Source organism: Pseudomonas sp. BF-B-26, assembly GCF_019956495.1.
Lineage (GTDB): Bacteria > Pseudomonadota > Gammaproteobacteria > Pseudomonadales > Pseudomonadaceae > Aquipseudomonas.
Genome location: NZ_JAHBDP010000062.1, coordinates 1 through 57,671 on the forward strand (window position 1 = coordinate 1; position 57,671 = coordinate 57,671).

Sequence of the window (57,671 nt, forward strand, 5' to 3'; positions counted from 1 at the left end):
GTCCCCTTCCCGCCCCGAGCTTGATCACCCCGAGTAAACGGGTTGAAAATCGCCTCCAGCTCCGACGGATCAATCCCCGCCCCACGGTCCATGACACTCAGCACCACATACGGCGCGCTGGTGTCCCCGGACACATAAGCCGCCACCTCAACCCCGCTGCCCGCGTGATGCAAGGCGTTGCCAATCAGGTTGTTCAGCAGCCGCTTCATCGACACCCGACGCAATGGAAACGGCTGAATCGGCTCCAGGCGCAGGCGTACTTTCTCTTCGTTCTGGTTGTACGGCGCCGCGACTTCGCGCACCAGATCGCTCAGGTCCACCTCTTCCACCGACTCGTCACGTCCATCGCGAATGAACGCCAGGAACTGGTCGAGAATCGCGTCCATGTCTTCGATGTCGCGGACCATGTCGTCGGTCAGGTCGCTGTGGTCGCCCATCAGCTCCAGAGACAACCGCAAACGGGTCAGTGGCGTGCGCAAGTCGTGGGACACCCCGGCGAGCATCAGTTCGCGCTCGCGGCCGGCCTGTTCGACGTCTTCCGCCATCTGGTTGAAGGCGCGGTAAACCTCGGTCATTTCACTCGGCGTGTCGCTGATCGGCAGGCGCACACTGCGGCCCTGGCCGAGTTGCCTAGCGGCATAGACCAGACGTTTCAAGGGTTGATTGAGCTGGCTGACGAAGATCCACGCCGAGGCAGTGGACAGCAGACCGATAGCGAGGAACCAGCCGAGTACGTTCCAGATTTTCTGGCCGCGCAATGGATGCGGGTAAAGCGGCACTTTCAACCAGCCATCACCCAGGCTTGGCGCCCGAACCCACAGGGCCGGCGGCGAGTGCATACGCAATCGGACTTCAGTGTCGGCACCCAGCTCCGCCTGCATCTGCCGCTGATAGATCTCGCTGTAAGGCCAGTGTTGCTCACCTTCCGGCACGCCAGCACCCACTACCCGGATCAGGGTCGCGGCATCGGCAATCTTCGTGCGGTTTTCTTCATCGGCCGCCCAATAGGCGCGTAGCGTCAGGGCGACGCCGTGGCTGTATTGGCGATCCACCAGCACGTCTTCGTTCATCAACAGATAAACCAGGGTCAGCGCCTTGGAGAACAGCACGACAATAAGCACCAGCCAAAGGGTGCGGGAGAAGAAACTCTGGGGGAACCAAACGGGGGTTTTCATGGATAACCGCTACACACTTGCAGGAGCGAGCGATGCTCGCATATTGCGGATCGCGAGTCTGCGAGCACAGTCATCTGACCCGTTGCCCGCAAGACCCGCTCCTACAAATCGCCGATCACTTGGTGGCGGCGCCATCCGGAACGAACACGTAACCCACGCCCCAGACAGTCTGGATGTAACGCGGTTTGGACGGATCGGGCTCGATCATCCGGCGCAGACGGGAAATCTGTACGTCGATGGAGCGCTCCAGGGCGTCCCACTCGCGGCCACGGGCCAGATTCATCAACTTGTCGCGGGTCAGTGGCTGACGGGCGTTCATGACCAACGCCTTGAGTACCGCAAACTCACCGGTGGTGAGCATGTGCACTTCGTCGCCGCGTTTGAGCTCGCGGGTCGCCAGGGACAGTTCGTAGTCACCGAAGGTCACGCTTTCGTCTTCGCTGCCCGGTGCGCCCGGTACCGGAGCCAACTGGCGGCGCAGGACCGCTTTGACGCGAGCCATCAGCTCGTCCGGGTTGAACGGCTTGGCCAGGTAATCGTCGGCGCCCAGTTCCAGGCCCTTGATGCGGCTCAGCTCATCGCCCTTGGCGGTCAGCATGATGATTGGAATCTGGTTGTTCGCGGTGCGCAGGCGGCGGCAAGCGGTCAAGCCGTCTTCGCCGGGCAGCATCAGGTCGAGGACGACCAGGTTGAACACTTCACGCGCCAGCAGGCGATCCATTTGTTCCGTGTTCGGTACGGCGCGGGCGCGGTAGCCCTTGCCGACGAAAAAACGTTCCAGCAGGCTGCTCAGCCCAGGATCGTCATCAACAATAAGAATTTTTTCGCCTTCAGCAATGTTTGCAGTGCTGCTCATTAGATGCTCCTTTGATCTCGGCGCGCATTATGGCGTAGCTGCCGTTATACGCACCGTGTGCATTGTTAGCAGATTTTTCCTTGATCGCCAGAAATCCGGCCTTTATGCCTACAGCCTGCGATGCCCCCGAATGACAGAACGCTGGTTATAATGCGCGGCCTTTTGTGTCAGGCAACGTCTGATCATTACTGTAGGTGGCCGTTTTTTATTTTCACGGCTCAGGCAGTAATTGTTCGATTTCACGGGTCAACGGGATACCTGTTGATCCAGGTAGCGGCGCAGGCCAGGCCGCTCAACCAGACTCGCCGAGCCCCTATCTCTGCGCCTGCGAGCCTGCTTTCACAATTTGTCAGGTGGTTTTATGGACAGCATCAACAGCCGCATCGCCGAGGAACTCGGCGTACGCCCACAACAGGTCGAAGCGGCCGTCGCGCTACTCGATGAAGGCTCTACCGTTCCCTTCATCGCCCGCTACCGGAAAGAAGTGACCGGCAGCCTCGATGACATCCAGTTGCGTCATCTGGAAGAGCGTCTGCGCTACCTGCGAGAACTCGACGAACGGCGCATCAGCATCCTTGCCAGCATCCAGGAACAAGGCAAGCTGACCCCGCAACTTGAACGCGACATCAAGCTCGCCGACACCAAAACCCGCCTCGAAGACTTGTACCTGCCGTACAAGCAGAAGCGCCGCACCAAGGGCCAGATCGCCCTGGAAGCCGGCCTCGGCGAGCTGGCCGACGGCCTGTTCAACGACCCGACCCTGACGCCAGACGCTGAAGCCGCGCGCTTCGTCGATGCCGAAAAAGGCGTGGCCGATGTGAAGGCGGCCCTCGAAGGCGCCAAGTACATCCTGATGGAACGCTTCGCCGAAGACGCCGGCCTGCTGGACAAGCTGCGCAGCTACCTCAAGCAGGAAGCCACCCTCAGCGCCCGCGTCATCGCCGGCAAAGAAGAGGAAGGCTCCAAGTTCCGCGACTACTTCGAACACGATGAACCGCTCAAAAGCATGCCGTCGCACCGCGCGCTGGCGATTTTCCGTGGCCGTAACGAAGGTATTCTGAGTTCGGCGCTGAAAGTCGGCGACGAACTGCCGGGCGCCATGCACCCATGCGAAGGCATGATCGGCCAGCAATTCGGCATCCAGAACCAGAACCGCGCCGCCGACAAATGGCTGGGCGAAGTGGTGCGCTGGACCTGGAAGGTCAAGCTCTACACCCACCTCGAAACCGACCTGCTGGGCGAACTGCGCGACGGCGCAGAAACCGAAGCGATCAACGTGTTCGCCCATAACCTGCACGACTTGCTGCTGTCGGCGCCGGCGGGTCCGCGTGCCACATTGGGTCTCGACCCGGGTCTGCGCACCGGTTGCAAGGTGGCCGTGGTCGACTCCACCGGCAAGCTGCTGGATCACGCCACGGTTTACCCGCACGTGCCGCACAACAAATGGGACCAGACCATCGCGATTCTGGCGGCCCTGTGCGCCAAGCATGCCGTGGACCTGATCGCCATCGGCAACGGCACTGCCAGCCGCGAAACCGACAAGCTGGCCGCTGAGCTGATCAAAAAATACCCAGCCATGAAGATGACCAAAGTCATGGTCTCCGAGGCCGGCGCATCGGTTTACTCGGCGTCGGAACTGGCTTCCAAGGAATTCCCGGACCTCGACGTGTCGATCCGTGGCGCGGTGTCGATTGCCCGTCGCTTGCAGGATCCACTGGCTGAGTTGGTGAAGATCGATCCGAAATCCATCGGCGTCGGCCAGTACCAGCACGACGTGTCGCAGCTGAAACTGGCACGCGGCCTGGACGCCGTGGTCGAAGACTGCGTAAACGCCGTGGGCGTCGACGTGAACACCGCTTCCGTGGCGCTGCTGGCCCGTATTTCCGGCCTCAACGCAACGTTGGCGCAAAACATCGTCAGCCACCGCGACGAACACGGCGCGTTCAAAACCCGTGCGGCGTTGAAGAAAGTCGCGCGTCTGGGCGAGAAAACCTTCGAACAGGCCGCTGGCTTCCTGCGCGTCATGAACGGTGACAACCCGCTGGATTCGTCCGCGGTTCACCCGGAAGCCTATCCGCTGGTCCAGCGCATTGCTGCTGAGACCGACCGCGATATTCGCTCGCTGATCGGCGACGCCAGCTTCCTCAAGCGTCTTGATCCGAAAAAGTACACCGACGAAACCTTCGGTCTGCCAACGGTCACCGACATTCTGCAAGAGCTGGAAAAACCTGGCCGCGATCCGCGTCCCGAGTTCAAGACCGCCGAGTTCCAGGAAGGCGTCGAAGACCTCAAGGATCTGGAGCTGGGGATGATCCTCGAAGGCGTGGTGACCAACGTGACCAACTTCGGTGCTTTCGTCGACATCGGCGTGCATCAGGACGGTTTGGTGCATATCTCTGCGCTTTCGGAGAAGTTCATCAAGGATCCGCGTGAAGCGGTGAAGGCCGGTGACGTGGTGAAAGTGAAGGTCATGGAAGTCGATATCCCGCGCAAACGCGTGGGTCTGTCGATGCGCATGAGCGACACGCCGGGCGAGAAAATCGACGGTGCCCGTGGTGCACGTCCGGGTTCGGCGCCACGCCAGTCCCAGAACACCGCACCGCGTAAAGAAACCACGGCGGCGGCCCCGGCCAACAACGCCATGGCTTCGCTGTTCGCCAACGCCAAGCAGTTGAAGAAACGCTGATGGAGATCCCGGCCGGGCTGACCGAAAGCGCTTTTTTCAAGTTGCTGGGGTGTCGCTTGCACAGTCTGGAGACCGGGGTGGCGCAAGTCGCCCTCGGGCTTGCGCCAGAGCTGCGCAATCGCGGCGGCAAGCTGCACGGCGGGGCCTTGTTCAGTCTGGTGGACATTGCCATGGGGCTGGCCTGTTCCAGTACCCATGGTTTTGACCAGCAGAGCGCGACCATCGAGTGCAAGATCAACTACATTCGCGCCGTCGCAGACGGTGAAGTGATGTGCACGGCGCGGGTGATCCACCCGGGCCGCCGCACGCTGGTGGTCGAAGCTGACGTGATGCAAGGCGACAAACTCGTCGCAAAAGCACAAGGCACGTTCGCTGTCCTGTAGATGAATGCCATCGATTTGAGTTAATTTCGGCGCAATGAATCCTGCGCCGGGATTTCCTGTGGGAGCGGGCTTGCTCGCGAAGGCGGTGTGCCAGAGACTTAAGTGCTGGCTGACACACCCTCTTCGCGAGCAAGCCCGCTCCCACAGGGATTGTGGCGTTCCAAAACCAGGCGAAAACGCCAGTTTCAACTTCACCCTTGTAGACCGTCTTGCCCACCCCCATATTGGGGCGACTGACGCGTGAAGGAATCCAACTTGAGCGAACTTCTCAACCGCCGCCTGGCTCTGCTCGGCGAGCGCGCTAACCTCTCTCTGCTCGAACAGTGCCTTCACGGCATCGAACGTGAATGCCTGCGCGTGACCGGCGAAGGTCGCCTGGCGCAAACGCCGCACCCGGAAGCATTGGGTTCCGCGCTGACCAACGAACAAATCACCACCGACTATTCCGAGTCGCTGCTGGAGTTCATCACGCCCGCCCTGCCCGACCCGGCGGATACGCTGGCGAGCCTGGACAAGATCCACCGTTTTGCCTACAGCAAGCTCGGCAACGAGTACCTGTGGAGTCCATCGATGCCGTGCCCGTTGCCGGCCGAGGAAGACATCCCGATTGCCTATTACGGCACCTCCAACATCGGTCAGCTCAAGTACGTCTACCGCAAGGGCCTGGCCCTGCGCTACGGCAAGACCATGCAGTGCATCGCCGGGATTCACTACAACTTTTCCCTGCCGGAAAAGCTCTGGCCGCTGCTTAAAGAGGCTGAAGGTTTTGTCGGCACCGACCGCGACTATCAGTCGTCGGCCTACATCGCGCTGATCCGCAACTTCCGCCGCTACAGCTGGCTGCTGATGTACCTCTTCGGTGCCTCGCCTGCGCTGGACGCCGGTTTCCTGCGCGGTCGTTCGCACCAGCTGGAACAACTGGACCCGGACACTTTGTACCTGCCGTACGCCACCAGCCTGCGCATGAGTGACCTGGGTTACCAGAGCAACGCCCAGGCCGGTTTGACGCCTTGCTACAACGATCTGGCCAGCTACACCGACAGCCTGCGCAAAGCGGTCGCCACGCCGTACGCGCCGTACGTCGAAATCGGCACGCATCAGGACGGTGAGTGGGTTCAGCTCAACACCAACATCCTGCAGATCGAAAACGAGTACTACTCCAACATCCGCCCGAAACGCGTGACCTACACCGGCGAACGGCCGATCCAGGCGCTGGTGGCTCGCGGCATTCAGTATGTCGAAGTGCGTTGCCTGGACATCAACCCGTTCCTGCCGATGGGCATCGATCTGCCGGAGTCGCGGTTCCTCGACGCATTCCTGCTGTATTGCGCGCTGAACGACAGCCCGCTGCTGACCAATACCTCGTGCGGCAACGCGACCTCGAACTTCCTCAGCGTGGTCAAGGAAGGTCGCCGTCCGGGTCTGCAATTGCAACGCGACGGTCATCCGGTGGACCTGAAAGAGTGGGCCAGCGAGTTGCTGGAGAAGATTGCACCCCTGGCGGCGATGCTGGATCAGAGTCATGGCGGCGATGCGCATAGCAAGGCGCTGGATGCGCAACTGGCCAAGGTCAGGGATCCATCGCTGACACCATCGGCCCAGGTGCTGGCGGCGATGGCTGAGCACAAGGAGAGCTTTGCTCAGTTCTCCCTGCGTCAGAGCCAGGCGCATGCGGAGTTTTTCCGCAGTGAACCGCTTTCAAGCGAAGATCAGGCGAAATTTGAAGACCGGGCGCGTTCGTCGCTGGCCGAGCAAGTGGAGCTGGAGCAGAACGAAGTCGGCGATTTCGATGTGTTTGTCGGGTCGTATCAGGCGAGCATTCTGGCGATCAGTAACTAACCTGCATACGCAGATCTCCTGTGGGAGCGGGCTTGCTCGCGAAGGCGGCGTATCAGCCGACATCAATGTTGACTGACACGCCGCCTTCGCGAGCAAGCCCGCTCCCACATGGATAACGATCTACTACTCTCTCTTAGAATTTTCCGCTCATAAGCTCATTCGAAAAAGTTATTTATTTTCGGATTCTTAGATCATTTAGTCTCCTTTTCACGCCGACTCTCGGTCGTCTGAAAAGGAGCTTCTCAATGAAACTGACTTTCCCCCTTCGCCTGCTGGCGGCCGCGTCTCTGGCTGCAGTGAGTTTCTTTGCCCAGGCGGCTGACGTCACCGTCGCCTACCAGACCACCGTAGACCCGGCGAAAGTCGCCCAGGCCGACGGCGCGTACGAGAAAGCCACCAACGCCAAGATCGACTGGCGCAAATTCGACAACGGCGCCGACATCATCGCCGCCATCGCTTCCGGCGACGTACAGATCGGTTACCTCGGTTCCAGCCCCCTGACGGCGGCAATCACCCGCAAAGTCCCGGTAGAAACCTTCCTCATCGCCACGCAGATCGGCGCCGCTGAAGCCCTGGTTGCCCGCGACGGTTCCGGGATCAAAACCCCACAAGACCTGATCGGCAAGAAAATCGCCGTGCCGTTCGTTTCCACCGGCCACTACAGCCTGTTGGCCGCGCTGAAGCACTGGAACATCGACCCCTCGAAAGTCACCGTCCTCAACCTTGCCCCGCCAGCCATTATTGCCGCGTGGAAACGCGGTGACATCGACGCCACCTACGTGTGGGACCCAGCCCTCGGTGTTGCCAAGGAAAACGGCAAAGTGCTGATCACCTCTGGCGAACTGGCCAAGTTCGGCGCGCCGACCTTCGATGCATGGATCGTGCGTAAAGACTTCGCCGAGAAGCACCCGGAAATCGTCACCGCGTTCGCCAAAGTGACCCTCAATGCCTACGCCGACTACCGCAAAGATCCAAAAGCCTGGCTCGCCAATCAATCCAACGTCGACAAGCTGATGAAACTCTCCGGCGCCAAGGCCAGCGACATTCCATTGCTGCTGCAAGGCAACGTCTTCCCGCTGGCGGCTGATCAGGTGATCACCCTCGGCGCGCCGACCACCAAGGCCATCACCGACACCGCCGCGTTCCTGAAAGAACAAGGCAAGGTTGAAGCCGTGCTGCCGGACTACGCCCCGTACGTCAGCGCCAAATACATCACCAACTGATCGGAGTTAATTGCGATGGCTTTGCTTCAGCTGGAGCGCATCAGCGCACAGTACCCAGGTAGCCCCGAACCGGTACTGGCGGATATTTCCCTGAGTCTTGGGCCCCAGCAATTGCTGGTCGCCCTCGGCCCGTCCGGCAGTGGCAAGACCTCGCTGTTGAACCTGATTGCCGGTTTCGTCGAGCCCAGCGCCGGGCGCATCACCCTCGATGGCGTGCCGGTCAAAGGCCCGAGCGCCGAACGCGGCGTGGTGTTTCAGGACGATGCCCTGCTGCCCTGGCAGGACGTGCTGGCCAACGTAGGTTTTGGTCTGGAACTGGCAGGTGTTTCCCGAGACAAACGCGAAATCCGTGCTCGGGAAATGCTCGCGTTGGTGGACCTTTCCGGTTTCGAAAACCGTCGGATCTGGCAACTTTCAGGCGGGCAGAAGCAACGTGTCGGCCTGGCTCGCGCCCTGGCGGCTGATCCGCGCGTGTTGCTGATGGACGAACCCTTCGGCGCCCTCGATGCCTTCACCCGTGAACAGATGCAGGAGTTGCTGCTGCAAGTCTGGCAGCGCACCGCAAAACCGGTATTTCTGATTACTCACGACATCGAAGAAGCGGTGTTTCTCGCCACGGACCTGATTCTGCTGGCGCCGAACCCTGGGCAAATCGTTGAGCGCCTGAGCCTGGATTTCGGTCAGCGTTACGCCGCCGGGGAGTCGGCTCGTTCGATCAAGTCAGACCCGCGCTTTATCGAAACCCGCGAACACGTGCTCGCCAAAGTGTTCTCCCAACGCAGCGCCGCCCAGCGGCAGGAGCGCGCATGAGCACCTATGAAATTCCCGCCGCGACGGTGAAACCGGGCTCGACGGTAATCCCGCTGCGTCGCAGTTTGAACACGCGCTGGATCAGCGTGCTGACACTGGTCGCTCTCGTTGCCATTTGGTGGGCCGTCACCGCCACTGGAATGATCGAACCGCTGTTCCTGCCGCCCCCGTCCGCGGTGCTGCAAAAAGGCTGGCTGCTGGTGACCACCGGCTACATGGATTCAACGTTGTGGCAGCACCTTGGCGCGAGCCTCAGCCGAATCGGTCTGGGCCTGGGCTTCGCGGTGCTGACCGCCGTGCCTGTCGGCATCGCCATCGGCCACAACCGCATTGCTCGCGGCATTCTCGATCCGCTGATCGAGTTCTACCGCCCTATTCCCCCGCTGGCTTATCTGCCGCTGATCGTGATCTGGTGCGGCATCGGTGAGCTGTCGAAAGTCTTGCTGATCTACCTGGCGATCTTTGCCCCGATCGCCATCGCTACGGCGACCGGCGTGCGTACCGTCGACCCGGCCAAATTGCGCGCCGCGCAATCGTTGGGGGCGACCCGGGCGCAGTTGATTCGTCATGTGATTCTGCCGAGTGCGCTGCCGGATATCTTGACCGGTGTGCGCATTGGCTTGGGTGTGGGTTGGTCGACGCTGGTCGCCGCCGAATTGATCGCCGCCACCAGTGGTTTGGGTTTCATGGTGCAGTCGGCCGCGCAGTTCCTGGTCACCGATGTGGTGGTGCTGGGGATTCTGGTAATCGCGCTGATCGCCTTCGCCATGGAAATGGGCTTGCGCGCCTTGCAACGCAAACTGGTGCCGTGGCATGGCCAGGCGCACTAAAAAATCATCATGTGAAAAACCCTGTGGGAGCGAGACCGGCTTGCCGGCGATGGCGGCGTATCAGCCACAGCCATGTCGCCTGACACTCCGCTATCGCGAGCAGGCTCACTCCCACAAAAAGCTCGGCGCCCCGGATTAAAGAGAACACCATGAGCCACCTGACCATCGTCCCCTTAAGCTATGCCCTCGGCGCGCAAATCAGCGGCGTCGACATCAGCCAACCGCTAAGCCTGGAACAGCGCGACGCCATCGAGCAGGCGCTGCTCAAACATCAAGTGTTGTTCTTCCGCGATCAGCCGATCACACCCCAGCAGCAAGCACGTTTCGCCGCCAATTTCGGCGACCTGCACATTCACCCGATCTACCCGAATGTGCCGGAACAACCCGAAGTGCTAATCCTCGATACAGCCGTCACCGACGTGCGCGACAACGCGATCTGGCACACCGACGTGACCTTCCTGCCGACCCCGGCTCTGGGCGCGGTACTCAGTGCCAAGTTGCTGCCGGAGTTTGGTGGCGACACGTTGTGGGCCAGCGGTATCGCAGCGTATGAAGCGCTGTCGACGCCGATGAAAACCTTGCTCGAAGGGCTGACCGCCACCCACGATTTCACCCGTTCGTTCCCGTTGGAGCGCTATGGCAACACGCCCGAAGCGCTGGCCCAGTGGGAAGAAGCGCGCAGGAAAAACCCGCCGCTGTCACACCCGGTGATTCGTACTCATCCAGTGAGCGGACGTCGGTCGTTGTTCGTCAATGAAGGCTTCACGTCGAAGATCAATGAGCTGTCGGAAACCGAAAGCGAGGTGATGCTGAAGTTTCTGTTTGCCCACGCGACACGGCCGGAATTTACCATTCGCTGGCGTTGGCAGAAGGACGACGTGGCGTTTTGGGATAACCGCGTGACACAGCATTACGCCGTGGATGACTACCGGCCGGCGCGGCGGGTGATGCAGCGGGCGACGGTGTTGGGGGATGTGCCGTTTTTCCGGTGAACCCTGAAGTTCTTTATTGGTGTTGATGGCCTCTTCGCGAGCAAGTCGAATCGTCGCACCGCCGCTCCCACATTAGACCTCGGTCACCTGTGGGAGCGGGCTTGCCAGGCACCAAAGGTTCTGGCGCCAAATACTTACTCAGCCGACGAAGGCTTCTCCCAAAGATTGACCCCGCCCTCTTGGGCAAACCGGTCAATCTCCGCCAGCTCTTCCACGCTGAAGCTCAAATTCTTCAACGCACCGACGTTCTCGATAATCTGCTCCGGCCGGCTCGCACCGATCAGCGCCGACGTCACGCGCGGATCGCGTAACGTCCACGCCAATGCCAGCTGCGCCAGGCTCTGACCGCGACGTTTGGCGATCTCATTCAGCGCACGCACATGAGCGATGTTGGCTTCGGACAGGTGCGCCGCCTGCAACGAACCTCCCCCCGGACGATTGACCCGCGCGTCCGCCGGCACGCCGTTGAGGTACTTGTCGGTCAACAATCCCTGAGCCAACGGCGTAAACGCAATCACGCCCGTACCGAGTTCGTCCGTCGTATCCAACAAGTCTTTTTCTACCCAACGATTGAGCAGGTTGTAAGCCGGCTGATGAATCAGCAACGGAACTTTCCACTCTTTCAGCAGCGCGGCCATTTCACGGGTTTTAACGCCCGAGTACGAGGAGATACCGATGTACAACGCCTTGCCCTGTTGCACCGCGGTGGCCAGTGCGCTGGCGGTTTCTTCCAGCGGCGTGTCCGGGTCGAAGCGGTGGGAATAGAAGATGTCCACGTAGTCCAGGCCCAGGCGCTGCAGGCTCTGATCAAGGCTGGCCAGCACGTATTTGCGCGAACCGCCGCCCTGACCATAAGGGCCGGCCCACATGTCCCAACCGGCCTTGCTGGAGATGATCAGCTCGTCGCGATACTGCTTGAAGTCTTCACGCAGCAAACGACCGAAATTGATCTCTGCACTGCCGTACGGCGGGCCGTAGTTGTTGGCCAGGTCGAAATGGTTGATGCCAAGATCAAATGCGGTACGCAGCAACGAACGCTGGGTGTCGATCGGCGTGCTGTCGCCGAAGTTGTGCCACAGGCCCAGAGACAGCGCCGGCAGCACCAGCCCGCTGCGCCCCACGCGGCGGTAAGGGATGGAGTCGTAGCGGTTTTCGGCAGCGGTGTAGGTCATCGAATCCTCTCTTGTCTGTCTTGAAGTTGGTATCGACTGCTTCGCAAGTTGCCCAGCATACGCCCAGACAAACGCCGATAAACCTCGGACTCGAGAAAATGCTGAAACGTTTCATATGATCGTTCCCATGCTCTGCGTGGGAATGCAGCCCGGGACGCTCCGCGTCCCAATCCAGAGCCGAACGCGGAGCGTCCGTTGAGGCATTCCCACGCGGAGCGTGGGAACGATCTGTGGAACTGCGGCTACTAAGCCCCCGCAAACACTTCCCCCAGCCAATCCACAAACACCCGAACCCGTGGCGACATCTGTCGGTTGTGCGGATACAACACCGAAACCGGCATCGGCGGTGGTGGCGTGTCGATCAGGACTTCCTGCACCAGGCCCAGGGAAATCTGCGTTTCCATTCGGTAATGCGGGCACTGGATCAGGCCCAGCCCGGCGATCGCCGACGCCGCATAAATTTCCGCGCCGAACACTGAAAGCGCCCCATCGATGGCGACTTCCTTCAGCTCGCCATCAACCATGAATTCAAAGGGGAATAACTTGGCAGTCGTGCGCGAGACGTAGTTCACGGCACGATGATGCTTGAGGTCGTCGAGGCTTTTCGGCTCGCCGTATTTACGCAGGTACGCGGGGCTGGCACAGGTAATTTGGCGCAGGTTGGCGACGCGACGGCCGATCAGTGCGGAGTCGCCCAAGGTGCCGGCGCGCAGCACGCAGTCGACGCCTTCGGCGATCAGGTCGACAAAGCGGTCGGCCTCGCTGATGGACAGTTCGATGTCCGGGTAGCGCGCCATGAACTGCGGCAACGCCGGGATGACGAAGTGCTTGGCCAGCGTGCCATGCACATCCACGCGCAACCGGCCCTTCGGTGCGACGCTACGGAATGCCAGTTCGGCTTCTTCCAGTTCCGCCAGCAGCTGCACGCAACGCAGGTAGTACGCCTCGCCGTCCAGCGTAGGCCGCACCTTGCGGGTGCTTCGCTCCAGTAAACGTGTACCGAGCCAGGCTTCGAATTGATTCAGCGTGTGGGTCAGCGTCGCCCGCGGCAGGTTCAGGTCGTCGGCCGCCCGCGTGAAGCTGCTGCGCTCGTAGATCCGCACGAAAACCTTCATCGCTTTGACTTGATCCACGCGAGTCTCCTGACGGTTGATTGTTGGCGATTATTGAACAGTCAAGGCAACTCTCGTGCATTTATCAGCCTGAGTAAACATGTGAATCTGGCTTCACACCCAGCAAACAACTCCCGACTCAAAAGGATTCACCGCCATGACTACTCAGACTTCGAAAGTTGCCATCGTGACCGGCGCCTCCCGTGGCATCGGTGCGGTGATCGCCAGACAACTGGCCAAACAAGGTTTCGCCGTCGCCATCAACTACGCCAGCAGTGCCACCGAAGCTTCAAGACTGGTGGTGGAATTGCGTCAGGCCGGGCATCAGGCCATAGCGATCAAGGCGGATGTAGCGAACGCCGACAACGTACGCCGGCTGTTCGACGAGACCGAAGCGCAACTGGGCAAGGTCGATGTGCTGGTCAACAACGCTGGCATCCTCAAAGTCCTGCCGCTGGCGCAACACACGGATGAGCTGTTCGACCAGAACTTCAACATTCACGCCCGCGGCACGTTCAACACCCTGCGTGAAGCCGCCACTCGCCTGAACACTGGCGGGCGGATCATCAACTTCTCCAGCAGCACCGTCGGCATGAACTTGCCAGGCTACGCGGTGTACATCGCCAGCAAAGCAGCGGTGGAATCCCTGACCCAGGTGTTCGCCAAGGAAATGCGCGGTCGCAATATCACCGTCAATGCCGTGGCCCCCGGTCCGGTGGCGACCGACCTGTTCCTGCACGGCAAGAGCGAAGAGCAGATCCAGACCTTCGCCAAGATGGCCCCGCTGGAACGTCTGGCTCAGCCAGAAGACATCGCTCGCGTTGTGTCTTTCCTGGTCGGCCCGGACTCGGCTTGGGTCAACGGGCAAATCCTGCGCGTCAACGGTGGGCTGGTTTAACTATGCTCAAACTGATACCGAGGTGACCCCCTTCGCGAGCAAGCCCGCTCCCACATTGATCCCGGTTGCTCACAAAATCTGTGTTCAAAGGAAATACCCTGTGGGAGCGGGCTTGCTCGCGAAGGCGGCTATACAGCCAGCACACATCTGAAGGGCGGAACACACCATGCACACCACGATCATCATCTCCTTCGGCCTGGTCCTGCTGGCGCTGATGCTGTTCATCGGCGAGAAAATCGGCTTCAGCCAACAGACACTGACCTACAGCTTCGTGGCCCTGTGGTTGGCGCTGACGTTGATCAACGGCGCCGTTGGCATGGTCACGGCCGGCCAGTCACTGAGTACGGAACTGATGATCGGCACGGTGGTGTTCAGTGTGCCGGTGGCGGCGCTGGTGCTGTTCATGGTGTTGAGCGCCGAGACCTGAAAAAGGCCCGGCGCCACGGGTTCTCGATCAACGCACCAAATGCAGGAACTGCAGGTGCCGCTCGTACTGATCGAGGATGTCGTTGATGATCTGCTCCTTGCTGTAACCCACCAGATCGTAGTCCTGACTGCCCTCGCTCAAATGCACTTCGGCCCGATGATAACGACGGTTGTTGAGTTCCTTGGAACCCATACCGCCACGGGCGAAGGACGGTGTGAAGTAGCCGCGCATCTGCACCTGATAAATGAACGGACGCTCCTCGCCATGACCGATTTCCAGGCTGACGTTGTCGTTGGTCGGGTCCGGCTGAGTGACCACCTTCAAACCCTTCTCGACGAACACCGCCGAGACTTCTTCAATCGCCGGGCGCACCGCCGTATCGAGGAAGCGATAGACCTCATCCCGTGACGGGAAATGTACGGCCTGACTCAAACGCTGACGCCAGCCGCCACGCCGCGAGCCGGACACCGGTGCCAGCGAATGCAGTTGCGCGATCTGCTTCTGCGACTCCAGGTAGAACGCCTTGTGCAGCCCCCACATCATCAGCAGCAAGATCATCGAGAACGGCAACGAGGTCAGCACCACCGCTGACTTCAGCGCATCGATACTGCCGGAGAACAGCAGCGCACTGGTCACCAACGCGGTCATCGCGCCCCAGAACACCCGCAGCCATTTCGGCCCGTCTTCATCGGGATTGCCGCCCTTGGCGGACAGTGTCGATAGCACCACAGTGCCGGAATCGGCAGACGTCACGAAGAACACGAAGCTGATGAACACCGTGACCGCGATCACGGTTTTGCTCCACGGGTAGGTTTCCAGCAGCAGGTAGAGGGTCATCGACGGGTTATCGATGGCCGACATGCCGAGGGCGCTCATGCCGTGGTTGAGGACTTGATCGATGGCGCTGTTGCCGAAGATCGACATCCACGCCAGGGTGAAGCCGAGCGGAATCAGCAGCACACCGAAGACGAATTCGCGGATGGTCCGGCCACGGGAAATCCGTGCGATGAACAGGCCCACGAACGGCGACCATGCGATCCACCAGGCCCAGTAGAACACCGTCCAGCCGCCCAGCCAGTCACTGGGTTTGTCGTAGGCGTAGAGGTCGAAACTCTTCATCGGCAAGGCGCCGAGGTAGTCGCCGATGTTCTGGATCAAGGTGTTGAGCAAGTGCTGAGTCGGGCCAGCAAACAACACGAACAGCAGCAGCGCGCAGGCCAGCAGCATGTTGATGTCGGACATCACCCGCACGCCTTTATCGACGCCGGACACCGCGACGATGATCGCCGCGCCCATCATCAGCGTGATCAGGCCGACCTGAATCCATTGGGTGTGAGCGATGCCGAACAGGTAGTCCAGACCCGAGTTGAGGTGCAACACGCCAAAGCCCATGTCGGCACCGAGGCCGAACACCGTGGCGATGATGCCGAAGCCGTCCACCGCGTAACCGATCGGACCGTTGATGCGCTTGCCGATCAGCGGATAGAGCGCCGAACGCAGGGCCAGCGGCAGGTTATGACGATAAGCGAAGTAGGCCAGCGCCATGCCGACGAAGGCGAACACGCCCCAGCCGTGCAGGCCCCAGTGCAGAAACAGAATCTGCATCGCCTGACGCGCTGCATCCGCCGTGCCCGCTTCGCCTTGTGGCGGTTGCGCCAAATGGGTCAGCGGTTCGGACACGCAAAAGAAGAACAGCGTGATGCTGATCCCGGCGGCGAACAGCATGCCGGCCCAGGACAGGTAACTGAATTCGGGTTCGTCGTGGTCGGCACCGAGCTTGATCTTGCCGTAGCCGGACAAGGCGGTGACCACCACGAAGACCAGATACAGCGTCATTGCGAGCATGTAGTACCAGCCGACCGTGTTGGCCGCCCAGTTTTGCGCTTCCAGAAGCCAGGCACCGGCCTGTTCGGGTATCGCCATGACCACCACGGCGAACAACAAAATAAAGGTCGCCGCGAAATAAAAAACCGGCGGATTCATGCGGACCTGACCGCTGGCGGGGGTGGGCGATGCACTCATGAAAGGTGCACCTCAAGGGGGTGAAACAGGGCAATCAGTAACGGACTCGGCAAAGGCAAGCCTCCTGTTGTGAGCGGGCAGCAAACCGGCGGTTTAACTTGAATGAGCGTTCAAGTTAAACATGAATAGGGTGCTAAGGACTAATCGCAAGGCTCGGCGGTACTGTTCGTACGCTAGCTCAAGGGTAGGTTTGACGCGGGATTTGGGGGATCCGTTCGTTCGGAAATTAGCTAAATGCCATTATTGTCGTTCGCCTTGAAACCATTCGCGGGCAAGCCACGCTCCCACAGGTTTTGCGTCGAACGGTAATTCCGTGAACGACACAAAACCTGTGGGAGCGTGGCTTGCCCGCGATGGCGTCAGTATGACCACTAGAGATTTCGGGATTTACTTCTGCGTCCCATCATCATGCTGCAGATTCGCCTGAGTCAGGTTGCTCCCCGCCGGCACGCTGCGGGTCAGCCAGACATTGCCGCCAATGGTCGAGCCCTTGCCGATGGTGATCCGCCCCAGAATCGTCGCACCGGCATAGATCACCACGTCATCCTCGACAATCGGATGTCGCGGCTGCCCCTTCTGCAACTGACCGTCTTCATCCGCCGGGAAGCGCTTGGCGCCCAACGTCACGGCCTGATAAATCCGCACACGCTCGCCGATGATGGCGGTCTCGCCGATCACCACGCCCGTCCCGTGATCGATGAAGAAGCTGCGACCAATCTGCGCGCCAGGGTGAATGTCGATGCCGGTGGCCGAGTGGGCGATTTCCGCGCTGATCCGTGCCAGCAGCGGTAATCCGGCGCGGTACAAATGATGGGCCAGGCGATGATGAATCACCGCCAGAATCCCCGGATAGCACAGCAACACTTCATCGACGCTGCGAGCCGCCGGATCGCCGTGATAGGCCGCCAGCACGTCGGTGTCGAGCAGACTGCGCAGCCCCGGCAATGCGAGGGCGAAGTCCTGAATGATCTGAATCGTCTTGGCCTCGACCCCAGTGTCGGCCTGGGCACTGTGGCGAGCGGCGTAGCGCAGTTCGAGTCGCGCCTGAGCCAGCAACGCGTTCAACGCAACGTCCAGCGTGTGACCGACGTAGAAGTCTTCACTTTCCTCGCGCAAATCCACCGGTCCCAGGCGCATCGGGAACAACGCGCCGCAAAGGGCTTCGAGAATCTCTGCCATGGCCGCTCGGGAAGGCAACTCGCGACCGCCCTGTTCGGTGCTGGCGCGGCCATTTTGTAGCCGCCACTGGTCACGCGCCGTGCGCAGTTGGCTGACGATGGTCTGCAGTTGCCAATGACTGGAACGCTCGCTCACGGTAAAAACTCCTCACGGGCGGCCGGACTGTCTGGCCGCGTTAACCGCGATTACTTTACGGCATGGTCTGGAAGCCGAATTAAGAACCGATTGTGCTGTGCTCAGCACTTTTTGGCATAAGGCCGATTGGCAGTTGCCCCGCTAAATAGGCGTGCCTATAGTCCTGTCATCTCCCTCCGCCAGTACGGACCCCATGATCAAACAACAGCTTGCCCGCTTTAACCGTCTCGACCTGCTCGGTCATCCCACCGCCCTGGAAAAACTCGAACGCCTGTCGGCCTGGTTGGGCCGCGATGTGTACGTCAAGCGTGATGACCTGACGCCGCTGGCGATGGGCGGCAACAAGCTGCGCAAACTCGAATACCTGGCGGCCGATGCACTGGCACAAGGCGCCGACACGTTGATCACCGCTGGCGCGCTTCAGTCCAACCACGTGCGCCAGACTGCCGCCATTGCGGCCAAGCTTGGCCTGGGCTGCGTAGCCCTGCTGGAAAACCCTCTCGGCACCGACGACGCTAACTATGTCGGTAACGGCAATCGACTGTTGCTGGACCTGTTCGACGCCAAGGTCGAACTGGTGGAAAACCTCGACAACGCCGACGAGCAACTGCAGGCCCTGGCCGATCGCCTGCGCAACAACGGCAAGAAGCCGTATCTGGTGCCGATTGGTGGCTCCAACGCATTGGGCGCTTTGGGTTATGTGCGCGCAGGGCTGGAACTGGCCGAGCAGATCAAGGACACCGGGCTGACATTCGCGGCCGTGGTTTTGGCTTCGGGCAGTGCCGGGACCCATAGCGGTCTGGCGTTGGCGTTGAGTGAAGCACTGCCGGATTTGCCAGTGATTGGTGTCACGGTTTCTCGCAGCGACGAAGACCAGCGCCCGAAAGTCCAGGGCCTCGCCGAACGCACTGCCGAGTTGCTGGGCGTGAGCCTGCCAGCGAGTTTCAAGGTCGAGTTGTGGGACGAATATTTCGGCCCGCGCTACGGCGAACCGAATGCCGGGACGTTGGCCGCCGTGAAGCTGGTGGCAAGTCAGGAAGGTTTGCTGCTGGACCCGGTTTATACCGGCAAGGCCATGGCGGGTTTGCTCGATGGCATCGGCCGCCAGCGCTTCAATGACGGCCCGATCATCTTCCTGCACACCGGCGGGGCGCCAGCACTGTTCGCCTACAAAGACTTTCTGTAAATGATCGTTCCCACGCTCTGCGTGGGAATGCCTCAAAGGACGCTCCGCGTCCAGTGACGCGGAGCGTCACGGGCTGCATTCCCACGCAGAGCGTAGGAACGATCACTTAGCTTGAAAAGGAATAACAAACTTATTATTCATTATTTTCCAATCTAAAGGCACCATCATATAGTCACGCCGCAGGCGAATTTGCAGCGAGACGCATACGATGCTTTAGGGCAGGATATCGCAGTCGTTCAAATCCCGAATTTGCCAACATTCCTAAAAGCGTCTTCATAAGAAAACACAGGGGCTTGTCATGAATTTTTCCGCATTACGTCGAAACCTGCTGGTTGGTTCGCTGGGCCTGGCGCTGAGCGCCGGTCTGCTGGGGCAAGCGGTTGCCGGTGAGCAGCTGCAAAAAATCAAAGACGCTGGCGTGATCAACGTGGGTCTGGAAGGCACTTACCCACCGTTCAGTTTCGTCGACGCCGACGGCAAGCTGACTGGCTTCGAAGTCGAGTTTTCCGAAGCCCTGGCCAAAGAGCTGGGCGTGAAGGTCAAACTGCAGCCGACCAAATGGGACGGCATCCTTGCAGCCCTGGAATCCAAGCGTCTGGACGCTGTGATCAACCAGGTGACCATCTCCGAAGAGCGCAAGAAGAAGTATGACTTCTCCGAGCCGTACACCGTTTCCGGGATTCAGGCGCTGACCCTGACCAAGAACAAAGACACCATCAAGACCGCTGCCGATCTGGCCGGCAAGAAAGTAGGCGTAGGCCTGGGCACCAACTACGAGCAATGGGTGAAAGAGAATGTGCCTAAGGCTGACATCCGCACCTACGAAGATGACCCGACCAAGTTCCAGGATCTGCGCGTTGGCCGCATCGACGCCATTCTGATCGACCGCCTCGCCGCACTGGAATACGCCAAGAAGGCCAAGGACACTGCCGCCGCCGGCGAAGCGTTCTCCCGCCAGGAAGCCGGTGTCGCCCTGCGCAAAGGCGAGCCAGAGCTGCTGGCCGCGGTGAACAAAGCCATCGACAAGCTGCGTGCCGACGGTACGCTGAAAAAGCTTTCGGAAAAATACTTCAGCGCTGACGTCACTAAATAATGGAAGAAGCTTTCCAACTCGCGCTGGATTCCGCGCCCTTCCTGCTGAAGGGCGCGTACTACACAGTGATCTTGAGCCTGGGCGGGATGTTCTTCGGCCTGGTGATGGGCTTCGGCCTGGCATTGATGCGCCTGTCGCGCTTCAAACTGGTGAGCTGGATCGCCCGCATCTACGTGTCGTTCTTTCGCGGCACGCCGTTGCTGGTGCAACTGTTCGTGATCTATTACGGCTTGCCGCAATTGGGCATCGAACTTGATCCGCTGCCGGCGGCCCTGATCGGCTTCTCGCTGAACATGGCGGCCTATGCCTGCGAAATCCTCCGCGCCGCGATCAGCTCCATCGAGCGCGGCCAGTGGGAAGCCGCTGCGAGTATCGGCATGACCCGCGCGCAGACCCTGCGCCGGGCCATCCTGCCGCAAGCGATGCGCACAGCCCTGCCACCATTGGGCAACAGCTTCATTTCGCTTGTGAAGGACACCGCGCTGGCAGCCACTATTCAGGTGCCGGAACTGTTCCGTCAGGCGCAGCTGATTACCGCCCGTACCTTTGAAATTTTCACCATGTACCTTGCCGCCGCGCTGATCTACTGGGTTCTGGCCACGGTGCTTTCGCACCTGCAGAATCAGTTGGAAGCACGGGTCAATCGGCACGATCTGGAGTCCTGACCCAATGATTGTCGTGGAAAAACTGACAAAGCAGTTCAAGGGTCAAGTGGTGCTCAACGGCATCGATCTGCAAGTGAAGGAAGGTGAGGTGGTGGCGATCATCGGGCCTAGCGGCTCGGGTAAAACCACGTTCCTGCGTTGCCTGAATTTTCTTGAAGAACCCACCAGCGGCCGGATCAAGGTCGGTGACATCGAGATCGATGGCAGCCGTCCGCTGAACCAGCAGCAAGGCCTGGTGCGACGTTTGCGCCAGCACGTGGGTTTCGTGTTCCAGAACTTCAACCTGTTCCCTCATCGCACCGCCCTGGAAAACGTTATCGAAGGCCCGATCATCGTAAAGAAAATCCCGCACGCCGAAGCCGTTGCCCTGGGTAAAAAGCTGTTGGCACGGGTTGGCCTGGCGGGCAAGGAAGACGCGTACCCGCGACGCCTTTCCGGTGGTCAGCAACAGCGTGTGGCGATTGCCCGCGCGCTGGCGATGGAGCCGGAAGTGATTCTGTTCGATGAGCCGACCTCAGCCCTCGACCCGGAGCTGGTAGGTGAAGTGCTGGCAACCATCCGTAGCCTCGCCGAAGAGCGACGCACCATGGTCATCGTCACCCACGAAATGGGCTTTGCCCGGGACGTGGCGAACCGCGTGGTGTTTTTCGACAAAGGTGTGATCGTCGAACAAGGCGAAGCCAAGGCCTTGTTTGCCAATCCGAAAGAAGAGCGGACGAAGCAGTTTTTGAGCAAGTTCCTGAATAACGCTCAGCACTGAAACATCGCCTCACTACTTGTTAACTTCCACGGATGGAAGTAACAACCACTCCTACCAACAAAACCCTCGATATATGCTCTTCGCTTATTCACCTCTTTGAACAATAGATAAATTTTTATAGCCGCAGGCGGTACATATATATCTCCTGCAACAGAATAACCTCGCTTAAAATCCAGCCAAGACCCGCACCCTCGCCGTACCGGGCTTCGCCGTCAGCACCCCGCCAAAAGCCCGTAGAACAAGGTCAAATTCGACAGAGCGGTGCAGCTTATTAACTCCACCGTGTAGGATTTTTCTGAATAACACTCGATCCAATACTTAACTAACAAACTCTATTGACACTTATACAAGCGCACTCTTATCTAGTCTCCAACAGGCAATTAACCTCGCACTCGCTCACTATTTAATTTCACACACAGTGAACAGTTTTGTTGCTCGGTAATTCACGCCTTTCGAACTTTCAGAAACGGACTTTCGCTGCAAGGCTTCAAGGAGAAACCCCATGACAAGCACTTCGAACAAACCCGAACTTGCGGCCCCGACCCTGGCGCAATCTCACAAGACCTGCATCAACATCACCTCGGCGGCGCACCTGCTGATCGAGGTGGCGCCCTACTCCGGCATGGACGAAGGCGACCTGATCGAACTGTTCTGGGATAACTGCTACGTGGCCTCCAGAGTGCTGACGGCTGACGATGTCGGCCAACCGGTCCAACTGCGTGTGCCCGAGAGCTTCATCGCCAATGGCACCTCGCACGTTCACTACCGGGTCATGCAGATCGGGCAAGGGCCAACCCTTTCGGCCACCAGACGGGTGCAGATCAAACTCGACTGCCCCGGCGGCCAACCGTCAGCACTGTGCGGCGATGAAAACCAGAGCCTGGAGCCCGTGAGCATCCCCGAGACCATTCGCCGTCAGGGCGTCAACCCGAACCAGATCAAGCGCGGTGTTCCGCTGACCATCGAGCCTTACCTGAACATGGCCGCCGACGACGAAATCACCTTGCGCTGGGGCGATGTGCGCATGGATCTGCCACGACTCAAGGCCGGCGATGTCGGTCAGCCGATCCAGGTCTGGGTGCCGCCGGCGATCATTCTCGAAGCCGGCGAAGACCTGCGGCTGGAAGTGACTTACTGCATCCTCGACCGGGTGGGTAACAACTCCCGCTGGGCACCACCGCGCAGGCTGAAGATCGGTTGCGCCAATCCCTATTTGAAGGTCCGGCCAAAGGAGATACTCATGGCCGCCGAACCTCGCAAACACTGATGATCCTCTGTGGCGAGGGGCTTGCCCCCTCGCCATAGGGTGTGCGCTAACCAACCTTCTATGCATATTCCTAAAAGTTAGTTTATTAATTTTTTATACACGCTTAGGGTATATGCACCGGACCACCGGACATTCTTGTTTTCGTTCGTCGCAACCCTCGCGACGTTTCCATGAGATGTGAGGTAGGTATGGTCCGGAACACAATCACCCCAGTGCAGATCGCCAGGGCATTGCGTGCAGCCAAGGAGCGGCACTGATGTCCAGTCTGGCAGAATCAATCGTCCAGAGTGATCTGGACATCGCCCCGTTGTTGTTGCCCGCGCAGGTCTTGCGTAACGACGCACAAGCCATCAAGGCCGCCCATGAGCTGGCGCAAGTCGCCCGTCTGCAAGCAGCCAAACGCGACCAGCAGCGCAAGCTGCCGTGGTCGGAAATCGAACAGTTCACCCGCAGCGGCCTGGGCAGCATTTCTATCCCGCGTGAGTACGGTGGCCCGCAGGTTTCGTTCGTCACGTTGGCCGACGTCTTCGCGATCATTTCCGCGGCCGACCCGGCATTGGGACAGATCCCGCAAAACCAGTTCGGCATTCTCAACCTGGTGCTTGGCAGCGCCACTGAATCGCAGAAAAAGCAGCTGTTCAAAAGCGTGCTCGACGGCTGGCGGATCGGTAACGCGGGGCCAGAACGCGGCACCAAAAACACCCTTGAACTCAAGGCGCGAATCACCGCCCGCGGCGACGGCTTCGTCCTCAACGGGCAGAAGTTCTATTCCACCGGCGCCCTGTTCGCCCACTGGGTCGCCGTCAAGGCGCTGAACGACGACGGCAAGCAGGTTCTGGCCTTCGTTCGTCGCGGCACTCCTGGGCTGCGCATCGTGGATGACTGGTCGGGCTTCGGCCAACGCACCACCGCCAGCGGCACCATTTTGCTCAACAACGTGCAGGTCGACGCCGAGCTGGTGGTGGATAACTGGAAGATCAACGACAGCCCGAACATTCAGGGTGCCGTGTCGCAGTTGATTCAAGCCGCCATTGACGCCGGCATCGCCCGGGGCGCCATCGACGACGCCATCGAATTCGTGAAAACCCGTGCACGGCCGTGGATTGACGCCAAGGTCGAACGGGCCAGCGACGATCTCTATGTGATCGCCGACATCGGCAAACTGAAAATCGAACTGCACGCCGCCGAAGCGCTGTTGCGCAAGGCCGGGCAAGTGCTCGATCAGGTCAACGCCGCGCCGCTCACCGCCGAGTCCGCCGCCCGCGCCTCGATTGCCGTGGCCGAAGCCAAAGTGCTGACCACCGAGATCTCGCTGCTGGCCAGCGAAAAGCTTTTCGAACTGGCCGGCAGCCGCGCCACCCTCGCCGAATTCAACCTCGACCGCCACTGGCGCAACGCCCGCGTGCACACGCTGCACGACCCGGTGCGCTGGAAATATCACGCCGTCGGCACCTATCACCTGAACGGCACGCTGCCCGCACGGCACTCCTGGATCTAACGACCAGAACACTTTTGACCAGATCTCTGGAGAAACACATGACCATTTCTCACCACGTCGCGGTCATCACCAGCGATGAGCAAGCCCTGATCGTCGCCAGTGACCTGGCCGAAGATTTCAAACGCGACAGCGCCCTGCGCGACCGCGAACGCCGTTTGCCATACCCGGAACTGGAAGTGTTTTCCCGCTCGGGTCTTTGGGGCATCAGCGTGCCAAAAGAATACGGCGGCGCCGGGGTTTCCAACGTCACCCTGGCCAAGGTGATCGCGCTGATCGCCCAGGCTGACGGCTCCCTGGGCCAGATCCCGCAGAACCATTTCTACGCGCTCGAAGTATTGCGGGTGAACGGCACCGATGAGCAGAAAAAACGCCTCTACGCAGAAGTATTGGCCGGCCAGCGCTTCGGCAATGCCCTCGCGGAACTGGGCACCAAAACCGCCCATGACCGCGTCACCAGCCTGACCCCTGATCGGCATGGAGAACGTGCCGGCTATCGCATCAACGGCCGCAAGTTTTACGCCACGGGCGCGATTTATGCCCAGCGCATTCCGACGTCGGTCGTGGACGAAAACGGTGTTCAGCAACTCGCTTTCGTTCCTCGTCATGCCAAGGGTCTGACGGTCATCGACGACTGGAGCGGCTTTGGCCAGCGCACCACCGGCAGCGGTTCGGTGGTGTTTGAAGATGTTTACGTCGCCGTTGAAGACGTGATCCCGTTTCAAAGTGCGTTCGAGCGCCCGACCACCGTCGGCCCGTTGGCGCAGATTCTTCATGCCGCCATCGACACCGGTATCGCCCGCGCCGCCTATGAAGATGCGCTGCATTTCGTGCGCACCAAGACCCGGCCGTGGATCGATTCCGGGAACAACAAAGCCACCGAGGACCCGCTGACCATCAAGAGCTTCGGCCACTTGAGCATTCGTCTGCACGCCGCCGAAGCCTTGCTGGAACGCTCCGGCGAATTCCTCGACAAGGCTCAGGCCGCCACCAACGCCGAGACCGTCGCCGCCGCGTCGATTGCCGTCGCCGAAGCCCGCGCCATCAGCACCGAGATTTCCCTCGCCGCGGGCAGCACGCTGTTTGAACTGGCTGGCAGCCAGGCAACCTTGATTGAACACGGCCTGGATCGCCACTGGCGCAACGCCCGGGTGCACACCCTGCACGACCCGGTGCGCTGGAAGTATCACGCGGTCGGCAATTACTACCTCAATGATGAAAACCCGCCACTGCGGGGGACCATCTGATGGCCGATGCCAAAAAGAAGATCCTGCTCAATGCGTTCAACATGAACTGCATCGGGCACATCAACCATGGTCTGTGGACGCATCCACGGGACACCTCCACTCAGTACAAAACCATCGAATACTGGACCGAACTGGCGCAATTGCTGGAGCGTGGACTGTTTGACGGTTTGTTCATCGCTGACATCGTCGGGGTTTACGACGTCTACCAAAACTCGGTGGATGTACCGCTCAAAGAATCAATCCAACTTCCGGTCAACGACCCGCTGCTGCTGGTTTCGGCCATGGCTGCGGTCACCAAAAACCTTGGCTTCGGCCTCACCGCCAACCTGACGTACGAACCGCCGTATCTGTTCGCCCGACGCATGTCCACGCTCGATCACCTGAGCCGTGGCCGGGTCGGCTGGAACATCGTCACCGGCTACCTCGACAGTGCCGCCAAAGCCATGGGTTTGAGCGAACAGGTGGAGCACGACCGTCGTTACGACCAGGCCGATGAATACCTGCAAGTGCTCTACAAACTCTGGGAAGGCAGCTGGGAAAACGGCGCGGTGCTTAACGATCCGCAACAGCGGATCTACGCGCAGCCCGAGAAAGTGCACAAGGTCGAGCACAAGGGCGAGTTCTATCAGGTCGAGGGTTATCACCTCTGCGAACCCTCGCCGCAGCGCACACCGGTGCTGTTCCAGGCCGGCAGTTCGGATCGCGGTTTGCTGTTCGCCGGGCGGCATGCCGAGTGCGTGTTCATCAGCGGCCAGAACAAACCGTCGACCAAGGTTCAAGTGGACAAGGTGCGCGCCAGTGCCGTCGAGGCCGGGCGCAACCCCGAGGACATCAAGGTGTTCATGGGGCTGAACGTGATAGTCGGCGCCACCGAAGCGCTGGCCTGGGCCAAGCACGCCGAGTACTTGAGCTACGCCAGCGCCGAGGCCGGCGTGGCGCATTTCTCGGCCTCCACCGGGATCGATTTTTCCGAGTACGACATCGATGAACCGATCCAGTACGTGAAGAGCAACGCGATCCAGTCCGCCACCAAGAACCTGCAAAACAACGACTGGACTCGCCGCAAATTACTCGAGCAACACGCCCTCGGTGGTCGCTACATCACCGTGGTGGGCTCGCCTGAGCAGGTCGCCGATGAGCTGGAATCGTGGATCGCCGAGACCGGGCTGGATGGCTTCAACCTGACGCGAATAGTCACGCCGGAGAGCTATGTGGATTTCATCGACCTGGTGATTCCGCAGTTGCAACGGCGCGGGTCGTACAAGACCGCTTACGACAGCGGCAGCCTGCGGGAAAAACTGTTTCACGCAGAGGCGCATTTGCCTGAGCAACACACAGGCTCGGCCTACCGCCGCTACTAAAAGCTTCGCGAGCAAGTCGAATCGTCGCACCGCCGCTCCCACAGGGATTGTGTGAACACCCGAAAACACTGTGGGAGCGGCGGTGCGACGATTCGACTTGCTCGCGAAGAGGCCCGACCCAACACCACACAACTATGCACTGACTGGAAAACCCATCATGAAAAAGACCTGCCTCTCCCACCCAGTCAAAGCACTGGCCCTGGCCCTCGGCCTTTTCAGCTCCATCACCTTCGCCGCCGACGCGCCGCTGAAAGTCGGCACCACCGCCGCTTTCGCCATTCCCCTGGAAGCCGCCGTCGAAGAAGCCAGGAAACAAGGCCTGCAAGTCGACCTGGTGGAGTTCAGCGACTGGATCGCGCCCAACGTCAGCCTCGCTGCCGGCGACATCGACGTGAACTACTTCCAGCACGTCCCGTTCCTGGAAAACGCCAAGGCCGCCGCCGGTTTTGATCTGGTGCCGTTCGCACCGGGGATCATCAACAACGTCGGCCTCTACTCGAAGCAATACAAAAGCTTCGACGAACTGCCGGAAGGCGCCAGCGTTGCGATTGCCAATGACCCGATCAACAGCGGCCGTGGCTTGCAACTGCTGGCCAAGGCCGGGCTGATCACCCTCAAACCGGGTGTCGGCTACAAGGCCACCGAAGAAGACATCATTGCCAATCCGAAGAAGATCAAAATCCTGCAGGTCGAAGCCGTGCAACTGGTACGCGCCTATGACGACGCCGATCTGGTCCAGGGCTACCCGGCCTACATCCGCTTGTCAAAGACCTTCGATGCCGGCTCCGCCCTGCTGTTCGACGGCCTGGATCACAAGGAATACGTGATTCAGTTCGTGATCCAGCCGAAAAGCAAAACCGACCCGCGCCTGATCAAATTCGTCGACATTTACCAGCATTCGCCGGCCGTTCGTGCCGCGCTGGATAAAGCCCACGGCAAGCTCTACCAAGCCGGTTGGGAAAGCTGAATATGACGGCAGCCACGCAACTGCGACTGGAGATTCCAGAGCTCAAAAACGCTGAACAAACGGAACTGCACCCGAACCTGAACCGTGCTCACGTGCGCTTCATCGGCCTGGGCAAAACCTACAACGGCCAGCAAGGTCCGGTCGCCGCGCTGCACGGCATCGACCTGGCGATCCAGCGCGGCGAGGTATTCGGCATCATCGGCCGCAGCGGCGCCGGCAAGTCGTCGCTGATCCGCACCATCAACCGTCTGGAACAACCGAGCACGGGGCGCGTACTGATCGATCAGGTCGACATCGGCGAGTTCGATGAAGACCGCCTGGTGGCGCTGCGTCGGCGCATCGGCATGATCTTCCAGCACTTCAACCTGATGTCGGCCAAGACCGTTTGGCAGAACGTCGAGTTGCCGCTGAAAGTCGCCGGTGTGCCGAAGGAAAAACGCGAGCAGAAAGTCCGCCAATTGCTGGAACTGGTAGGCCTGCAAGAGAAACACAAGGCCTACCCGGCGCAGCTGTCCGGCGGGCAGAAACAGCGCGTCGGCATCGCTCGCGCCTTGGTGCATGACCCGGCGATTCTGCTGTGCGACGAAGCCACTTCGGCACTGGACCCGGAAACCACCCAATCAATCCTCGGCCTGCTGCGCGAGATCAATCAGCGCCTGGGCCTGACCATCGTGCTGATCACCCACGAGATGGCGGTAATCCGCGATATCTGCGACCGAGTCGTGGTGCTGGAACACGGTCGAATCGTCGAACAAGGGCCGGTCTGGGAAGTCTTCGGCAACCCGCAGCACGAGGTCAGCAAAACCTTGCTGGCGCCGTTTCAACACGGTTTGCCGGAAGAACTGCAAAGCCGTTTGCAGGCACACCCACAGTCCTCGGAAGCCGCTGTTGTACTTCGTTTGCGGTTCACCGGCAGCGCGAGCGACGAGCCCGACCTGGCCGCGCTGTTCAGTGCCCTCGGCGGTCGCGTGCGTTTGCTGCAAGGTGGCGTGGAACGGATTCAGGGCCATGCGCTCGGGCAATTGCTGTTGGCGGTGACCGGTTCGTCCCTCGGCGCAGAGGAATTGCGTCAACGCGCCGGCAACTGGGCGCAACAGGTGGAGGTGCTGGGTTATGTGGTTTGATCGCTTGCTGCAAGGCTTCATCGACACCTTCCTGATGGTCGGTGTGTCGTCATTGATCGCACTGCTGGCGGGTATTCCGCTGGCGGTAATCCTGGTCACCAGTTCCAAGGGCGGAATCTATGAAGCGCCAACGCTGAACCGCGCGTTGGGCGCATTCGTGAACCTGTTCCGCTCGATTCCGTTTCTGATTTTGATGGTGGCGCTGATTCCGTTTACCCGTTTGATCGTCGGCACCACATACGGCGTTTGGGCGGCGGTGGTGCCGCTGACCATCGCCGCCACGCCTTTTTTTGCGCGCATTGCCGAAGTCAGTTTGCGGGAGGTGGACCACGGGTTGATCGAAGCGGCGCAGGCGATGGGTTGCCGGCGCTGGCATATCGTTTGGCATGTGTTGCTGCCTGAGGCGCTGCCGGGGATTGTCGGGGGTTTCACGATTACGTTGGTGACGATGATCAACTCGTCGGCCATGGCCGGGGCGATTGGTGCGGGTGGACTGGGGGACATCGCCTACCGGTACGGGTATCAGCGGTTTGATAGCCAGATCATGTTGACGGTGATTGTGTTGCTGGTGGTGTTAGTGGCGGTGATTCAGTTGGGCGGGGATCGGTTGGCGCGGGGTCTCAATAAGCGTTGAGCCTGGCTGAAGTTATTAGTTGTCAGTGATACCGCTTTCGCGAGCAAGCCCGCTCCCACAATGATCGCGTCGTACACAAATCTTGTGCTCACTGCAGGTCAACTGTGGGAGCGGGCTTGCTCGCGAATGGCTGCGAAGCAGTCACCGGCTTCATGGCGTATATTCGGCAAATCCCAATTGCCTGCGCAGCCGACCATGAAACAGACCCCCACCGACCTCGAGCAGATCACCTCCACCACCCTGGGCCATTACAACTCGGTGGCTGAAAGTTTTCGCGAAGGGACTCGCGATCATGATGTCAGCCAGAACATTGCTGCGCTGCTGCGGCATATTCAGGGTGAGGCGCCGTTCGACATTCTCGATTTTGGCTGCGGGCCGGGTCGTGATTTGCAAACCTTCACGCGCATGGGCCATACCGCTGTCGGGCTTGATGGCTCGGAGAAGTTTGCGCAGATGGCCCGACAGGACAGCGGTTGTGAAGTCTGGCAGCAGGATTTCCTGAAGCTGGATTTGCCGGCCGAGCGCTTTGACGGGATCTTTGCCAATGCGGCGCTGTTTCATATCCCGACCCAAGAGCTGCCCCGGGTGTTGAAGGCGTTACACGGGGCTTTGAAACCGGGTGGTGTGTTGTTCAGTTCAAACCCTCGTGGTGAGAATCAGGAGGGCTGGAACGGGCCGCGTTATGGGGCGTACCACGATCTTGAGACGTGGCAGCAATTGCTGACGGCGGCGGGGTTTGTGGAACTGGAGCATTACTACCGGCCGGCGGGGCTGCCGCGGGAGCAGCAGCCTTGGCTGGCGAGTGTCTGGCGTAAGCCGGCGTAGCCTGTCAGAACGCAATCGCGAGCAGGTTCGCGACGGTTTTCTAACGTTGCACAGCGACTTGATAGGTTGTCACTCCCCCGTTCGCGTCAAACGCGGTGATGCTTCGATTGGCCAACTGTCGCCCATCAATCTCTCGTACGCGCACATCAAAATTCGCCACCAGCCTGGTGCCATCGGCGAACGTTGTCTGCTGCACCTGACGATCCTCAGTCAGCCAACGAAAATCTGTCATCGCCTGAGTCGCCAGACGCTCATGCAGCGGGCGGAAGAACACATCCTGACGCGCAATCGCCGGTAACCGCTGCTTCAGCGTCGCCGCACTCAGGTGATACAGCGGCGGCACGTTGTAGAGCAATTGAGTCAGCTCATTCTCGGCGCGCACATTGCTCAACTTAAGGCTGTCGAACAGCCAATGATGGGTGGTGATCACCGAGCCATGGAACACCGCCTGATAAAGCGGCAAGCGCGTTTGCGGAGCAAAGTGAACCGTGCGGTAGGGTTCCTTGAGCGGCACGGTCTTGAAGAAAACCTGCGGCTGTTCATCAGGAAACCAGCGGCCCAGGTAATAGGGCGACTTCGGATTCTTGCTCATATCCGAATCACCCCAGCCGATCACCGGTGTCTGCATTCCATGGGCAAACAGTACCCCTTGGGCCGTGGTGGCGTTGCCATCCTCGGAGCCGGTCGGTAGCTTCAACGTCTCGTTGACCCAGCGCGAGGCGTCGATGTTGCCCTCGGCATTTTGCACCTGAGTCATGGTCGCTCCCACACGGTAGCTGTCGAACAGCATGCCGGTGGCGTAGGCGTCCAGAAACCAGCTATTGAACCCGGCCTTGCTCTGTACAGCCTTGATGCGCGCCTCAAGCAATGGCCGAACACAACGCGGATCGGTGTAATGCCCCGATTGCTGAAACCCGCTTTTGAACGTCCCGGTTTCCAGCACGACCGCACATTCCTGATTGGCTCTGGAGCCCAGATGCGCAGTGGTCCAGTCCGGGTTTTCAGTGATGGTCAGCGCCGTCTCATAGGAATCATAGGGTGCCACCAGGTAACCTGCGGCAACGCCTTGACGCACCGTTTCAGGGTGCCAGAGACCACCTTCCCAACCCTCGCCAAGGCCTAACCATAATCGCGACAAGCCCGCAGCGTTCAGTTGTTCGATCGTCGTGAGTGACAAGGTATTGCCCCAGCGTTCCGGGGTTGCCATCAAAGCATCGGAGAACGCCACTGCCAGCTCTGCACGTAACACGCCGTAGCCGTCAGCCAGTTTTTGCATGTCCGGTTCGACCACAGACTGCCAGCCGCTGCGGGCCTTCTTGTTGAGCGCAGCATTGAGGCTGCGTAGCAACGTGGCTTGCTGGTAACGATCAAGCGGTGGCTCAGCCCGGGCCAGTAACTGCGAGCTTTCGCCGTCAAAACTGGAACGTAACTCGCTGGCCAGCACGCCATTACCGCGCAACTCTTTCAGCAAAGCTGGCCAGCTTCGAACATCTTCCGGTCCGAGCAGGTCGTTACCCCACAGATAAACATGACTGGCGCCCAGGAGCTTTTTGGCTTCGGGAGTCTTCAGCAGTTTGTCGCTCAAGGTTTCGTATTGCCCGGTGTCGACCAACCATTTCCGATAGCGCCTGGCACCCGCCAACAGATCGACATCACCCAACGACAGCTTGAAAGTCAGCGGTGCATTGGGCTCAAGGGAGGTGAATTGATGATGGACAGTCAGAGCAAGGGTGTTGTTTTCGGTGCTGAAGATCAGACGATTGTTGTAAGGGTTGGTCATCAGCCAGTTCAGCGTGAAGCCACCGTGATCAACGCCCCACAGCGGCAGACTCAGGTCTTGGGTGGTATTGAACGCCCCCTGATCGAGCAGAAAGGTTTGCCACAGCGGATCACCGGCAGGCACGTAACGCCCCTCGGCCAGCGGCCAGATCAGCCCTTTTCCCATAGAACTGCCAGGCTGTTTCAGAAAGCTCAGCTCCCCGGAATCACGGGCGATGATGGACAGGGACAGGTCACGCTGATCGAGGGCGGCACTGAGCGTCCAGGCGCCGTCATCCCACTGCCAGTCCATGCGATTGGCGCTTTGCTTGAGGTTGCTGACCTTATACCCGGTAACGCCCGACGAGGCTTGCACTGGCGAATGTTGTGCGGGGGTGACGCGAATCGCCAGCGTGGCGGGATCGAGTTCGACGCGCCACTGCGAATTTTCCAGCACATTGCCGGCCAGCGTCGGGGGTGAACACAACAGAGCGCCGAGCAACAGCACATAGCGCAGACAATGAGTCATCGGTGACATCGAAGCCCCTCCTCCATTTGGAAAGGGACCGTACAGCAACGCACCGGCCATGTAAGTAGGACCGTTCCCAAACGTCACTCGGGAACGATCAACGCACCAATTACTGCGCTTCTTTTTTCGGCTCGTGGATTTTGTACCAGGCCACATACAGCGCCGGCAAAAACAGCAACGTCAGCAACGTCGCAATAATAATCCCGCCAATCATCGCGTAGGCCATCGGCCCCCAGAACACTTCCCGGGCGATCGGAATCATCCCCAGGCTCGCTGCCGCTGCCGTCAGCAGAATCGGCCGGCGACGATGCTCCGTGGCTTGCACCACCGCATCCCACGGTGCATGGCCGTCCTTCTCCAGGGCGTCGATCTGCGTCACCAGAATCACCGAGTTGCGGATGATGATGCCGATCAGCGCCAGAATCCCGAGGATCGCCACAAAGCCCATCGGCGTGCCCGTCGGGATCAGCGCCAGCACCACGCCGATCAAGCCGAGCGGCGCGACGCTGGCCACCAGGAACAGCTTCTGCACGCTGTGCAACTGGATCATCAGGAAGGTCGCCATCAAAAACAGCATCAACGGCACGACCTTGGCAATCGGCCCTTGGGCCTTGCCGCTTTCCTCGACGGTACCGCCAGTGGCGACCTTGTAGCCCACCGGCAAACTGGCGGCGAATTTATCGATGTCGGGTTGGAGTTGCTTCACCAGGTCGGTCGGTTGAATCTCATCGCGCACTGCCGCCTTGATGGTGATGGTCGGTTTGCGGTCGCGACGCCAGACCAACGGCTGCTCAAGTTCATAACGTATGGAAGCGAATGCCAGCAGCGGAATCGACGTGCCGCCCGGCGTGACGATCTGCAAATTCTGCAGGGTTTCCGGGGTGCCGCGTTCGGCGTCTTCCGCACGCCCCACCACGTTGATCAGGTAGATGTCGTCATCGACCTGAGTCACTGGCGCACCGACCACAATGCTGTTCATCAGGTTGGCCACGTCTTCCGACGACAGTCCCAATTGCCGCGCCTTGTCTTGCGCGATGTCGATGCGCAGGACTTTGCCCGGTTCGTTCCAGTCGTAAATGATCTCGCCGATGTGGGTGTTTTTATCCAGTTCGGTGGCCAGGGCGATGGCGTGTTTGCGCACCTGATCGATGTCCTTGCCGCTGACCCGGTACTGAATCGGCCGCCCCACTGGCGGGCCCATTTCCAGCGCCTGGACGTAGCTGCCGATACCGACAAAATCCTTGCGCAGGCGCTCGCGCAAGCGTTGGCTAAGCGCGTTACGCGATTCCAGCCCTTTGCTGACGATCACCAATTGCGCGTAGTACGGGTTCTGCAATTGCTGGTCGAGGGGCAGGTAGAAACGGATCGCACCTTCACCGATGTAGGTGCTCCAGCGCACGATGTCCGGGTCGCCCTTGAGCGTCGCTTCGAGCTTGTCCACCGCCTTGCGGGTTTCGGCGATCGAAGCGTTTTGCGGCAGGTTCAGGTCGACGAGGATTTCCGGGCGGTCCGAAGACGGGAAGAACTGGTTCTGCACGAACTGCATGGAAAACACCGACGCCACAAACAGGGCAACGGTGATGCCGATCGCCCACCAGCGATTGCGCATGGCCCAAAGCAAGCCGTAATTGAACGACCGACCGATGCGCCCCGGTTCGGCGTCGTGAGGCTTCACGTTGGCGCTGAGGATGTGCACGCCGATCACCGGGGCGAACAGCACCGCGACAACCCACGACACGATCATGGCCACCGCGATCACCGCGAACAGCGTGAAGGTGTACTCGCCGGCCGAGCTGGCATTCAGGCCGATGGGCACGAAACCGGCCACCGTCACCAACGTACCGGTGAGCATCGGGAACGCGGTCGAGGTGTAGGCGAACGTGGCCGCCTGCTCCTTGGTATCGCCCATTTCCAGGCGCGTGACCATCATCTCTACGGTAATCATCGCGTCATCCACCAACAGCCCGAGGGCGATGATCAACGCGCCGAGGGAAATCCGCTGCATGGTGATGCCGCTGTATTCCATGAAGACGAAGACCATCGCCAGCACCAGCGGAATCGAGCAGGCCACCACCAATCCGGCGCGGACGCCGAGGCTGATAAAGCTGACGATCAGCACGATCACCACCGCTTCGAACAGCGCGCTGGTAAAGCCGCCGACGGCTTTTTCCACCACTTCGGCCTGGTCGGAAACGTTGTGCACGCCGACACCCACCGGCAGATCGGCAGTCAGGTCGTTCATGCGCTGGTGCAGCGCCTTGCCGAACACCTGGATGTTGCCGCCCTTCTTCATCGCAATGGCGAGGCCAATGGCAGGATGGCCGTTAAAGCGGAATTCCGGTGTCGACGGGTCAACATAGCCACGGCTGATGTCGGCGATGTCGGCCAAGCGATAGAAACGATCGTTGAGCCGCAGGTTGACGTTTTCCAGGTCCTTCTCGGAAGCAAACTGCCCGGACGTGCGCACGGAAATCCGCTCGGGACCGGCCTCGATGACACCGGCCGGGGTCACCGCGTTTTGCGATTGCAGGCTCTGCACCACCTGACGCTGATCGATGCCCAGCGCCGCCAGTTTGCGGGTGGAGAAATTCAGGTAGAGGACTTCATCCTGCTCGCCGACCATCTCGACCTTGCCCAGCCCCGGCACTTCGCGGATCTCGGCGCGGACTTGCTCGACGTAATCGCGCAATTGGCGCATCGACAAACCGTCGGCGGTAAAGGCGTACACCGAACCGAACACGTCACCGAATTCATCGTTGAATCCCGGCCCTTGCAGGCCTTGAGGGAAGTCGCCGCGAATGTCGTTGATCTTCTTGCGCACCTGGTACCAGATTTCCGGGATGTCCTTGGCGCTGGTGGTATCACGCAAGTTTACGAAGACCGTCGACTCGCCGGGGCGGGTGTAGCTTTTCACGTAGTCGAGCGAGTCGAGCTCTTCGAGTTTTTTCTCGATCCGGTCAGTGACCTGCTTGAGGGTTTCTTCCTGGGTCGCGCCCGGCCAGCGAGTCTGGATCACCATGGTTTTGATGGTGAACGACGGGTCTTCCTCGCGGCCCAGGTTCAGGTACGAGAAGACGCCCATCAGCAGCGCGACGAACATCAAATACCAGACAAACGACTGATGCTTGAGGGCCCATTCGGATAAGTTGAAACTCCCTTTCATTGCGGGCTGTCCTCATCGTTTTTCACTTTCTGCCCCGCTTTCAGGCTGTTCACGCCAGCACTGACCACCCGCTCGCCGGACTTCACGCCGTTGGCCAGGACCATCGTTGAGTCAGTGCGGCTGATCAGGCTGACGTCTCGCGGGGAAACGGTTTGGGTCTGCGGATCGATGACCCAGATCCGCGGTTTTCCATCGACCTCCTGGAGTGCGGTCAGGGGCAGTTCGATGCGCGGTTTGATCGCGGAGCTGAGGATCACGCTGATCGCCGTGCCCAGGCGAAACCCCGGTGGCGTGTCGGTCAGTGTCAGGCGGGCGCGACGGGTGCGGGTCGCGCTTTGCGCCTGGGGTTCGATTTCGCGAATGATGGCGGTGGTGGTGATGCTCGGGTCGAGTTGGACGGCCACCTGAAACACCACGTCTTCCGGCAACTGGTCGACCAGGGTGTCCGGCAGGTCGATCACCGCTTCCTTGATGTCCGGCTGCGCCAGGGTTACCACTTGCTGGCCGGCGCTGACGACTTGCCCGGCTTCGGCGTTCCACGCGGTGACGATGGCTTTGTGATCGGCGCGCAGTTCGACGTAGTTGAGCTGGTCCTTGGCCTGATCGACCGCAGCCTTCGCTTGATCGAGGGAGGCCTGGGTGGTTTTGAGATCGGTTTGTGCGATGTCGAGTTGCGCCTGGGCGCCCACGCCGCGATCGAACAACTCTTGCTGACGCCGGGCGTTGGCCTGGGCGTTGATGAGCTGCGCCTGGACGCTGGCCAGATCACCCTGAGCGGAGCGCAACTGGTTCTGCTGATCGGTGGGGTCGAGGGTGGCGAGCAACGCGCCCTTTTCGACTTCGGCACCGACATCGACATGACGGCTGGCAATGCGCCCCGGCACCCGGAACCCGACATTGCTTTCATACCGCGCCTGGATACTGCCGGCGAAGCGGCCCAGGCTTTCTTCGTCCAGGGACTGGACCTTGATGGACAGCACCGGACGCACAGGCTCCGGCGGCGGTTCCTTTTTCGAGCAGGCCACCAGCATCACACCGGCGCATACCAGTAACAGACGCTTCATGGCTGGGCTCCCGCGGCTAAATCCTTATAGGTGTTTTCGGCGATTTCCACCTTCACGCCAGGGTGCAGCAACTGGCCGCCGGCGATGACCACTTTTTCGCCACCCTTCAGGCCGGCGCTGATGATCACTTTGCCCGTCAAGTAGCGACCGACGGTGACGGTGTGCAGCTGTGCCTTGCCCTCGTTGTCCACCAGCCACACCGCCGGCTCGCTGAGATTTTTCGTCAGTGCCGACCAGGGCAGTTCGACCGCCGACTTGCCTGGCGTCTGGGCCGTGGCACTCACCACCGAACCGAGCTGCATGCCTTCCGGCAGTCCGTTGAGCGTGACTTTGACCTGCACCGTGCCGGTCTGCGCGGAGACGGCCGGGGTGATTTCCCGAACGGTGCCGGTGGTTTTGATCGCGGGGTTGTCGAGCAGGCTGACGACCACCGTTTTACCCTCTGGTGGCTCTGTCAGCAGCGATTCGTAGACGTTGAACACGGCGTCGCGCTCACCGTCCCGGGCCAGGCTGAAAATCGGCACGGTGGCCTGCACCACCTGGCCGACCTCGGCCTGACGCGCGGTAATCACCCCCGGCGCGTCGGCAATCAGCGCGGTGTAGCCCAGTTGCTCCCGGGCGTTGGCCAACTGCGCCTGAGCGGCAGTCAGCGCACTCTGACTGCTGCGCAAAGCGGCTTGGGCGGAATCGAACTCGCTTTGGCTGGTATAGCCCTTGGGCAGGAGTTTTTGCTGGCGAACGAAAGCGGCGGCGGTCTGTTTGACCCGGGCCTGTTCGGCAACAACCTGCGCCTGGGCCGAGTCGACGCTGGTTTGCAGGTCCTTGGGATCGAGCTTGGCCAGAACCTGTTTGGCCGAAATACGATCACCGACATCGACTGTGCGCTGGACGATCTTGCCGCCAACGCGGAACGACAGGTCGGTCTGGACCCGCGCCTGAACATCACCGGTCAGGGTCACCGTCGCCGCGTAATCCGCAGGTTTTACCTCTTGCACGAATACCCGCGGACGGTCCTTTTCGACCGGTTTTTTATCGTCACAGGCGCTCAGCAGAACAAGGAGGCTCAGGCCAACCACTGTTTTCAATCCGGGACCCACCATGCAGACTCCTTTGCATTGCACGAACGTGCCAATGGCGATACGACTGTGAGCGTAGAACAGGGTTCCAAGGGTGCGCCTCACAGTTTGAAATAAAGCCTGGCGCACGATGACGTCGACAATAAGGCAGAATCCCGCACCACGCAGCAGGAAGCTTCCCATGCTCAAAACCCTCGCGGTGGCCAATTACCGCTCGATCAATAAATTGGTGATTCCGCTGGGTCGCTTGAACCTGATCACCGGCCCCAACGGCAGCGGCAAATCCAACCTCTACCGCGCGCTGCGCCTGCTGGCGGAAACCGCTCAGGGCGGCGTGGTCAATGCGTTGGCCCGCGAGGGTGGGCTGGATTCGACCTTTTGGGCCGGCCCGGAAAACATCAGCCGACGGATGCGTAACGGCGAAGTCCCGATCCAGGCGAGCGTACGGCACGGCGCCAAACGCCTGCGCCTGGGGTTTACCGGGGAGGACTTCGGATACTCGATCAGCCTCGGACTACCCGACTCCAACGGCCACTTCATGCTACCCGGGCACAGTTCACCCATTGCGTCACGTTTCAGCCTGGACCCGCAAATCAAACGCGAATGCGTCTGGGCCGGGGCGTTTTATCGTCCGGCGAGCCTGCTGGTGGATCGCGACGGGCCTATGATCCGCGCCCGAGCCAACCGCAGCTGGGACGTGCTGGCCCAGCACACACCGACTTTTGACAGCCTGTTCGACCAGGTCGGCAGCTTGCGTACTTCGCCAGAGGTTCTGGAAATGCGCGAGTTCATCCGTCGCTGGCGCTTCTACGATCACTTTCGCAGTGACGCCGATGCCCCCGTGCGCCAACCGCAACTCGGCACCCGCACGCCGGTGCTGCACCACGACGGTCGCGACCTGGCGGCAGCCTTGCAGACCATCATCGAAATCGGCGACCCCGAGGCGCTGCAAGCGGCCATCAGCGACGCCTTCCCCGGCGCGAGACTGAACATCGAATCGCTGCCCGGTGGACGCTTTGCCATCGAGTTTTATCAGGAAGGCTTGTTGAGGCCCTTGTCGGCGGCCGAGTTGTCGGACGGGACGCTGCGCTATTTGCTGCTGGTCGCAGCGCTGCTGACGCCCAGGCCGCCGACGCTGATGGTGTTGAACGAGCCGGAGACCAGTTTGCACCCGGATCTGTTGCCGGCGTTGGCGCGGTTGATTATTCACGCTTCCGAGCAGTGTCAGGTGTGGGTGGTTTCTCATGCCCGGCGGCTGATTTCGGCGGTGCAGGAGGACCCGGAGTGCAATTGCATTGTGTTGGAGAAGACATTGGGACAGACGGGGATTGTGGGGCAGCGGATGCTGGATGAGCCGGCATGGTATTGGCCGGATTGATCTGCGCCTGACAAAAAGCATTCGCGAGCAAGCCCGCTCCCACATTTGATCGGGGACGGACACAAATCTTGACGCAAAAAACTATCCTCCGCATTTGCTGCGGCAACGGAAGACGACTATTTTTCTTTGCGCTGTAGGAAGGATCTTTTTTTCGGATTACCCCTCCAAGGATGCACAGCTTTTGGCCAGACTCCCCGGCCGAACCATCACAAGGAAGAGAAAAATGGCTGACGTAAAAATGCCACAGCGGCTGGATCCGCAGGACATCGTGAAGTTGTTGATGGCGTTGCGCAGGGCGTTGAATACGCGGGGGTAGTTAGAACCTCCCCTCACCTTAACCCTCTCCCCTGCGGGGAGAGGGCTGGGGTGAGGGGGGGTTCTAAAGCCAGACCAATGCTCGAAAATTTCCGTCCTCAAACAAAAAAACGCCGACGCTATATCAGCCGTCGGCGTTTGAAACCTTGAAGGGTTTGATGCTGCGTCGAATCAGAACGCCGGCAATACCGCGCCGCTGTACTTCTTCTCGATGAATGCTTTCACTTCCGGGCTGGTCAACGCTTTGGCCAGTTTCTGAATAGCTACGCTGTCCTTGTTGTCCGGACGAGCCACCAGGAAGTTCACGTAAGGCGAATCTGCACCTTCGATCACCAGCGCGTCTTTAGCCGGGTTCAGACCTGCTTCCAGCGCGTAGTTGGTATTGATCATGTCCAGGTCGACCTGGTCCAGGACACGCGGCAGCATGGCCGATTCCAGTTCCTTGAACTTGAAGTTGTGGGGGTTCTTGGCGATGTCTTTCGGGGTAGCCAAGGCGTTTTTCGGGTCTTTCAACTCGATCAGGCCAGCTTTCTGCAGCAGGATCAGGGCGCGGCCGCTGTTGCTGCCTTCGTTCGGGATCGCGATGGTTGCGCCGTCTTTCAGCTCAGCCAGGGTTTTGACTTTCTTCGAGTAACCGCCGAAAGGTTCGACGTGTACGCCGATCACGGTCACCAGGTTGGTGCCTTTGCCTTCGTTGAAGCTTTTCAGGTATGGCAGGGTCTGGAAGTAGTTGGCATCCAGACGCTTCTGGTCGACCTGTACGTTCGGCTGAACGTAGTCGGTGAATACTTTGATTTCCAGGTCCACGCCTTCTTTGGCGAGGGTTGGCTTGATCAGTTCCAGAATCTCGGCGTGTGGAACCGGGGTCGCCGCCACCACCAGTTTCTCGCCAGCCTGGGCCAGGCCCGCGGTCAGGGCAGCCGCCAATGCGGTGAACAACAGAACCTTTTTCATGCAGTGTCCTTATCGAAAATCACGGTCGTCATCGACGACGGCTTGTTTAGTACAGGTGCCAGTGAAGTGCTATCGCTGGCGTGACGCGGACAATACCGGGATTTTTTATTCCCGAACAATATCTTTTATTCACTTTCATATTCCATTTTGTTCATACAGCTCTAACTCACGCATCTACCCGTAGGAGCAAAGCTTGCTCGCGATTCTGGCGACGCGGTCTGTCTGGAAAACGCTATCGCGGGCAAGCCTTGCTCCTACAAGAGCGCGGTGTTTTTGAGGAGTTGTTTCAAGGCTTCTTTCTCTGCGATGGAACCATTGCCGAGGATTTGCTTCAGTTGCCGCTCAATCTGCACCAATGACGCAGGCGCTTCAGGCAGATTCAAATGCTCGGGCAAAATCTCATCGCCGGTGCTGACCAGCAACGCAAAGTGAATGACGTTCTCCAGCTCCCGGGTGTTGCCCGGCCAACTGTGTTGCTCTAACAGATGCTGCGCGGCTTCGCTGATCAGCGGCACTGGCAGGTCCAGGCGCTGGCTATAGATGCCGAGGAAATATTCGGACAGCGACAGAATATCGCCCACTCGTTCACGCAAGGCTGGCAGTTCAAGCTGGCCTTCGCTGAGGTAGTGGTAGAGCCGCTCATGGAATTTTCCAGCGGCCACCGCTTGAGCCAGGTCGATGCTGGTAGCCGCCACCAGGCGTACATCCACCGGGCTGGGTTGGTGAGCGCCGACACGGGTGACTTCGTGGTTTTCCAGCGCCGCGAGCAATTTGATCTGGATCGGCAGCGGCAAGTCGCCGATCTCATCCAGGTAGAGCGTCCCGCCGTTGGCAGAACCGAACCAGCCCGCGCGACTGCTGGCCGAACCGCTGTAACTGCCAGCGGCATAACCGAACAATTCCGCATCGGCGTAGGTCGGACTGATCGCGCCGCAGTTGACCGAGACGAACAACCCGCCACGATCACTCGCACGATGGATGTGCCGCGCGAGCAACTCCTTGCCGCTGCCGGTTTCGCCACGGATCAATACCGAGATCGAGCGCGGCGCCAATAGCTCCAGCTCCTGGCGTAACTGACGGGAACGCGGATCGACAAACACCAGCGCCTTGGCGCGAATGCTCAGGGGACTTTTTTCGGCGTCGGGGAAAGTCAGCAATGGCTGACCGAAGGCTTCAAAACTCATGGCAGACTCCCGCCCAAAACCGCCGGGAGACGGTGGGCGTTTTTAAAAAACAAAAGCAAAAAAGAAAAGGTTCAAGCGCGGCGCAGGGCGTGGTGTTCCATTCGGTTTTGCAAGCGATAGAGATAAGCAAAACCCTGCTCCCAGCGCTGGTGACCGGACTTCACATTGATGTGTCCAGCACCCGACAAAATCCCCGCCTCGGCGCCCCAGTTGCGCGCCAGCTCCATCGCACGCGGCGCGCTGACGGCGCTGTCGTTGTCGGAGCTGACAACCTGACTCGGGAACGGCAGCAGGTGGGTTGGAATCGGCGCGAAATTGCGCAGGGCCGGTGCGCAGGCCGCACGCTCGACGTCCGCCGGGGCGACCAGCAAGGCGCCGCGAACCTGACGCAAATACTGCACGGGCGCCGTGGCGGCCCAATGCGCGACAGTGATGCAACCCAGGCTATGGGCGATCAGGATCACCGGGGTGCTGTCGGCGGCAATCGCCTCAGCCAGTGCCGCGACCCAGTCTTCACGACGCGGCGTCAGCCAGTCGGCCTGTTCCACCCGCGCGCTATTCGGCAGGCTGTTCTGCCAATGGCTTTGCCAATGATCTTCTGGCGATCCTTGCCAGCCCGGCACAATCAGGTAGCGAATTGATTCGTTGCGCATGGGGGAACTCTCCTGCTGCGTGTCTGTTCCTGAGCGAGTATAGGGAGGAGAGTTATATCCGTTAAGGAATAAGAAGCTATTTATTAAGATCCATATCGAATATGCAACACGATCCATGTGGGAACGGCGGTGCGCACTTTACTGAGGACAAAAAAAGGGACCGCACCCTGCCAAGGAGACGGCCCCGGAAACTCAACATTTGATAGCGCGATGATTGGCTGTAATGGTTATCTAATAAAGGAATATTTAATTACTTTGTTAGATCCAAAACACATATATCAATCAGCGATACAGCAACCACCAAACAGCCCTGCTTGCGTCATAACGTATCGTCCTTTTGGGTCAGATTGATGACGGGCTGAGTTTCCGGACACATCGATCAAGCCTGAGCGGCACGCACCTCCTGCTCCTCTGTTGCTTCCTTGCGCACAAATCGATTCGCACGCCCAAACGTCCCGAAATCATTGAACCGCACCCCCATCTCGCGCATCACTTTATGCGCCACCGACACGGTCATCTGACGGATGTAAAACGGTTCCTTCACCACAAAATGATGAATCCCGTGCGTGCTGCCGAAGTTGAAGCAGAACGCCTGCAACGGCCACATCCACCAAGGGTTCAGCACCTGGGTCTGCTGGATCACATTGCCCGGCTCCACGTCACCGTAGTAGTGCATGTTCGAGCTGACGAAATGCAGGCAAAAGGTACGCAACACGTTCGGGCCGATGATCACCACGGCGGCGATATCGATCACCTGCATCACCGCCAAAGTAGTCGCCGACCATTCGATAGGCGTACCCAGCAGATGAGCGATGCCATTGGCCGCATGGAAGCCCAGGAACATGTACCAAGCGCCCCAATGCACCAGCGCCAGCGGCGCGTAGACCTTCAGCGCGCGCTTGATAATGCTGATCTTGTGAGCCCAGGTCCTGGCCCGCAGCATACGAATGAACGCTGACATCACGTTGTCGCCGACCATCAAAAGCCGCGCAAAACCCCAGGGTTCGCCGTTGGTAATGGCGCGCTCTTCCATGTCGGATTCTGTGCCGGAGACTTTGTGGTGATTGAGGTGCAGATGCCGACGAATCCACGGATTGATCGTGCTCGGCCGCGCCAGCCACACCAGTCCCATCATCAGGTTGTGCGGCACGCGCTGTTTGCGGAAGTACATGCTATGAATCAGATCGTGTTCCAGCTCGTGGGTCAACGAGGCAAAAAATGCGTTGAGCAACAGGCATGCCCACCACGCCATGTGCCCGGTCATGTAGAGCGTCGCCGACCCCATCATGCCGACCAGCGCGAAGGCCAGAATACCCGCGCCCAAGGCGTCCTGATGGTTGAGAATCGGGTAGCGCTGACGCAGTTCGACCCCCTTGGCCAGCACCACTTGGCGAATATGCGCTGATCGCTGAGCAACATTCAGTCGCTGGGGACTTGCAGAAGTACCGTGCATGCTTCCATCCTCTGGTTATTGATGTTCGCATCCTGCCTTGTGAGCCCTCGCAAAGCGGTAGCCGTGAACGCCAACCCGTTGACCGGAAGCGCCAATCAGTATGACTGAACCGACCTCCCTCGCCAGCTGGACCCGCGCCCTGCGCAAGCAACTCGATGCGCTGGGCCTCGACAGCACCGCCCTGTGCCAACAGGCGGGGCTCGACCCGCAACTGATGGACGACCCGAACGCCCGTTACCCGTTGTCCGGTACCACGCGCCTGTGGGAAATCGCGGTGCAAGTCAGCGGCGACCCGGCGATTGGTTTGCGGGTATCGCGCTTCGTCAGCCCCACCACGTTTCACGCACTCGGTTATGCGCTGGTAGCCAGCGGCAGTCTGCGAGAAGTGTTCGAGCGCATCGTGCGTTATCACCAGGTGGTCAGCGATGCCCTGGACCTGGAACTGACTCGCGCCGAGGACCGCTACCGTTTCCGCCTGAAAATCCCGCCTGGCAATCCAGCCCCGGCCTTCGAAGCCATCGACGCCTTCACGGCGATTTACGTACGCACCTGCCGCAATCGCCTGGGCCGCGATTACGCCCCGCTGGCTGTGTACCTGCGTCGTCCGGAACCGGTGGACCCGCATCAATGGCACAAAGTGTTCCGCTCGCCGGTGTATTTCAACGCCGATGAAGATCGATTGGAGTTCGCTCTGCTGGATTTCGACAGCCACCTGGACGACGCCAACCCGGAACTGGCCGAGCACAACGAAACCGTGCTCAAACGCACCCTCGCCCAACTCAAACCCCTGACCTGGGAACGCAAGGTTCGTGACGCCATCGAGGAGCAATTGCCGGAAGGCGAGCCCAGCGCCGAACACATCGCCCAAGCCCTGCACCTGAGTTTGCGCAGCCTGCAACGGCATCTGGCGGACGAGGGTTGTCGGTTCGATACGCTGCTCAACGAGAGTCGCGAGAACCTGGCACTGCTGCATCTGCGCGATCCGCAATGCTCATTGAGCGAGATCAGCTATCTGCTGGGATTTGCCGACACGAGCAGCTTCAGCCGCGCGTTCAAGCGCTGGACCGGGATGACACCGGGGCAATTTCGGGATGGGTTGCGGTAAAGGATCCGAGAGGTGTGGTGCCTCGTCCGGCCTCTTCGCGAGCAAGCCCGCTCCCACAGGGGAATGCATTTCAACATGTGGGAGCGGGCTTGCTCCGGGCGGCGTTCCGACGAAGGCGATAGCCCAGACATCGCAGAAACTTCAGCGCCCCCGATCCCGCCGCAATAACTTGCGCACCCGCTTCACCAGTTCACTCACGGCAAACGGCTTGAGCAGGTAATCATCTTCATGCAACTCCAGATCGCGCAGGCGATCCTCGATGCCGTCCCTGGTGGTCAGAAACAGCACCGGCGTGTCACCGAGCTTGCGGATCTGCTGCAGCAACTGCCAGCCATTGAGCCCGGGCAGCATCACGTCGAGGATGATCAGCTCGTATTCGCCAGACTCGATGAAACGGCGGCCGTCCATACCGTTGACCGCCACATCGACTGAGTAGCTTGCCTCGTTCAGACCTTTAGCCAGGAGTTTGGCGGTCTCGGGTTCGTCTTCCACTAACAGCACACGCATGGCACACCTCGATTGTCGTCATCACAGGCTAGGCGCCTTCACGTCCAAAGCCCACCCCTAATGCCGGGTTTCAGATAATCGCCAACATTTGCAACCGTTGTGCATCCAGAATCTCGATCTCGCCGTACCTGAGATTCACAATCCCCTGCCCCTGCAAGTCCTTGAGAATCTGGTTGGTGGTCTGGCGCGACAGCGAGAGCATCGACGCCAATTGTTCCTGGGGCAGTTGCAACACCCGTCGCGGCGGGTCGATTTCGCCGTAACCCTCGGCGATCATCAGCAAGCGATGAGCCAGTCGAGCGGCGGTTGGCATCAGGCTCAGCTGTTCGAGATTGATGAAGGTCAGGCGCAATTTCTGGCTCATCAGCAACGCCAGTTGCCGCCAGTACGCCGGTTGCTCATCAAGCAACCTCAGCAGCACGGTTTGCGGGATGTGCAACAGGACGCAATGACCCAGACCGAACGCATCATGAGTGCGCGGCTGACCATCAAACAGACAGATTTCGCCGAACCAGTGGGGCGACTCCACCAGGCTCAACAGCGCCTCCTTGCCCTGCTCGCTCACTGCGCCGATGCGCACCGAACCTTCGAGCACCGCGTACAGCCCGCACGGTGGATCGCCGCGTTTGAACAGCCGCTGGCCTGGCGACAACCGCCGCACCCTGGCGGCGGCCAGCAGACTATCCTGTAAAGGAACAGGTAAATGGCTGAACCACTGCCCTTTATCCAGCCGCGAACGCCAAACCTGCATGTCCATGAAAACTCCTGGAGATTGTCGCCTGCCTGACAGAGCAAAATGTGGACCCGGGGCATGATCCATCACCCAACAGGAGGAACAACAATGAAAAGCCTCGTCGACCATCTCAGTCAATACGCCGCCTACCACCGTGACCCGCGCAATATTGCCAGCCACTTTATCGGTATTCCGCTCATTGTGGTGGCGGTTGCGGTGTTGCTCTCGCGGCCCCAATGGGTCGGAGGCTGGGTTTCACCGGCGGTGCTGATTGCGCTGGCGTCGGCGTGGTTTTACTTGCGCCTGGAATTGCGCCTCGGGGTGTTGATGACCGTGTTGCTCGGCCTGTGCATTTGGGCAGGCCAGGTTCTTGCGCAGCAAAGCACGCTGATCTGGCTGGCAAGCGGCATCGGGATGTTTGTGGTGGGTTGGGCGATTCAGTTTGTCGGTCATCACTACGAAGGGCGCAAACCGGCGTTCGTCGATGATGTGACGGGGTTGATTGTCGGGCCGTTGTTTGTGGTGGTTGAGCTGGCGTTTTTGCTGGGGTTGCGGCATGACCTCAAAGAGCAGATCGAGGCGCGGGTGGGTGGTGTGCGTTTGCGACAGAAAGGCGCAGCGGCGTAAGACGCCTTCGCGAGCAAGCCCGCTCCCACAGGGTTTAGAGTTGGCCACAGATGTGTGTTCAACGCAGATTCACTGTGGGAGCGGGCTTGCTCGCGAAGCTTTTGCTTTAGAGGTTGGCGAGTTTCTGCCAGACCTTCGGCTTGAAGAACAGCGTCTCGCCTTTCGCCAACCCGATCAGGCTGTCGTGATCTTTCACCACTTCAGCTTCGATCAATTCGCTCTGGCCTTCGACCTTCAGCGTCACCCGTGTCGTCGCGCCCAACGGGCGAATATCCCGCACCTCGGCCGCGTGGTGATCCTCCAGCTCATGACGCGACAGCGACACTTCGTGAGGACGGAACAGCACATGGTTGTCGTCACCCAGATGCAGCCGGTTCGAGTCACCCAGGAAGTGATAAACGAAATCACTGGCCGGGTTTTCGTAGACGTCGCCCGGTGAGCCGATCTGCTCGATCACGCCCTTGTTCATCACCACGATGCGGTCGGCGACTTCCATCGCTTCTTCCTGGTCGTGGGTCACAAACACCGAGGTCAGGTTGATGTCCTCGTGCAGGCGTGCCAACCAGCGACGCAGTTCTTTACGGACCTTGGCGTCGAGGGCGCCGAAGGGTTCGTCGAGCAGCAGAACCTTCGGTTCCACCGCCAAGGCACGAGCCAAGGCAATACGCTGACGCTGACCGCCAGAGAGTTGTTCCGGGTAGCGATCCGACAGCCAATCCAGTTGCACCATGTTCAGCAGCTCGTGGACTTTTACCGCGATCTGGCTTTCGCTCGGGCGCTGGTTTTTCGGCTTCATGCGCAGGCCGAACGCGACGTTGTCGAACACAGTCATGTGGCGGAACAGCGCGTAGTGCTGGAACACGAAACCGACGTTGCGATCACGCACATCGTGGCCGGAGACGTCTTCACCGTGGAACACGATGTTGCCCTGATCCGGGGTTTCCAGACCGGCGATGATCCGCAGCAGCGTGGTTTTACCGCAACCCGAGGGGCCAAGCAGCGCCACGAGTTCGCCGCTTTGAATGTCCAGGCTGATGTTGTCCAGCGCCTTGAACGCGTGAAAGTTCTTGCTGACGTTACGCACTTCGATCGACATGACTTATTCCTCCGCGGCGCTGGCGCGCAGGCGGTTAATACGGTTTTCGCTCCACTGCTTGAGCAGCAGGATGAAGAGCGCCAGGATCAGCAACAGGCTCGCCACAGCGAACGCGGCCACGTGGTTGTATTCGTTGTAGAGGATCTCGACGTGCAGCGGCAGGGTGTTGGTCACCCCGCGAATGTGCCCGGAAACCACCGACACCGCACCGAACTCACCCATGGCCCGCGCCGTACACAGCACCACGCCATAGATCAGGCCCCATTTGATATTGGGAACGGTGACGTGCCAGAACATCTGCCAGCCATTGGCCCCGAGCAGGCGCGCGGCCTCTTCTTCCTGCGTGCCTTGTTCCTGCATCAGCGGGATCAGCTCGCGCGCCACGAACGGCACGGTGACGAAGATCGTCGCCAGCACGATACCCGGCAACGCGAAGACGATCTGGATGTCGTGATCCTGCAGCCACGGCCCGAACAGGCCCTGGGCGCCGAACATCAACACATAGACCAGACCGGCGATCACTGGCGAAACCGAGAACGGCAGGTCGATCAGCGTGACCAGCATACTTTTGCCACGGAACGAGTACTTGCTCACGCACCATGCAGCGCTGACGCCAAACACCAGGTTCAGCGGCACCGAAATCAGCACGGCGATCACCGTGAGTTTCAGGGCCGACAAAGCGTCGGGTTCGAAGATCGCGGTGAAGAACGCACCGATTCCGAGCTTCAGGCCCTGAGACACCACGATCACCAGGGGCAGCAACAGGAACAGGGTGAACACCAGCCAGCCAAGGCCGATCAGGATTCGCCGCGATGAAGCGCTGCCGCGGCGGGCGGCGTTCGAGGAAGCAGCAGCAATAGACGATTGGGACATTTCTGCGCCTCCTTATGGGGTTTCGATGCGTCGTTGCAGCAAGTTGATCAGCAGCAACAGGACGAAGGAAACCACCAGCATCAGTACACCAATGGACGTGGCGCCGGTGTAATCGTACTGGTCGAGTTTGACCATGATCAGCAGCGGCAGGATCTCGGTTTTCATCGGCATGTTGCCGGCAATGAAAATCACCGAACCGTACTCGCCGACCCCGCGGGCAAAGGCCAACGCGAAACCGGTCAGCCAGGCTGGCAACAGCGCGGGCACCAGAATATGGCGGAAAACCTGTAGCGGTTTTGCACCGAGGCACGCCGCCGCTTCTTCCACTTCACGAGGAATATCGGCCAATACTGGCTGTACGGTACGTACTACGAATGGAAGTGTCACAAAAGTGAGGGCAAGGGTGATGCCGAGGGGGGTATACGCGATCTTGAAACCCAGGTCCGCTGCAAACTGACCCACCCAACCATTGGGCGCGTATAGCGCAGTCAGCGCGATACCGGCCACGGCGGTGGGCAATGCGAAGGGTAAGTCGATCATCGCATCGATGACTTTGCGTCCAGGGAAGGTATAGCGCACCAGCACCCAGGCCAGCAGCGTGCCGATGATGCCGTTGATGATCGCGGCATAGAGCGCGGTGCCGAAGCTGAGCTTCAACGCCGCCAGCACCCGTGGCGCCGAGATAATTGCCCAGAACTGGTCCCAGGTGAGTTGAGCGGCATGCACGAACATCGCCGCCAGTGGAATGAGCACAATCAGGCTGAGGTACACCAAGGTGTAGCCCAGCGTCAGCCCGAAGCCGGGTATGACGGGGGAGATACGACGCGACATAAAAGTCCTTGGTTGATAACGCGCTAAGCCCCGACAACAAGATCGGGGCCGTTGGCTTATGCCTGGCAGTCAAGGACTGAACACTGCAACCCCTGTGGGAGCGAGCCTGCTCGCGATAGCGCCTGGTCAGCCAACATTGATGTTGAATGTACCGCCGTCATCGCGAGCAGGCTCGCTCCCACAAGTTGCCCCCCTAACTGACCGTTGGCATATCTATTTCAGGTTATTGCGCCTGATAAATCTGGTCGAACACGCCACCGTCGTTGAAGAATTTCGGCTGAGCCGCTTTCCAGCCGCCGAAGTCCTTGTCGATGGTCACCAGGTCCAGTGTCGGGAACTGTTTGGCGTATTTGGCGGCAACATCCTTGTCACGTGGACGATAGAAGTTCTTCGCCGCGATTTCCTGGCCGACCGGGCTGTACAGGTGCTTGAGGTACGCTTCGGCGATCTCGGTGTTGCCCTTTTTCTCGGCATTCTTGTCGACCACGGCGACCGGAGGCTCGGCGAGGATCGACAGCGAAGGCACGACAATGTCGAACTTGTCAGCGCCACCGTCTTCTTTCAGGGCCAGGAAGGCTTCGTTTTCCCAGGCCAGCAACACGTCGCCCTGACCGTTGTTGACGAAGGTAATGGTCGAACCGCGAGCACCGGTGTCCAGCACAGGAACGTGTTTGAACAGGGTTTGCACGTATTCCTTGGCTTTCGCTTCGTTACCGCCATTGGCTTTCAGGCCATAGGCCCACGCCGCGAGGAAGTTCCAGCGTGCACCGCCGGAGGTTTTCGGGTTCGGGGTGATGACTTCCACGCCGTTCTTGGTCAGGTCGCCCCAGTCCTTGATGCCTTTAGGGTTGCCCTTGCGCACCAGAAACACGATGGTCGAGGTGTAAGGCGTGCTCGCTTGCGGCAGACGCTTCTGCCAATCCGCCGGCAGGGTCTTGCCGAGTTTGGCGATTTCATCGATGTCACCGGCCAGGGCCAGGGTCACCACGTCGGCACGCAGACCGTCGATCACTGCCCGACCTTGCTTGCCAGAACCACCGTGGGATTGCTGGATTTTCACGCTGTCGCCGGCGTGGTCTTTCTGCCAGAACTTGACGAATTCGGCGTTGTAGTCCTGATACAGCTCGCGAGTCGGGTCGTACGACACGTTAAGCAGTTCGTAATCCTTGGCAACCGCGGAACCCGCAAAAAGGGCACTGGCCAGGGCGGCCAAAGCGAAATGACGAATCGACGACATGGTGAAAGCTCCTGGAATTCTGATTGTGTTGGCTTTTTATGGTCTGGAATCAGGGTTGCCTGTCAAAGATCGCAGCCTTCGGCAGCTCCTACACAAAGCCCCCCAGGAGCTGCCGCAGGCTGCGATCTTTGATCTTTGATTCAGCTCGGTTTGTTGCTTGGGTTCTGCAACCGGAATTTCTCTTTGCGTTCGATCTGGACCACCTGGGCGTTGTGCACGGTGATTTCCACTGCGCCAAAACGCAGATCGCGCAAGGCGCTCTGGATCTCACGCAAAATGGTTGCTTCGTCCTGGCCGTCAACGCTACGTAGGGATGCGCTCATGGTGCTGCTCCTTCAACTAGAGGTTGCCTGGCAGTGGCGGGACTGCTTGCGGCGTGAGACCAATAGTAGATAAGCGCAGATATTCTTAAAAAGACTATTTAAGAATTTTAATATAACCAAAAGGCTGTTCGAAGACTGAGAAGGAACGCGGAGCGTCCCGGGCGGCATTCCCACGCAGAGCGTGGGAACGATCAGTGCTGCAGAATCTGTGGAGTCCGGTACCAATCCAGCTGCCCGGCCGGCACCGGTCGTCCAAACCAGTACCCCTGCCCCAGATCGCAGCCGTGTTCGAGCAGGAAACCCGCCTGCTCGACCTGCTCGATCCCCTCGGCATGAACCTGCATCCCCATGCTCTGGGCCAGCGCAATGATCACCCGCACAATCGCCGCGTCATCCTCATCCCACGGCAACCCCGCCACGAAGCCCTGATCGATCTTGAGTTTCTGTACCGGCATTCGCTTGAGGCGCAGCAACGACGAATAGCCTGTACCGAAGTCATCGATGGCCAGCCGAACGCCTAATTCACGCAACCTGTGCATCTGCTCCAGCGCGACTTCAGGGTCATCCATCACAGCGCTCTCAGTGACTTCCAGCTCCAGACAGCCAGGGTCCAGCCCGGTTTCGTGCAGCACCTTCGCCACCTGCCCAAACAGCTCACGGCGGGCGAACAGCCGAGAAGAAACATTCACCGCGACAAACGACACCACGACCCCGGCCTGCTGCCACTGGCACATCTGCTCACACGCCTGACGCATCACCCAGGCATCAATTTCGGCGATCAGACCAGTGCGCTCGGCAATGGGAATGAATTCTGCCGGCGACACCAACCCTCGCTGCGGATGCTCCCAGCGCACCAATGCCTCAACGCCGATCAGGCGGCTGGTCTTGAGGTTGTGAACCGGCTGGTAATAAACCCGCAACTCCTGCTGTTCCAGCGCACGGCGCAATTCGAATGCCGTCTCGACCCGTTGCTGGGCATGGGCGGTCAATTCTTCGGTATAGAGGGCGTAGCCGTTGCGGCCGGCACTCTTAGCCTTGAACAGCGCCGAGTCGGAGTTGCGCAACAGCTGCTCGGCGCTCAAGGCGTCGCCGGGGAACAGGCTGATGCCGACGCTGATATTGACGAACAACTGATGCCCGTCGATCTGGAACGGCTCTTTGAGGCCATCGATGATCCGCTGAGCCAGCGCCGCCGCGTGCACCATTTGCGGACAGCTTTCAGCCAGCACGGCGAACTCGTCACCGCCAAGGCGCGCCAGGGTGATTCCCGGACCGACCATCGCGCTCAAACGCTCGGCCACGCCCTTGAGCAGCTGGTCCCCAATGCTATGCCCGAGGCTGTCGTTGATCATCTTGAAGTGATCAAGATCGATCATCAGTAACGCGCAGCCGCGCTTGTGGGTCTGCGCCGAAGCCAGGGCCTGCTCGGTGCGGTCGGTGAACAACAAGCGGTTGGGGAGGTCGGTCAGCGGATCGTAGTGAGCCAGGTGCGTCAGCTCATGTTCGGAGTTCTTGATTGCGCTTATGTCGGAAAACACTGCCACGTAATGGCTGCGCCGTCCCCTCTCGTCGTCGATGACGCGGATGGTCTGCCATTGCGGATAGATCTCGCCGCTTTTACGGCGGTTCCAGATTTCCCCGCTCCACTCGCCGGTGCTGTTGAGTGTCGCGAACATCGCCTGGTAGAAAGCCGGCGGGTGATGACCGGACTTGAACAGACTGGGCCGCTGGCCGAGCACCTCTTCGCTCTGATAGCCGGTGATTTGCATGAAGGCCCGGTTCACATGAACGATCAGGCCCTGGTTATCAGTGACCAGCACCCCTTCACGGGTGCAATCGAATACCGCCGCCGCCTGACGCAAGCGCTCACGGTCTTCAGTGCGCTCACGCAACTTGGCGCCGATCCCCAGGCAACGGAACAATCGCGCCCTGGCAAAAAAAATCAAACCGGCACTGAACACCACCCAGGCATAACCGTTGATCAGTTGCCATCGCATTAGCTCGCCAGAGCTATCGAAGAAACTGTTCAATAAATGGCCACTGAACTGCAGCCAACCGACAGAAACCAGAAGATAAAGCAGCGCTGCACGCAGAGCATCGCGATAGGTAGCAGCCATTAGGTCGTCCATGTCCCTTAAAAGTGGATGGAATTATAGTTTAAAGAAACATCCGGCCACTCTTATCTGAAAGGGCGACTGGTTTTATCTGTGGGCTCAGTGATAATGCAACGGCTGTTTTTTTCTTTATCGAGGGCCCAATAGCCTATGTGGTACGAAGGTTTTCTCGGCTTGTCGCCCTGGTCACTGGTGGCAGTCACCCTGCTGATGACCCACGTGACGATCATCGGCGTCACGGTCTATCTGCATCGTTATTCAGCCCATCGCTCGCTTGAGCTCAATGCTGGCCTGAAACATTTCTTCCGCTTCTGGCTGTGGCTGACCACGGCACAGAACACCCGCGAATGGACCGCTATCCACCGCAAGCACCACGCCAAATGCGAAACCGTCGATGACCCGCACAGCCCGGTCATCAAGGGCCTGTCCACCGTTCTGCGCAAAGGCGCCGAGCTGTACCGTGCCGAGGCGGAAAACCCCGAGACCCTGCGCATCTACGGCAAGAACTGCCCCGAAGACTGGATCGAACGCAACCTGTACAGCCGTTTTCCGCTGCTGGGCGTCGCGATCATGGGCGTCATCGACCTGCTGCTGTTCGGCACCATCGGCATCACCATCTGGGCGATCCAGATGATGTGGATCCCGGTCTGGGCCGCCGGCGTGGTCAATGGCCTGGGCCATGCCGTCGGCTACCGCAACTTCGAATGCCGCGATGCGGCGACCAATCTGGTGCCGTGGGGCATCCTGATCGGCGGCGAAGAACTGCATAACAACCATCACACCTACCCTAATTCGGCAAAACTGTCGGTGAAGAAGTGGGAATTCGATCTCGGCTGGGCCTGGATCCAGGTCTTCAGCTTCCTGCGTCTAGCCAAGGTTCAGCGGGTCGCGCCCATCGCCCATCGGGTCGAAGGTAAAGGCAACCTGGACATGGACACCGCCATGGCGATCCTCAACAACCGCTTCCAGATCATGGCCCAGTACCGCAAATTGGTGATCGCACCGCTGGTCAAACAAGAGCTGGAAAAGGTCGATCACTCGGTCCGTCACCAGTTCCACCGCGCCAAACGCCTGCTCTCGCGGGAAACCAGCCTGCTGGATGACAAACACCACATTCGCATCCAGACCATGCTCGAGCACAGTCAGGCGCTGAAGGTAATTTACGAGAAACGCCTGGCCTTGCAGCAGATCTGGGTCAAGACCAGCTCAAATGGTCACGACATGCTGGCTGCCATCAAGGATTGGGTACACGAAGCCGAAGCCAGCGGGATTCAATCCCTGCGCGACTTCGCCGATCAGTTGAAAACCTACTCCCTGCGCCCCGCCGCCGCAGCCTGACTGTGGCGAGGGCGCTAGCTCCCGCTCGACTGCGCAGCAGTCGCAAAACCTGACGACGCGTTCTTTCATTGAAAAACGCGTCGCCAGTACCGCCCGGCGGGAGCAAGCTCCCTCACCACATAAGGCGGGAACTAAGCTCCAAATCCCCTATCTCAAAGACACTTCGCCAGGCCGCATTCGAACCTCGAGCGGCACACGCCCTTTGAGACTTTGTGTCGATGGTCAGTAAAAACCTACAAGACTCATCCCTCCCGCAGTGGCCCGAGGCCGCGCAAACCCTGCTGGCGCTGATGCATGCACAAGGCGAAGTGGCGCGCCTGAGCGAACGAGAACAGCTGTTCAGCGCTCTGCTAGTGAGCGTCAACGCGGTGCTTTGGGCCTTCGACTGGGAATCCCGTCGGGTGCTCTATGTCAGCCCCGCGTATGAACGGATTTTCGGCCGCTCCGCAGGCTTGTTGCTGTCCGACTACAACCAATGGCGCGACAGCATTTACCCCGACGATCTGGACTATGCCGAACGCAGCCTGGCCGAAGTACTGGTCAAAGGCGCCGATGAAGACCGCGAATACCGAATCATTGCCGCCGACGGCCAGGTCCGCTGGCTCAGAGACAAGTGCTTCATCAACCGTCAGGCCGAGCCCGGGCAACCGGTGATCATCGTCGGCATTGCCGAAGACATTACTGACAAGAAGCAGATTGAAACCGAGCTGCAACGCCTGGCCACTACCGACGTGCTGACCCAGAGCAGCAACCGCCGACACTTCTTCGAATGCGCCCACCGTGAATTCGAACAGGCACGGCACCAACGCACGCCGCTGGCTTTTCTGCTGCTGGACATCGATGACTTCAAAGTCATCAACGATACCTACGGCCACCAGGAAGGCGACAACGTGCTGCAACGAATCGCCGAGTGCGGTCGCGCGACGTTGCGGCGAGGTGATGTGTTCGGGCGAGTGGGCGGTGAGGAATTCGCAGCGGTGTTTCCCGGCTGTGCGCCAGACATGGCTATGCAAGTGGCCGAGCGCCTGCAACGGGAGATTCAGCGATTGAGTTTCAGCCATGGCGGCCAGACATTCGGCATCACCGTCAGCCAGGGCCTGACCAGCCTCACCGCCGAGGACGAAAGCATCGACAGCCTGTTTGCCCGCGCAGATGCGGCAATGTACAAAGCCAAACACCAGGGCAAGAACCGCATCGTCTCCGGCTGACAGGTCCAACACAGACCCCATGTGGGAGCGGCGGTGCGGCGATCCGACTTGCTCGCGAAGGCGTCGGGTCAGGCAACTCAATGTCGACTGGATGCCCGCCTTCGCGAGCAAGCCCGCTCCCACATGGGGATTTGTGTGAAGCCTATTTCTTGCGCAAGCGCATCAATTCCGGCAACCCGATCTTGAGCAACCGCGCCGTCCGGCTCTTCGCCAGGTCCTCAACGCCTTCATGCTCGGTCAGTCGCGCCAGTTGCGCAGCCATGTTCATCACCAGCGCTTCACGGGAATAAACCCCGCCACCGAACTGATAGACCGCCGCAATCAGCTCTCGCAGCTCCAGCGGCAGGCGCCAGCGAGTGCGAAGCGCCGAACCATAAGCCGCGCCGAACTCAGCCAGCGCCTCGCCGACCTCCTCCCATTCATCCAGCTCGCCCCCGGCCTGCTTCCATTCCTGCAAACACCGCAACAGCGCAAGGTCGCCGAGGCGATGCAACATGCCGGCGCAATAACAGCGCTCCTGATCCAGATCCAGCAAACGCGCCAGGGTCCGGCCATACTCGGCAGTGCGCAGCGACAGCTCCCAATAGCGCTCGGCATAATCGGCCAGAAACGGATCGCTGAGTCGGGCACTGCGCTTGAGGGCCAGCCCCAGAATCAGGTTCATGCTTTGCCCGGTGCCGAGGCGGTGCAGCGCCTGTGACAGGGTTTGTACGGCGGCGCCATGGTGCTGGGCCGCGCTGTTGGCTGCAGCGATCAGCACAGCGGTGACTTGCGGATCGGTACGGATCTCGTCATGCAGCAGCGTCAGGTCGAGGCCATTGGGATTGAGGCTGCGTTTGACCGCCAACTGTACGTCGGTCATCAGTGGTGCACCGTCGGTCAACTCACGTCGACGCTCCAGGTAAACCGCCAACGTCATGCCTGGCGACAGTGAAGGCGTTTCGCAAGACACCTCTTCACCGGCGTTCAACAGCAAATCCTGCAGGCGCTGGGTCAAGCTTTCCATGTTAAGGGGTTTGGTCAGGTACGCCGCAGGCGCCAGCGGCAGAGCTTCGCGAACGCTGGCGCTGTCGTTACGGCTGCTCATCAGAATGAAGGGCAGCGGCGGGTTGCGTTTGCGCTGACGGACATTGCGCAAGACATTCAAACCATCGACGCCGGGCAGCTCCCAGTCGACGATCACCAGGTCGTAAGGATTTTCCGCCAACAGATGCAGCGCTTCCTGACCATCGGCACATAGATCCAGCCGTGCGTCGCAGCGCACATTCAACAAAACCTGCTTGAGCAGGTCGCGGGACCAGGGGTCGGCCTCGGCAATTAGCACACGCGGCGCAGCGGGTAACACCACAGCAGTCATTTACACACTCCAAAGTAGTGCTTGCACCTTAGTCAATGCTGGCCATTCGATACAGCGCATTTGCCATCGATGGGTCCCAGGGACACAAAAAAACCCGCCGAAGCGGGTTTTTTTGTCGATCAGTTCACACATTCATCAGAGCTTGGAGATCACAGCTCGGAGAAGCACTCTTCGATGATTGCCAGACCTTTGTCCAGTTGTTCGTCCGGCGAAGTCAGCGGTACCAGGACGCGCAGAACGTTGCCGTAAGTGCCGCAGGACAGCAGGATCAGACCCTTGTCGCGAGCCTTGGCCACAACAGCGGCTACCGCTGGAGCGTTCGGCTTGTGGCTGTCGCCATCAACGAACAGTTCGACCGCGATCATCGCGCCCAGGGCACGGACTTCGCCGATCACCGGGTACTTGGCCTGAATGGCTTTCAGGCCAGTGACC

50 protein-coding genes (1 of these 50 running past the window's edge) are annotated in these 57,671 nt (G+C 59.8%); 26 read left to right on the top strand and 24 right to left on the bottom strand.

Annotated elements, in window-relative coordinates; all coding sequences use genetic code 11:
- Positions 1 to 1,175 (bottom strand): histidine kinase dimerization/phospho-acceptor domain-containing protein (locus KGB03_RS09460; protein WP_223526893.1); only part of this gene is annotated, 1,175 nt, incomplete at its 3' end.
- 115 nt (positions 1,176 to 1,290) lie between these two features.
- On the bottom strand, positions 1,291 to 2,031 hold the full coding sequence (ompR, locus tag KGB03_RS09465) for a two-component system response regulator OmpR (RefSeq protein ID WP_218536812.1): 741 nt from the start codon (positions 2,029 to 2,031) through the stop codon (positions 1,291 to 1,293).
- A 361-nt stretch (positions 2,032 to 2,392) separates the two neighbouring features.
- Here ompR and KGB03_RS09470 point away from each other — a divergent pair, with 361 nt between their 5' ends.
- The 7 genes from KGB03_RS09470 to tauD all read left to right on the top strand — a co-directional run bounded on the left by KGB03_RS09470 (position 2,393) and on the right by tauD (position 10,794).
- Positions 2,393 to 4,717, top strand: a complete 2,325-nt coding sequence (locus KGB03_RS09470) for a Tex family protein (RefSeq protein WP_223526894.1) — start codon at positions 2,393 to 2,395, stop codon at positions 4,715 to 4,717.
- A complete protein-coding gene (locus KGB03_RS09475) occupies positions 4,717 to 5,100 on the top strand; it encodes a PaaI family thioesterase (RefSeq protein ID WP_007903088.1) in 384 nt (127 codons plus the stop codon). The genes KGB03_RS09470 and KGB03_RS09475 overlap by 1 nt, the downstream gene beginning before the upstream one ends.
- Before the next feature lie 255 nt (positions 5,101 to 5,355).
- Positions 5,356 to 6,939, top strand: a complete 1,584-nt coding sequence (gshA, locus tag KGB03_RS09480; RefSeq protein ID WP_223526895.1) for a glutamate--cysteine ligase — start codon at positions 5,356 to 5,358, stop codon at positions 6,937 to 6,939.
- Positions 6,940 to 7,184: 245 nt separating this feature from the next.
- Positions 7,185 to 8,162 carry a taurine ABC transporter substrate-binding protein gene (gene tauA, locus KGB03_RS09485; protein ID WP_223526896.1) on the top strand — a complete coding sequence of 326 codons (978 nt, stop codon included), beginning with the start codon at positions 7,185 to 7,187 and terminating at the stop codon, positions 8,160 to 8,162.
- Between the two features lie 15 nt (positions 8,163 to 8,177).
- Positions 8,178 to 8,972: a taurine ABC transporter ATP-binding subunit gene (gene tauB, locus KGB03_RS09490; RefSeq protein WP_223526897.1), complete on the top strand. Its 795-nt coding sequence runs from the start codon at positions 8,178 to 8,180 to the stop codon at positions 8,970 to 8,972.
- Positions 8,969 to 9,802 (top strand): taurine ABC transporter permease TauC, encoded by an 834-nt coding sequence (gene tauC, locus KGB03_RS09495; protein ID WP_223526898.1) that lies wholly within the window; start codon positions 8,969 to 8,971, stop codon positions 9,800 to 9,802. The genes tauB and tauC overlap by 4 nt, the downstream gene beginning before the upstream one ends.
- Positions 9,803 to 9,951: 149 nt before the next feature.
- Positions 9,952 to 10,794: a taurine dioxygenase gene (gene tauD / locus KGB03_RS09500; RefSeq protein WP_218536807.1), complete on the top strand. Its 843-nt coding sequence runs from the start codon at positions 9,952 to 9,954 to the stop codon at positions 10,792 to 10,794.
- Positions 10,795 to 10,928: 134 nt separating this feature from the next.
- On the opposite strand, the gene mgrA is transcribed toward tauD, so the two are convergent.
- On the bottom strand, positions 10,929 to 11,966 hold the full coding sequence (gene mgrA, locus KGB03_RS09505) for an L-glyceraldehyde 3-phosphate reductase (RefSeq protein WP_223526899.1): 1,038 nt from the start codon (positions 11,964 to 11,966) through the stop codon (positions 10,929 to 10,931).
- Positions 11,967 to 12,211: 245 nt separating this feature from the next.
- A complete protein-coding gene (locus tag KGB03_RS09510; RefSeq protein ID WP_223526900.1) occupies positions 12,212 to 13,099 on the bottom strand; it encodes a LysR family transcriptional regulator in 888 nt (295 codons plus the stop codon).
- Positions 13,100 to 13,235: 136 nt separating this feature from the next.
- Between KGB03_RS09510 and KGB03_RS09515 the strand changes: the two genes are divergently transcribed.
- Both KGB03_RS09515 and KGB03_RS09520 read left to right on the top strand, forming a co-directional pair.
- On the top strand, positions 13,236 to 13,976 hold the full coding sequence (locus tag KGB03_RS09515; RefSeq protein WP_223526901.1) for an SDR family oxidoreductase: 741 nt from the start codon (positions 13,236 to 13,238) through the stop codon (positions 13,974 to 13,976).
- Positions 13,977 to 14,142: 166 nt separating this feature from the next.
- Positions 14,143 to 14,403 carry a hypothetical protein gene (locus KGB03_RS09520; protein ID WP_134101274.1) on the top strand — a complete coding sequence of 87 codons (261 nt, stop codon included), beginning with the start codon at positions 14,143 to 14,145 and terminating at the stop codon, positions 14,401 to 14,403.
- A 27-nt stretch (positions 14,404 to 14,430) separates the two neighbouring features.
- Here the strand turns inward: KGB03_RS09520 and betT are convergent, their stop codons facing one another.
- Together betT and epsC are read right to left on the bottom strand one after the other, a co-directional pair.
- Positions 14,431 to 16,386, bottom strand: coding sequence for a choline transporter BetT (betT, locus tag KGB03_RS09525; protein ID WP_223526936.1), 1,956 nt, complete (start codon positions 16,384 to 16,386; stop codon positions 14,431 to 14,433).
- Between the two features lie 426 nt (positions 16,387 to 16,812).
- Complete coding sequence (epsC, locus tag KGB03_RS09530; protein WP_111449488.1) at positions 16,813 to 17,739, bottom strand: serine O-acetyltransferase EpsC; 927 nt, start codon at positions 17,737 to 17,739, stop codon at positions 16,813 to 16,815.
- Positions 17,740 to 17,932: 193 nt separating this feature from the next.
- On the opposite strand from epsC, the gene KGB03_RS09535 reads away from it, so the two are divergent.
- The 12 genes from KGB03_RS09535 to KGB03_RS09590 all read left to right on the top strand — a co-directional run bounded on the left by KGB03_RS09535 (position 17,933) and on the right by KGB03_RS09590 (position 30,363).
- Positions 17,933 to 18,925 (top strand): D-cysteine desulfhydrase, encoded by a 993-nt coding sequence (locus KGB03_RS09535; RefSeq protein ID WP_046052254.1) that lies wholly within the window; start codon positions 17,933 to 17,935, stop codon positions 18,923 to 18,925.
- Positions 18,926 to 19,223: 298 nt separating this feature from the next.
- Complete coding sequence (gene tcyJ, locus KGB03_RS09540) at positions 19,224 to 20,018, top strand: cystine ABC transporter substrate-binding protein (protein WP_192409803.1); 795 nt, start codon at positions 19,224 to 19,226, stop codon at positions 20,016 to 20,018.
- Positions 20,018 to 20,683 carry a cystine ABC transporter permease gene (tcyL, locus tag KGB03_RS09545; RefSeq protein ID WP_008148276.1) on the top strand — a complete coding sequence of 222 codons (666 nt, stop codon included), beginning with the start codon at positions 20,018 to 20,020 and terminating at the stop codon, positions 20,681 to 20,683. The genes tcyJ and tcyL overlap by 1 nt, the downstream gene beginning before the upstream one ends.
- Positions 20,684 to 20,687: 4 nt before the next feature.
- Positions 20,688 to 21,443: an L-cystine ABC transporter ATP-binding protein TcyN gene (gene tcyN, locus KGB03_RS09550; RefSeq protein ID WP_218536802.1), complete on the top strand. Its 756-nt coding sequence runs from the start codon at positions 20,688 to 20,690 to the stop codon at positions 21,441 to 21,443.
- A 502-nt stretch (positions 21,444 to 21,945) separates the two neighbouring features.
- Complete coding sequence (locus KGB03_RS09555) at positions 21,946 to 22,710, top strand: hypothetical protein (RefSeq protein ID WP_223526902.1); 765 nt, start codon at positions 21,946 to 21,948, stop codon at positions 22,708 to 22,710.
- A 256-nt stretch (positions 22,711 to 22,966) separates the two neighbouring features.
- The gene (locus KGB03_RS09560; RefSeq protein ID WP_223526903.1) at positions 22,967 to 24,208 is read left to right on the top strand and encodes an SfnB family sulfur acquisition oxidoreductase; all 1,242 of its coding nucleotides are present in this window, start codon (positions 22,967 to 22,969) and stop codon (positions 24,206 to 24,208) included.
- Between the two features lie 38 nt (positions 24,209 to 24,246).
- Positions 24,247 to 25,452: an SfnB family sulfur acquisition oxidoreductase gene (locus tag KGB03_RS09565; RefSeq protein ID WP_223526904.1), complete on the top strand. Its 1,206-nt coding sequence runs from the start codon at positions 24,247 to 24,249 to the stop codon at positions 25,450 to 25,452.
- A complete protein-coding gene (locus KGB03_RS09570) occupies positions 25,452 to 26,813 on the top strand; it encodes an LLM class flavin-dependent oxidoreductase (protein ID WP_223526905.1) in 1,362 nt (453 codons plus the stop codon). The genes KGB03_RS09565 and KGB03_RS09570 overlap by 1 nt, the downstream gene beginning before the upstream one ends.
- Positions 26,814 to 26,970: 157 nt before the next feature.
- The gene (locus KGB03_RS09575; protein WP_218536797.1) at positions 26,971 to 27,780 is read left to right on the top strand and encodes a MetQ/NlpA family ABC transporter substrate-binding protein; all 810 of its coding nucleotides are present in this window, start codon (positions 26,971 to 26,973) and stop codon (positions 27,778 to 27,780) included.
- A gap of 2 nt (positions 27,781 to 27,782) precedes the next feature.
- Positions 27,783 to 28,904 (top strand): methionine ABC transporter ATP-binding protein, encoded by a 1,122-nt coding sequence (locus KGB03_RS09580; protein ID WP_223526906.1) that lies wholly within the window; start codon positions 27,783 to 27,785, stop codon positions 28,902 to 28,904.
- On the top strand, positions 28,894 to 29,538 hold the full coding sequence (locus KGB03_RS09585; protein ID WP_111449497.1) for a methionine ABC transporter permease: 645 nt from the start codon (positions 28,894 to 28,896) through the stop codon (positions 29,536 to 29,538). Before KGB03_RS09580 ends, KGB03_RS09585 begins: the two co-directional genes overlap by 11 nt.
- Positions 29,539 to 29,733: 195 nt before the next feature.
- Positions 29,734 to 30,363 (top strand): class I SAM-dependent methyltransferase, encoded by a 630-nt coding sequence (locus KGB03_RS09590; protein WP_223526907.1) that lies wholly within the window; start codon positions 29,734 to 29,736, stop codon positions 30,361 to 30,363.
- A 40-nt stretch (positions 30,364 to 30,403) separates the two neighbouring features.
- On the opposite strand, the gene KGB03_RS09595 is transcribed toward KGB03_RS09590, so the two are convergent.
- The 4 genes from KGB03_RS09595 to KGB03_RS09610 all read right to left on the bottom strand — a co-directional run bounded on the left by KGB03_RS09595 (position 30,404) and on the right by KGB03_RS09610 (position 37,977).
- Positions 30,404 to 32,659 (bottom strand): glycoside hydrolase, encoded by a 2,256-nt coding sequence (locus KGB03_RS09595; protein WP_223526908.1) that lies wholly within the window; start codon positions 32,657 to 32,659, stop codon positions 30,404 to 30,406.
- A 100-nt stretch (positions 32,660 to 32,759) separates the two neighbouring features.
- Complete coding sequence (locus tag KGB03_RS09600; protein ID WP_223526909.1) at positions 32,760 to 35,813, bottom strand: efflux RND transporter permease subunit; 3,054 nt, start codon at positions 35,811 to 35,813, stop codon at positions 32,760 to 32,762.
- Positions 35,810 to 36,877, bottom strand: a complete 1,068-nt coding sequence (locus KGB03_RS09605; protein WP_223526910.1) for an efflux RND transporter periplasmic adaptor subunit — start codon at positions 36,875 to 36,877, stop codon at positions 35,810 to 35,812. Before KGB03_RS09605 ends, KGB03_RS09600 begins: the two co-directional genes overlap by 4 nt.
- Positions 36,874 to 37,977, bottom strand: coding sequence for an efflux RND transporter periplasmic adaptor subunit (locus KGB03_RS09610; RefSeq protein WP_223526911.1), 1,104 nt, complete (start codon positions 37,975 to 37,977; stop codon positions 36,874 to 36,876). The genes KGB03_RS09605 and KGB03_RS09610 overlap by 4 nt, the downstream gene beginning before the upstream one ends.
- 157 nt (positions 37,978 to 38,134) lie before the next feature.
- On the opposite strand from KGB03_RS09610, the gene KGB03_RS09615 reads away from it, so the two are divergent.
- A complete protein-coding gene (locus KGB03_RS09615) occupies positions 38,135 to 39,331 on the top strand; it encodes an AAA family ATPase (RefSeq protein ID WP_218536789.1) in 1,197 nt (398 codons plus the stop codon).
- Between the two features lie 486 nt (positions 39,332 to 39,817).
- Here the strand turns inward: KGB03_RS09615 and KGB03_RS09620 are convergent, their stop codons facing one another.
- The 4 genes from KGB03_RS09620 to KGB03_RS09635 all read right to left on the bottom strand — a co-directional run bounded on the left by KGB03_RS09620 (position 39,818) and on the right by KGB03_RS09635 (position 43,890).
- A complete protein-coding gene (locus KGB03_RS09620) occupies positions 39,818 to 40,600 on the bottom strand; it encodes a MetQ/NlpA family ABC transporter substrate-binding protein (protein ID WP_010464830.1) in 783 nt (260 codons plus the stop codon).
- A gap of 254 nt (positions 40,601 to 40,854) precedes the next feature.
- On the bottom strand, positions 40,855 to 41,784 hold the full coding sequence (locus KGB03_RS09625) for a sigma 54-interacting transcriptional regulator (RefSeq protein ID WP_192409792.1): 930 nt from the start codon (positions 41,782 to 41,784) through the stop codon (positions 40,855 to 40,857).
- Positions 41,785 to 41,855: 71 nt separating this feature from the next.
- Positions 41,856 to 42,437: an alpha/beta hydrolase gene (locus KGB03_RS09630; protein WP_218536788.1), complete on the bottom strand. Its 582-nt coding sequence runs from the start codon at positions 42,435 to 42,437 to the stop codon at positions 41,856 to 41,858.
- A 379-nt stretch (positions 42,438 to 42,816) separates the two neighbouring features.
- Complete coding sequence (locus KGB03_RS09635) at positions 42,817 to 43,890, bottom strand: fatty acid desaturase (protein ID WP_223526912.1); 1,074 nt, start codon at positions 43,888 to 43,890, stop codon at positions 42,817 to 42,819.
- 100 nt (positions 43,891 to 43,990) lie between these two features.
- Here KGB03_RS09635 and KGB03_RS09640 point away from each other — a divergent pair, with 100 nt between their 5' ends.
- Entirely contained in the window at positions 43,991 to 44,995 is a 1,005-nt protein-coding gene (locus KGB03_RS09640; protein ID WP_223526913.1) for an AraC family transcriptional regulator, read from the top strand.
- A 141-nt stretch (positions 44,996 to 45,136) separates the two neighbouring features.
- Here KGB03_RS09640 and KGB03_RS09645 read toward each other — a convergent pair whose 3' ends face one another.
- Positions 45,137 to 45,502, bottom strand: a complete 366-nt coding sequence (locus KGB03_RS09645) for a response regulator (protein ID WP_111449508.1) — start codon at positions 45,500 to 45,502, stop codon at positions 45,137 to 45,139.
- 70 nt (positions 45,503 to 45,572) lie between these two features.
- Complete coding sequence (locus KGB03_RS09650) at positions 45,573 to 46,259, bottom strand: Crp/Fnr family transcriptional regulator (protein ID WP_223526914.1); 687 nt, start codon at positions 46,257 to 46,259, stop codon at positions 45,573 to 45,575.
- 84 nt (positions 46,260 to 46,343) lie between these two features.
- Here KGB03_RS09650 and KGB03_RS09655 point away from each other — a divergent pair, with 84 nt between their 5' ends.
- Positions 46,344 to 46,862, top strand: coding sequence for a DUF962 domain-containing protein (locus KGB03_RS09655; RefSeq protein WP_218536783.1), 519 nt, complete (start codon positions 46,344 to 46,346; stop codon positions 46,860 to 46,862).
- A 106-nt stretch (positions 46,863 to 46,968) separates the two neighbouring features.
- Here the strand turns inward: KGB03_RS09655 and KGB03_RS09660 are convergent, their stop codons facing one another.
- The 6 genes from KGB03_RS09660 to dibA form a co-directional block, all read right to left on the bottom strand.
- Positions 46,969 to 47,958, bottom strand: a complete 990-nt coding sequence (locus KGB03_RS09660; RefSeq protein WP_102616212.1) for a sulfate/molybdate ABC transporter ATP-binding protein — start codon at positions 47,956 to 47,958, stop codon at positions 46,969 to 46,971.
- A 3-nt stretch (positions 47,959 to 47,961) separates the two neighbouring features.
- The gene (cysW, locus tag KGB03_RS09665; RefSeq protein ID WP_111449511.1) at positions 47,962 to 48,831 is read right to left on the bottom strand and encodes a sulfate ABC transporter permease subunit CysW; all 870 of its coding nucleotides are present in this window, start codon (positions 48,829 to 48,831) and stop codon (positions 47,962 to 47,964) included.
- 12 nt (positions 48,832 to 48,843) lie between these two features.
- A complete protein-coding gene (cysT, locus tag KGB03_RS09670) occupies positions 48,844 to 49,662 on the bottom strand; it encodes a sulfate ABC transporter permease subunit CysT (RefSeq protein WP_007899634.1) in 819 nt (272 codons plus the stop codon).
- Between the two features lie 223 nt (positions 49,663 to 49,885).
- Positions 49,886 to 50,899 carry a sulfate ABC transporter substrate-binding protein gene (locus KGB03_RS09675; RefSeq protein WP_223526915.1) on the bottom strand — a complete coding sequence of 338 codons (1,014 nt, stop codon included), beginning with the start codon at positions 50,897 to 50,899 and terminating at the stop codon, positions 49,886 to 49,888.
- A gap of 140 nt (positions 50,900 to 51,039) precedes the next feature.
- Entirely contained in the window at positions 51,040 to 51,222 is a 183-nt protein-coding gene (oscA, locus tag KGB03_RS09680; RefSeq protein WP_007945260.1) for a sulfur starvation response protein OscA, read from the bottom strand.
- A 191-nt stretch (positions 51,223 to 51,413) separates the two neighbouring features.
- Entirely contained in the window at positions 51,414 to 53,339 is a 1,926-nt protein-coding gene (dibA, locus tag KGB03_RS09685) for a phosphodiesterase DibA (RefSeq protein ID WP_223526916.1), read from the bottom strand.
- Positions 53,340 to 53,486: 147 nt separating this feature from the next.
- Here dibA and desA point away from each other — a divergent pair, with 147 nt between their 5' ends.
- Positions 53,487 to 54,674, top strand: coding sequence for a delta-9 fatty acid desaturase DesA (gene desA, locus KGB03_RS09690; protein ID WP_218536780.1), 1,188 nt, complete (start codon positions 53,487 to 53,489; stop codon positions 54,672 to 54,674).
- Positions 54,675 to 54,892: 218 nt separating this feature from the next.
- A complete protein-coding gene (locus tag KGB03_RS09695; RefSeq protein ID WP_223526917.1) occupies positions 54,893 to 55,882 on the top strand; it encodes a GGDEF domain-containing protein in 990 nt (329 codons plus the stop codon).
- Between the two features lie 142 nt (positions 55,883 to 56,024).
- Here the strand turns inward: KGB03_RS09695 and KGB03_RS09700 are convergent, their stop codons facing one another.
- A complete protein-coding gene (locus tag KGB03_RS09700) occupies positions 56,025 to 57,239 on the bottom strand; it encodes a response regulator (protein WP_223526918.1) in 1,215 nt (404 codons plus the stop codon).
- A gap of 149 nt (positions 57,240 to 57,388) precedes the next feature.
- Positions 57,389 to 57,671, bottom strand: the end of a protein-coding gene (gene gabT, locus KGB03_RS09705) for a 4-aminobutyrate--2-oxoglutarate transaminase (protein ID WP_033058568.1). It continues 995 nt past the right edge of the window; only the last 283 of its 1,278 coding nucleotides appear in the window; its start codon lies off the right edge, out of view; its stop codon occupies positions 57,389 to 57,391.

Excerpts from the sequence above, each read along its gene's own strand:
- ompR (WP_218536812.1), bottom strand. The coding sequence starts at position 2,031 with ATGAGCAGCACTGCAAACATTGCTGAAGGCGAAAAAATTCTTATTGTT.
- KGB03_RS09470 (WP_223526894.1), top strand. The coding sequence starts at position 2,393 with ATGGACAGCATCAACAGCCGCATCGCCGAGGAACTCGGCGTACGCCCA.
- KGB03_RS09475 (WP_007903088.1), top strand. The coding sequence starts at position 4,717 with ATGGAGATCCCGGCCGGGCTGACCGAAAGCGCTTTTTTCAAGTTGCTG.
- tauA (WP_223526896.1), top strand. The coding sequence starts at position 7,185 with ATGAAACTGACTTTCCCCCTTCGCCTGCTGGCGGCCGCGTCTCTGGCT.
- tauB (WP_223526897.1), top strand. The coding sequence starts at position 8,178 with ATGGCTTTGCTTCAGCTGGAGCGCATCAGCGCACAGTACCCAGGTAGC.
- tauC (WP_223526898.1), top strand. The coding sequence starts at position 8,969 with ATGAGCACCTATGAAATTCCCGCCGCGACGGTGAAACCGGGCTCGACG.
- tauD (WP_218536807.1), top strand. The coding sequence starts at position 9,952 with ATGAGCCACCTGACCATCGTCCCCTTAAGCTATGCCCTCGGCGCGCAA.
- mgrA (WP_223526899.1), bottom strand. The coding sequence starts at position 11,966 with ATGACCTACACCGCTGCCGAAAACCGCTACGACTCCATCCCTTACCGC.
- KGB03_RS09515 (WP_223526901.1), top strand. The coding sequence starts at position 13,236 with ATGACTACTCAGACTTCGAAAGTTGCCATCGTGACCGGCGCCTCCCGT.
- KGB03_RS09520 (WP_134101274.1), top strand. The coding sequence starts at position 14,143 with ATGCACACCACGATCATCATCTCCTTCGGCCTGGTCCTGCTGGCGCTG.
- betT (WP_223526936.1), bottom strand. The coding sequence starts at position 16,386 with ATGAATCCGCCGGTTTTTTATTTCGCGGCGACCTTTATTTTGTTGTTC.
- KGB03_RS09535 (WP_046052254.1), top strand. The coding sequence starts at position 17,933 with ATGATCAAACAACAGCTTGCCCGCTTTAACCGTCTCGACCTGCTCGGT.
- tcyJ (WP_192409803.1), top strand. The coding sequence starts at position 19,224 with ATGAATTTTTCCGCATTACGTCGAAACCTGCTGGTTGGTTCGCTGGGC.
- tcyL (WP_008148276.1), top strand. The coding sequence starts at position 20,018 with ATGGAAGAAGCTTTCCAACTCGCGCTGGATTCCGCGCCCTTCCTGCTG.
- tcyN (WP_218536802.1), top strand. The coding sequence starts at position 20,688 with ATGATTGTCGTGGAAAAACTGACAAAGCAGTTCAAGGGTCAAGTGGTG.
- KGB03_RS09555 (WP_223526902.1), top strand. The coding sequence starts at position 21,946 with ATGACAAGCACTTCGAACAAACCCGAACTTGCGGCCCCGACCCTGGCG.
- KGB03_RS09560 (WP_223526903.1), top strand. The coding sequence starts at position 22,967 with ATGTCCAGTCTGGCAGAATCAATCGTCCAGAGTGATCTGGACATCGCC.
- KGB03_RS09565 (WP_223526904.1), top strand. The coding sequence starts at position 24,247 with ATGACCATTTCTCACCACGTCGCGGTCATCACCAGCGATGAGCAAGCC.
- KGB03_RS09570 (WP_223526905.1), top strand. The coding sequence starts at position 25,452 with ATGGCCGATGCCAAAAAGAAGATCCTGCTCAATGCGTTCAACATGAAC.
- KGB03_RS09575 (WP_218536797.1), top strand. The coding sequence starts at position 26,971 with ATGAAAAAGACCTGCCTCTCCCACCCAGTCAAAGCACTGGCCCTGGCC.
- KGB03_RS09580 (WP_223526906.1), top strand. The coding sequence starts at position 27,783 with ATGACGGCAGCCACGCAACTGCGACTGGAGATTCCAGAGCTCAAAAAC.
- KGB03_RS09585 (WP_111449497.1), top strand. The coding sequence starts at position 28,894 with ATGTGGTTTGATCGCTTGCTGCAAGGCTTCATCGACACCTTCCTGATG.
- KGB03_RS09590 (WP_223526907.1), top strand. The coding sequence starts at position 29,734 with ATGAAACAGACCCCCACCGACCTCGAGCAGATCACCTCCACCACCCTG.
- KGB03_RS09595 (WP_223526908.1), bottom strand. The coding sequence starts at position 32,659 with ATGTCACCGATGACTCATTGTCTGCGCTATGTGCTGTTGCTCGGCGCT.
- KGB03_RS09600 (WP_223526909.1), bottom strand. The coding sequence starts at position 35,813 with ATGAAAGGGAGTTTCAACTTATCCGAATGGGCCCTCAAGCATCAGTCG.
- KGB03_RS09605 (WP_223526910.1), bottom strand. The coding sequence starts at position 36,877 with ATGAAGCGTCTGTTACTGGTATGCGCCGGTGTGATGCTGGTGGCCTGC.
- KGB03_RS09610 (WP_223526911.1), bottom strand. The coding sequence starts at position 37,977 with ATGGTGGGTCCCGGATTGAAAACAGTGGTTGGCCTGAGCCTCCTTGTT.
- KGB03_RS09615 (WP_218536789.1), top strand. The coding sequence starts at position 38,135 with ATGCTCAAAACCCTCGCGGTGGCCAATTACCGCTCGATCAATAAATTG.
- KGB03_RS09620 (WP_010464830.1), bottom strand. The coding sequence starts at position 40,600 with ATGAAAAAGGTTCTGTTGTTCACCGCATTGGCGGCTGCCCTGACCGCG.
- KGB03_RS09625 (WP_192409792.1), bottom strand. The coding sequence starts at position 41,784 with ATGAGTTTTGAAGCCTTCGGTCAGCCATTGCTGACTTTCCCCGACGCC.
- KGB03_RS09630 (WP_218536788.1), bottom strand. The coding sequence starts at position 42,437 with ATGCGCAACGAATCAATTCGCTACCTGATTGTGCCGGGCTGGCAAGGA.
- KGB03_RS09635 (WP_223526912.1), bottom strand. The coding sequence starts at position 43,890 with ATGCACGGTACTTCTGCAAGTCCCCAGCGACTGAATGTTGCTCAGCGA.
- KGB03_RS09640 (WP_223526913.1), top strand. The coding sequence starts at position 43,991 with ATGACTGAACCGACCTCCCTCGCCAGCTGGACCCGCGCCCTGCGCAAG.
- KGB03_RS09645 (WP_111449508.1), bottom strand. The coding sequence starts at position 45,502 with ATGCGTGTGCTGTTAGTGGAAGACGAACCCGAGACCGCCAAACTCCTG.
- KGB03_RS09650 (WP_223526914.1), bottom strand. The coding sequence starts at position 46,259 with ATGGACATGCAGGTTTGGCGTTCGCGGCTGGATAAAGGGCAGTGGTTC.
- KGB03_RS09655 (WP_218536783.1), top strand. The coding sequence starts at position 46,344 with ATGAAAAGCCTCGTCGACCATCTCAGTCAATACGCCGCCTACCACCGT.
- KGB03_RS09660 (WP_102616212.1), bottom strand. The coding sequence starts at position 47,958 with ATGTCGATCGAAGTGCGTAACGTCAGCAAGAACTTTCACGCGTTCAAG.
- cysW (WP_111449511.1), bottom strand. The coding sequence starts at position 48,831 with ATGTCCCAATCGTCTATTGCTGCTGCTTCCTCGAACGCCGCCCGCCGC.
- cysT (WP_007899634.1), bottom strand. The coding sequence starts at position 49,662 with ATGTCGCGTCGTATCTCCCCCGTCATACCCGGCTTCGGGCTGACGCTG.
- KGB03_RS09675 (WP_223526915.1), bottom strand. The coding sequence starts at position 50,899 with ATGTCGTCGATTCGTCATTTCGCTTTGGCCGCCCTGGCCAGTGCCCTT.
- oscA (WP_007945260.1), bottom strand. The coding sequence starts at position 51,222 with ATGAGCGCATCCCTACGTAGCGTTGACGGCCAGGACGAAGCAACCATT.
- dibA (WP_223526916.1), bottom strand. The coding sequence starts at position 53,339 with ATGGCTGCTACCTATCGCGATGCTCTGCGTGCAGCGCTGCTTTATCTT.
- desA (WP_218536780.1), top strand. The coding sequence starts at position 53,487 with ATGTGGTACGAAGGTTTTCTCGGCTTGTCGCCCTGGTCACTGGTGGCA.
- KGB03_RS09695 (WP_223526917.1), top strand. The coding sequence starts at position 54,893 with ATGGTCAGTAAAAACCTACAAGACTCATCCCTCCCGCAGTGGCCCGAG.
- KGB03_RS09700 (WP_223526918.1), bottom strand. The coding sequence starts at position 57,239 with ATGACTGCTGTGGTGTTACCCGCTGCGCCGCGTGTGCTAATTGCCGAG.